This is a genomic window from Streptomyces sp. 1331.2 (assembly GCF_900199205.1).
Taxonomy (GTDB): Bacteria; Actinomycetota; Actinomycetes; order Streptomycetales; family Streptomycetaceae; genus Kitasatospora.
Genome location: NZ_OBMJ01000002.1, coordinates 224,468 through 282,138, shown reverse-complemented (window position 1 = coordinate 282,138; position 57,671 = coordinate 224,468). Strand labels below are relative to the sequence as shown.

At 72.3% G+C, this 57,671-nt stretch carries 47 protein-coding genes and 1 pseudogene (2 of these 48 running past the window's edge); 13 read left to right on the top strand and 35 right to left on the bottom strand.

What is annotated here, in order from left to right:
* The 3 genes in view from CRP52_RS40115 to CRP52_RS34335 are tightly spaced (each overlapping or abutting the next) and all read right to left on the bottom strand, a layout consistent with a single transcriptional unit that may run on beyond the window.
* On the bottom strand, positions 1-1,202 hold the 5' end (the start) of the coding sequence (locus CRP52_RS40115; RefSeq protein ID WP_257033193.1) for a DUF6603 domain-containing protein. The gene continues 3,382 nt to the left of window position 1, outside the view; only the first 1,202 of its 4,584 coding nucleotides appear in the window; its start codon is at positions 1,200-1,202; its stop codon lies off the left edge, out of view.
* Positions 1,199-2,638: a hypothetical protein gene (locus tag CRP52_RS34340; RefSeq protein ID WP_097240749.1), complete on the bottom strand. Its 1,440-nt coding sequence runs from the start codon at positions 2,636-2,638 to the stop codon at positions 1,199-1,201. Before CRP52_RS34340 ends, CRP52_RS40115 begins: the two co-directional genes overlap by 4 nt.
* On the bottom strand, positions 2,635-4,797 hold the full coding sequence (locus tag CRP52_RS34335) for a hypothetical protein (RefSeq protein ID WP_097240748.1): 2,163 nt from the start codon (positions 4,795-4,797) through the stop codon (positions 2,635-2,637). Before CRP52_RS34335 ends, CRP52_RS34340 begins: the two co-directional genes overlap by 4 nt.
* 228 nt (positions 4,798-5,025) lie before the next feature.
* Between CRP52_RS34335 and CRP52_RS34330 the strand changes: the two genes are divergently transcribed.
* From CRP52_RS34330 to CRP52_RS34320, 3 genes are read left to right on the top strand one after another with little or no spacing between them, the layout of a single operon-like run.
* Positions 5,026-5,745, top strand: coding sequence for a (Fe-S)-binding protein (locus CRP52_RS34330; protein WP_097240747.1), 720 nt, complete (start codon positions 5,026-5,028; stop codon positions 5,743-5,745).
* Positions 5,742-7,190: a LutB/LldF family L-lactate oxidation iron-sulfur protein gene (locus CRP52_RS34325; protein ID WP_097240746.1), complete on the top strand. Its 1,449-nt coding sequence runs from the start codon at positions 5,742-5,744 to the stop codon at positions 7,188-7,190. Before CRP52_RS34330 ends, CRP52_RS34325 begins: the two co-directional genes overlap by 4 nt.
* A complete protein-coding gene (locus CRP52_RS34320; RefSeq protein WP_097240745.1) occupies positions 7,187-7,873 on the top strand; it encodes a LutC/YkgG family protein in 687 nt (228 codons plus the stop codon). Before CRP52_RS34325 ends, CRP52_RS34320 begins: the two co-directional genes overlap by 4 nt.
* Positions 7,874-7,931: 58 nt before the next feature.
* Here the strand turns inward: CRP52_RS34320 and CRP52_RS34315 are convergent, their stop codons facing one another.
* The 8 genes from CRP52_RS34315 to CRP52_RS34280 form a co-directional block, all read right to left on the bottom strand.
* Entirely contained in the window at positions 7,932-8,555 is a 624-nt protein-coding gene (locus CRP52_RS34315; RefSeq protein ID WP_097240744.1) for a hypothetical protein, read from the bottom strand.
* Positions 8,556-8,764: 209 nt separating this feature from the next.
* Complete coding sequence (locus tag CRP52_RS34310) at positions 8,765-11,554, bottom strand: Ig-like domain-containing protein (protein ID WP_097240743.1); 2,790 nt, start codon at positions 11,552-11,554, stop codon at positions 8,765-8,767.
* 150 nt (positions 11,555-11,704) lie between these two features.
* Positions 11,705-12,421: a hypothetical protein gene (locus CRP52_RS34305; protein WP_097240742.1), complete on the bottom strand. Its 717-nt coding sequence runs from the start codon at positions 12,419-12,421 to the stop codon at positions 11,705-11,707.
* Positions 12,421-13,089 carry a SigE family RNA polymerase sigma factor gene (locus tag CRP52_RS34300; protein WP_097240741.1) on the bottom strand — a complete coding sequence of 223 codons (669 nt, stop codon included), beginning with the start codon at positions 13,087-13,089 and terminating at the stop codon, positions 12,421-12,423. Before CRP52_RS34300 ends, CRP52_RS34305 begins: the two co-directional genes overlap by 1 nt.
* A 189-nt stretch (positions 13,090-13,278) precedes the next feature.
* Entirely contained in the window at positions 13,279-15,186 is a 1,908-nt protein-coding gene (locus CRP52_RS34295; RefSeq protein WP_097240740.1) for a DUF5107 domain-containing protein, read from the bottom strand.
* Positions 15,183-16,028: a carbohydrate ABC transporter permease gene (locus CRP52_RS34290; protein ID WP_097240739.1), complete on the bottom strand. Its 846-nt coding sequence runs from the start codon at positions 16,026-16,028 to the stop codon at positions 15,183-15,185. Before CRP52_RS34290 ends, CRP52_RS34295 begins: the two co-directional genes overlap by 4 nt.
* A gap of 15 nt (positions 16,029-16,043) precedes the next feature.
* Positions 16,044-17,027: a carbohydrate ABC transporter permease gene (locus CRP52_RS34285; protein ID WP_257033192.1), complete on the bottom strand. Its 984-nt coding sequence runs from the start codon at positions 17,025-17,027 to the stop codon at positions 16,044-16,046.
* A 4-nt stretch (positions 17,028-17,031) separates the two neighbouring features.
* Positions 17,032-18,351 carry an ABC transporter substrate-binding protein gene (locus CRP52_RS34280; protein WP_143685899.1) on the bottom strand — a complete coding sequence of 440 codons (1,320 nt, stop codon included), beginning with the start codon at positions 18,349-18,351 and terminating at the stop codon, positions 17,032-17,034.
* Positions 18,352-18,632: 281 nt separating this feature from the next.
* Here CRP52_RS34280 and CRP52_RS34275 point away from each other — a divergent pair, with 281 nt between their 5' ends.
* On the top strand, positions 18,633-19,631 hold the full coding sequence (locus CRP52_RS34275) for a LacI family DNA-binding transcriptional regulator (RefSeq protein WP_097240737.1): 999 nt from the start codon (positions 18,633-18,635) through the stop codon (positions 19,629-19,631).
* Between the two features lie 91 nt (positions 19,632-19,722).
* Here the strand turns inward: CRP52_RS34275 and CRP52_RS34270 are convergent, their stop codons facing one another.
* Positions 19,723-22,464 (bottom strand): glycosyl hydrolase, encoded by a 2,742-nt coding sequence (locus CRP52_RS34270; RefSeq protein WP_097240736.1) that lies wholly within the window; start codon positions 22,462-22,464, stop codon positions 19,723-19,725.
* A gap of 258 nt (positions 22,465-22,722) precedes the next feature.
* Here CRP52_RS34270 and CRP52_RS37850 point away from each other — a divergent pair, with 258 nt between their 5' ends.
* Positions 22,723-23,121 (top strand): hypothetical protein, encoded by a 399-nt coding sequence (locus tag CRP52_RS37850; protein ID WP_143685898.1) that lies wholly within the window; start codon positions 22,723-22,725, stop codon positions 23,119-23,121.
* 113 nt (positions 23,122-23,234) lie between these two features.
* Here the strand turns inward: CRP52_RS37850 and CRP52_RS34260 are convergent, their stop codons facing one another.
* The 8 genes from CRP52_RS34260 to CRP52_RS34230 form a co-directional block, all read right to left on the bottom strand.
* The gene (locus CRP52_RS34260; RefSeq protein WP_097240734.1) at positions 23,235-23,954 is read right to left on the bottom strand and encodes a G1 family glutamic endopeptidase; all 720 of its coding nucleotides are present in this window, start codon (positions 23,952-23,954) and stop codon (positions 23,235-23,237) included.
* A gap of 253 nt (positions 23,955-24,207) precedes the next feature.
* Positions 24,208-25,236 (bottom strand): alpha/beta fold hydrolase, encoded by a 1,029-nt coding sequence (locus tag CRP52_RS34255; RefSeq protein ID WP_097240733.1) that lies wholly within the window; start codon positions 25,234-25,236, stop codon positions 24,208-24,210.
* A 10-nt stretch (positions 25,237-25,246) separates the two neighbouring features.
* Positions 25,247-26,527 (bottom strand): esterase/lipase family protein, encoded by a 1,281-nt coding sequence (locus tag CRP52_RS34250; RefSeq protein ID WP_097240732.1) that lies wholly within the window; start codon positions 26,525-26,527, stop codon positions 25,247-25,249.
* Positions 26,528-26,901: 374 nt separating this feature from the next.
* Positions 26,902-28,455: a Na+/H+ antiporter gene (locus CRP52_RS34245; RefSeq protein WP_097240731.1), complete on the bottom strand. Its 1,554-nt coding sequence runs from the start codon at positions 28,453-28,455 to the stop codon at positions 26,902-26,904.
* A 165-nt stretch (positions 28,456-28,620) separates the two neighbouring features.
* Positions 28,621-29,988 (bottom strand): hypothetical protein, encoded by a 1,368-nt coding sequence (locus CRP52_RS34240; RefSeq protein WP_097240730.1) that lies wholly within the window; start codon positions 29,986-29,988, stop codon positions 28,621-28,623.
* Between the two features lie 549 nt (positions 29,989-30,537).
* Entirely contained in the window at positions 30,538-32,367 is a 1,830-nt protein-coding gene (locus CRP52_RS34235; RefSeq protein ID WP_097240729.1) for an APC family permease, read from the bottom strand.
* Positions 32,368-32,598: 231 nt separating this feature from the next.
* On the bottom strand, positions 32,599-32,673 hold the full coding sequence (locus CRP52_RS40960) for a 50S ribosomal protein bL37 (RefSeq protein ID WP_373560585.1): 75 nt from the start codon (positions 32,671-32,673) through the stop codon (positions 32,599-32,601).
* Positions 32,674-32,712: 39 nt separating this feature from the next.
* Complete coding sequence (locus CRP52_RS34230; RefSeq protein ID WP_097240728.1) at positions 32,713-33,534, bottom strand: SDR family NAD(P)-dependent oxidoreductase; 822 nt, start codon at positions 33,532-33,534, stop codon at positions 32,713-32,715.
* A 585-nt stretch (positions 33,535-34,119) separates the two neighbouring features.
* On the opposite strand from CRP52_RS34230, the gene kdpB reads away from it, so the two are divergent.
* From kdpB to CRP52_RS34215, 3 genes are all read left to right on the top strand, one after another.
* Positions 34,120-36,303: a potassium-transporting ATPase subunit KdpB gene (kdpB, locus tag CRP52_RS34225; RefSeq protein WP_097240727.1), complete on the top strand. Its 2,184-nt coding sequence runs from the start codon at positions 34,120-34,122 to the stop codon at positions 36,301-36,303.
* Positions 36,304-36,784: 481 nt separating this feature from the next.
* Positions 36,785-37,726, top strand: a complete 942-nt coding sequence (locus CRP52_RS34220; RefSeq protein ID WP_179853122.1) for a RimK family alpha-L-glutamate ligase — start codon at positions 36,785-36,787, stop codon at positions 37,724-37,726.
* 2 nt (positions 37,727-37,728) lie between these two features.
* On the top strand, positions 37,729-39,003 hold the full coding sequence (locus CRP52_RS34215; protein WP_097240725.1) for an MFS transporter: 1,275 nt from the start codon (positions 37,729-37,731) through the stop codon (positions 39,001-39,003).
* Between the two features lie 59 nt (positions 39,004-39,062).
* Here the strand turns inward: CRP52_RS34215 and CRP52_RS34210 are convergent, their stop codons facing one another.
* On the bottom strand, positions 39,063-39,464 hold the full coding sequence (locus CRP52_RS34210) for a hypothetical protein (RefSeq protein ID WP_143685897.1): 402 nt from the start codon (positions 39,462-39,464) through the stop codon (positions 39,063-39,065).
* Between the two features lie 381 nt (positions 39,465-39,845).
* A complete protein-coding gene (locus tag CRP52_RS34205) occupies positions 39,846-40,661 on the bottom strand; it encodes an oxidoreductase (protein WP_097240723.1) in 816 nt (271 codons plus the stop codon).
* Between the two features lie 105 nt (positions 40,662-40,766).
* Here CRP52_RS34205 and CRP52_RS34200 point away from each other — a divergent pair, with 105 nt between their 5' ends.
* Positions 40,767-41,354, top strand: coding sequence for a TetR/AcrR family transcriptional regulator (locus CRP52_RS34200; protein WP_097240722.1), 588 nt, complete (start codon positions 40,767-40,769; stop codon positions 41,352-41,354).
* A gap of 81 nt (positions 41,355-41,435) precedes the next feature.
* Here CRP52_RS34200 and CRP52_RS34195 read toward each other — a convergent pair whose 3' ends face one another.
* Together CRP52_RS34195 and CRP52_RS34190 are read right to left on the bottom strand one after the other, a co-directional pair.
* Positions 41,436-42,086, bottom strand: coding sequence for a helix-turn-helix domain-containing protein (locus CRP52_RS34195; protein ID WP_179853121.1), 651 nt, complete (start codon positions 42,084-42,086; stop codon positions 41,436-41,438).
* A gap of 27 nt (positions 42,087-42,113) precedes the next feature.
* The gene (locus CRP52_RS34190; RefSeq protein ID WP_097240720.1) at positions 42,114-43,157 is read right to left on the bottom strand and encodes a zinc-dependent alcohol dehydrogenase family protein; all 1,044 of its coding nucleotides are present in this window, start codon (positions 43,155-43,157) and stop codon (positions 42,114-42,116) included.
* A gap of 199 nt (positions 43,158-43,356) precedes the next feature.
* On the opposite strand from CRP52_RS34190, the gene CRP52_RS34185 reads away from it, so the two are divergent.
* Positions 43,357-45,072: a sensor histidine kinase gene (locus CRP52_RS34185; protein WP_097240719.1), complete on the top strand. Its 1,716-nt coding sequence runs from the start codon at positions 43,357-43,359 to the stop codon at positions 45,070-45,072.
* Here the strand turns inward: CRP52_RS34185 and CRP52_RS34180 are convergent.
* From CRP52_RS34180 to CRP52_RS40955, 7 genes are all read right to left on the bottom strand, one after another.
* Positions 45,069-46,043: an Acg family FMN-binding oxidoreductase gene (locus CRP52_RS34180; protein ID WP_097240718.1), complete on the bottom strand. Its 975-nt coding sequence runs from the start codon at positions 46,041-46,043 to the stop codon at positions 45,069-45,071. The two genes, CRP52_RS34185 and CRP52_RS34180, sit on opposite strands and share 4 nt — an antisense overlap.
* A gap of 31 nt (positions 46,044-46,074) precedes the next feature.
* Positions 46,075-46,368 carry an SHOCT domain-containing protein gene (locus CRP52_RS34175; RefSeq protein ID WP_097240717.1) on the bottom strand — a complete coding sequence of 98 codons (294 nt, stop codon included), beginning with the start codon at positions 46,366-46,368 and terminating at the stop codon, positions 46,075-46,077.
* A gap of 126 nt (positions 46,369-46,494) precedes the next feature.
* Entirely contained in the window at positions 46,495-47,172 is a 678-nt protein-coding gene (locus tag CRP52_RS34170) for a response regulator (protein ID WP_097240716.1), read from the bottom strand.
* A 199-nt stretch (positions 47,173-47,371) separates the two neighbouring features.
* The gene (locus CRP52_RS34165; RefSeq protein WP_097240715.1) at positions 47,372-48,997 is read right to left on the bottom strand and encodes a sulfatase-like hydrolase/transferase; all 1,626 of its coding nucleotides are present in this window, start codon (positions 48,995-48,997) and stop codon (positions 47,372-47,374) included.
* A gap of 121 nt (positions 48,998-49,118) precedes the next feature.
* Positions 49,119-50,429, bottom strand: a complete 1,311-nt coding sequence (locus CRP52_RS34160; RefSeq protein WP_097240714.1) for a cation:proton antiporter domain-containing protein — start codon at positions 50,427-50,429, stop codon at positions 49,119-49,121.
* Positions 50,422-50,775 (bottom strand): hypothetical protein, encoded by a 354-nt coding sequence (locus CRP52_RS34155; RefSeq protein ID WP_257033191.1) that lies wholly within the window; start codon positions 50,773-50,775, stop codon positions 50,422-50,424. Before CRP52_RS34155 ends, CRP52_RS34160 begins: the two co-directional genes overlap by 8 nt.
* A 390-nt stretch (positions 50,776-51,165) precedes the next feature.
* The gene (locus tag CRP52_RS40955) at positions 51,166-51,534 is read right to left on the bottom strand and encodes an STAS domain-containing protein (protein ID WP_179853120.1); all 369 of its coding nucleotides are present in this window, start codon (positions 51,532-51,534) and stop codon (positions 51,166-51,168) included.
* Positions 51,535-51,823: 289 nt separating this feature from the next.
* On the opposite strand from CRP52_RS40955, the gene CRP52_RS38720 reads away from it, so the two are divergent.
* Together CRP52_RS38720 and CRP52_RS34145 are read left to right on the top strand one after the other, a co-directional pair.
* Positions 51,824-52,171 carry a hypothetical protein gene (locus tag CRP52_RS38720; protein ID WP_179853119.1) on the top strand — a complete coding sequence of 116 codons (348 nt, stop codon included), beginning with the start codon at positions 51,824-51,826 and terminating at the stop codon, positions 52,169-52,171.
* Between the two features lie 50 nt (positions 52,172-52,221).
* On the top strand, positions 52,222-53,559 hold the full coding sequence (locus CRP52_RS34145) for a DUF2252 domain-containing protein (RefSeq protein ID WP_097240885.1): 1,338 nt from the start codon (positions 52,222-52,224) through the stop codon (positions 53,557-53,559).
* Positions 53,560-53,708: 149 nt separating this feature from the next.
* Here CRP52_RS34145 and CRP52_RS38715 read toward each other — a convergent pair whose 3' ends face one another.
* The 4 genes and pseudogenes from CRP52_RS38715 to CRP52_RS34125 all read right to left on the bottom strand — a co-directional run bounded on the left by CRP52_RS38715 (position 53,709) and on the right by CRP52_RS34125 (position 57,308).
* Positions 53,709-53,918, bottom strand: coding sequence for a hypothetical protein (locus tag CRP52_RS38715; protein WP_179853118.1), 210 nt, complete (start codon positions 53,916-53,918; stop codon positions 53,709-53,711).
* Between the two features lie 66 nt (positions 53,919-53,984).
* A pseudogene (locus tag CRP52_RS34140) lies at positions 53,985-55,359 on the bottom strand (chloride channel protein).
* A 608-nt stretch (positions 55,360-55,967) separates the two neighbouring features.
* Positions 55,968-56,681, bottom strand: coding sequence for a flavodoxin family protein (locus tag CRP52_RS34130; protein WP_097240712.1), 714 nt, complete (start codon positions 56,679-56,681; stop codon positions 55,968-55,970).
* Between the two features lie 171 nt (positions 56,682-56,852).
* Positions 56,853-57,308: a MarR family winged helix-turn-helix transcriptional regulator gene (locus tag CRP52_RS34125; protein WP_097240711.1), complete on the bottom strand. Its 456-nt coding sequence runs from the start codon at positions 57,306-57,308 to the stop codon at positions 56,853-56,855.
* Between the two features lie 115 nt (positions 57,309-57,423).
* Here CRP52_RS34125 and CRP52_RS34120 point away from each other — a divergent pair, with 115 nt between their 5' ends.
* A protein-coding gene (locus CRP52_RS34120) for a nuclear transport factor 2 family protein (RefSeq protein WP_097240710.1) crosses the window boundary here: on the top strand, positions 57,424-57,671 show its 5' portion. Its footprint extends 145 nt past the window's final position; only the first 248 of its 393 coding nucleotides appear in the window; the start codon lies at positions 57,424-57,426; its stop codon lies beyond the right edge, outside the window.

Genomic DNA, 57,671 nt, shown 5'->3' with positions numbered 1-57,671 from the left:
CGCAGGCCGTCGGCCACCGTGAACCGGGCGCCCAGCTCGAAGCCGCTCTCGATGCGCACGTCCTTCAGCAGGGTCGCGAGGAAGCCGTCGCTGTCGCCGCCGAGGGTGATGAGGACCTTGCCGCGCTGGAGCCGGAGGCCGAGTCCGATGTCGAGGCTGCCGTCCGGCCGGGCCTGCAGGCGCACGGTGGAGTCGACCTGCTCGACCGACACCCTGCTGCCGCCGGGGAGCGACAGCAGCAGCAGCGGGTCGTCCGGTGTGCGGCGGTAGCTGTGGGCGACCTCCGCCGTCGCCGAGACGGTCGCCCCCGGCGGGGGCTCGACCTTGGACGAACCGGGCCGCAGGACGAGCGTGGTTCCGGCCGGCACGTCCGCGTCCAGGCTCACCGTGAGCGTCCAGGCCGCGTCGGACTGCTCCTGCGTGCCCTTGGCCAGACCCGTCGGCAGTGCGAGGGCGATGCCGTGCGCCGGGAGGTCGGTGCGCGGTGCGAGGACCGCGAACACCAGGTCGAGGGTGGGGGGCGTGGTGGTGGTGTCCAGGAGTGAGGGCAGCCCGGCGTGGGCGGCCAGCCGGTCGAGCACGGTGAGGATCTTCAGGCCGTCGAAGCCCGGTGTGCCCCAGTCGTACAGGGCGCCCAGCTGCGCCGGCGGATTCTGCAGCCACCCGCCGATGCGCTCCAGGTGCAGGGTGTTCTCGGTGAAGAACGGCTTCTGCGGGTCGAACAGGCCGGTGTTGTGGTCCGTGCGCACCAGGACACCGGAGAATTCGAGGAGTTCGTCGACGCCCTGGTCACCGCCGAGGTGTTTGACGAGCAGCAGGTTGAACAGTCGTTCCGGCAGGTTCGGGAGGATCTGGTCGGCGCCCGGCAGGTTCAGCGCGGCCAGCGCGGTCCTGAGCCCGTCGAATCCGGAGACGACCGTGTTGATCTGCCCGCCGATCTGCACCAGCTGCCGCAGGACGTCGCCCCACTGTTCCGCGGTGATCGCGGCTTGCAGGGTGTCGAGCAGTTCGGTCAGGAATCCGACGGCGCCGGTGGTGGTGCTCAGGGTCGGAGCGAGCGTCGCCGCCTGGGCGTCGGTCAGCGGCAGACCGACCTCGGCGAGGAACTGCCGGGCGCCCTGCTGGCTCAGGCCGGTCAGCGGGGACAGCAGCGTGCAGAGCTGGCCGGCCAGGGCCTCCAGCGTGCCGCGCCGGCCCGTCATGACCCGCTCCGCCGGCCGGCGAGTGCCCCGGGCACGTCGTGCAGGGTGTCCACCGACAGCAGCGCGTCGATGATCCGCCGTCCGTAGCGTTCCAGGTCCCGGCGCAGCGGCGGGCTGGCGTGCTGGATGATCAACGACAGTATTCCGTCGGCCAGTTGGGCACGGCTGACGCCGTTGATGCGGTCCGGGATCGGATGCCCGGGCAGCTCGGCGCCCCGCACGCAGTGGTGAAAGAAGGCCGGCCCCTGCAGGGCGTGCCAGGTCGCGGTCACCTGGCGAACGGAGGTCAACAGCCGCCGCACCTCCTTCTGGTGCTGCGGGATCTTGCCCAGCAGGAGTCGGCCGAGCACGCTGGTGCGCAGGTGCGTCCGCAGGTCCTCCGCGGTGCGCCGCCGGGCCTGGTCGGCAACTGCCCCGGGCCCCCGCAGCAGGACGGGGGACGGACTTCCGGCGCTGGGGACGGTGCCCGACCAGCCCTGGTCGGCCGCGGGGATCGACAGCTTGAGGTGGCTGAGCACCTTGGCGATGGGGGTGGCGATCGCGATGTTTCCGATGCTGGCGAACTCGATGGCGCTGCGGTCGATCTTGACGAACAGGTCGATCGGGGCGACGCGGATGATCATGGCGATGATCATGTTGTCCTGGTTGATCACCATGCTGCCCGAGTCGCCTTCCTCGAAGGCCAGTTCCTCGCCGTTGCGATAACTGTCGTTCAGCGACTGGCCGGGGACGGGGCTCGGCCTGGGCAGGATCATGAACTGGTTCACGTTCGGCTTGATCCCTGCCTTGTGGTCGGTCTTGGGATCGAAGATCGTGTTCGTGAAGATGAGCGGACTGGCGCCGGTGGCGTCCGGGTTTCTGACCATCGTGCCGAACCTCAGCCGGCCGTTGACGGCGTTGTAGGTCCGGACGTACTGCTGGCTGCTCGGCAGCGTGCCCAGTGGGGGCCCCGGGACGATGCCGTCCCCTTGGGTGACGGCTCCCTTGAGGGGGATGGTGGTCGTCGAGCCGCCGAGGTCGACCTGCCAGGCGTTGTGGAACTTCACTCCGGGGTTCAGTCTCGCCATGGCACAGTCGACCTCGCTGGCCTGCACCGCCGGAATCCAGTTGAAGCCGCCGGTCCACGTGCCGTCGTGGTAGCCGCCCACCCACTCGTTGTTGCCTGTGGATTGGGCCTTGACGGTCCGGTCGAAGACGGGCGTGCCGATCCGCACGCCGTTGGAACAGCATCTGCTGAATTTCGGTGTGTAGACGGTGAGGTCGTCGATGATCCGGAAGGCCGGGAACAGGACGTGGGAGCAGCTCAGCAGGACGGTCCTGCCGCTGCTGTCCTGCGCGAAGCAGCCGAGGGAGCCCTCGCCTTTGTTGTGGTTGGTCTCGATGCTGGCGCCGGCCATGACGAAGGGCGCGTCGGCGGTCTGGGGCGCGGACGTCATACGGACTCCTCCGGTCGCGGTGCGTCCTGGGCGGCGGCGCCGGTTCGCAACGCCCCCACGGCATCGACGCCGAGGTGGTGCAGCAGGGGCTCCGCCGGGCAGGCGACGCCGTCACCAGCCGCAGTGGCGCCCCACAGCAGGCCGAGCAGGTGCCCCCGGTCGTCCAGGAGCGGGGCGCCCGAGTCGCCCGGCGCCGAGAAGGCCCGGCCCGGGTCCCGGGACGCGACCAGCAGCTGACCCGGGGCGGTCCATTCGCGCCCGTCGATGAAGGGCCGGTCCGGGTAGGCGACATCGAGCACGGTGCCCTGCGTCAGGCCGGTGGCTGCGCCCCTCTTGTGCACCGCGGTGCCGGGCTCAGCCCGCCCGGCCGCGGTGGGCCACGCGCCCGCGAGCGTGTCGCGCAACCATGCGGGCTGCTCCGCGACGGGGTCCAGTTCGATGAGCGCGCCGTCCACGAAGCAGTCCCGCCCGGCGAACTCCACCAGTCCCAGGTGCCCGCGCCGGGCGCGGCCGAGCAGGGCCGGCTCGGCACGGTCGACAGGGTCGACGAGGTCGGCCGAGGAAGGCAGGGCCCACACCGGGTCGCCCTCCTCCGCTCCGCCGCCGAAGACGACGTGATGGCTTGCCAGGAGGTACGTGACGCCCCGTGGGTCGCGGACCAGAGCGCCGGCCACGCCGGGCACCCCGCGCGAGTTCACGATGCGTACGGCCGCCGGGGGCGTGGCCGGCGCCGGTTCCAGGAGGAGGTCGAGGATGGACGTGGTGCGTCCGGCGAGGTCGAGCACCCGCTCCTGGTGTTCGGCGATGTCGGCGCGCAGGGAGGCGCTGCCCTCGGCGAGGAGCACGTCCCTCATCGCGTGCAGCGCCTGGAGCGGAGTGACGCCGTCGACCTCGGCGGGCAGCGGCCACCGCGGCTGGTCGGCGGTGTTCAGGGCGATGTTGACGAAGGCGGGCCCCTTGCAGCGGTGCCAGGTCACCATCACCCGGCGGTTGTGGTGCACCAGGTGGCGCACCTCGTGCATGTGGCGGCGGACCAGCGCTCCCAGCCGGGCGCCGAGTTCGCTGCCCTCCACCGCCGCCCAGGCGGTCCTGACGGCCGACCAGTCCACGGGCCGGGTACGGGTGATGGGCATGCCGGGTACCGCGACGGGGCGGCCCGCGGAACTCAGCGCGGGCGGCAGCAGTTCCACCTGCAGGAACCTGAACACCGGGTCGAGGAAGAGGACGTGGGACTGGCCGGTCAGGATTTCGACGGCGTCGTGCTGCCCGACCACGAAGATGTCCTGCCGGACACCGCTGGTGAGGATGCCGACGACCTTGCCGTCGCCGTCGACGACCGGTGCGCCCGAGTCGCCCGGCTGGGAGAACTGCGCGCCCTTGACCACGAGCGTGGGACTGTCGGCGGAACCCCCGGGCGTGACGCTCAGTCCCGAACCGGCGAACCGCGCGGCGATGCTGTTCGGGGTGCTGGTGGGGTCCTCGGCCAGATGCCGCGCCATGTCCAGCATGTACTCGTGGACCGACTGTTGGCCCGCCGACGCCACCACCTGGACCTCGAACAGCCATGCCTGCCCGGTGATCTGGCCGTTGCCGGACTCCTCCTTGATCGGCACCTCCCGCAGCGCCATGATCTTGCCCGTGGTGAGGCCGGTCTTCGCGCCGTACTTCCGCACCGCGATCTGGCGTTCCGGCGGCAGGTCCCCCGCGGTCGGTTGGGCGCTGGAGAGTGACCACTCGGAGATGAGGTCGCGCACACGGGAGATCCTCCCGATCTTCGGCACATCGTTCGTCGCCTCGGTCTTGGGGTCCAGCTCGACGAGCGCGGCGTCCACGGCGAAGTTGACCTGGCCGATCTTGATCATGTTCTGGATGGAATCGCTCTTGACTTTCGGCAGCGTCCCGGGCACGACGCTCCCGATCGGGTTGCTGCACTCGTAGCCACAGCATTTGCTCAACTCGGGCGAGTACACCAGGTTGAACTCCGCCGACGTACCGTCCGGCGGTGACTTGCCGAGGACGTGGCCGCAGGTGAGGACGTACCGGCCCTGGCCCCCGGTCTTGCGGACGATCAGCCCGGCGGAGCCCGTGCCGAACTGGCGCGTCTTGCCCCGTGTCAGCTGCTCGCCCGCATGAACGTCGGGTTTGCTGGAATGCGGCACGACGCGTTCGCCCGTCCGGCCGTCCAGGTGGGTGCACCTGCCCGGGGGCGCCCATGGGATCATCAACGCCCTCGCAGAGTGCCGGATCGATCACAGCTGGTAACCGCACCATTTCACGGCCAACCGCTTCGGCACACAAGCCCCTGTCCGAGTGAAGACGCCCGCAGAGCGCGGTGACCACCGTATGGTCAGACCAAGCTACGACCCTGTGTGGAAGGGAGAGCCGCCGTGCGGATCGCACTCTTCGTCACGTGCGTCAACGACGCCGTGTACCCGGACACCGGCCGGGCGGTGGTGCGGCTGCTGGAACGGCTCGGTGTCGAGGTCGACTTCCCGCAGGCCCAGACCTGTTGCGGGCAGCCCCAGTTCAACACCGGCTACCGCCGCGAGACCGCGCCCTTGGCCCGCCGGACCGCCGCCGCCTTCGCCGGCTACGACCACGTCGTCACCCCGTCCGGCTCCTGCGCGGCGATGATCCGGGACAACTACCCCAAGCTCGGCCTGCCCGAGGCCGAGTCGCTGCCCGGCCGGGTGTACGAGCTGACCGAGTTCCTGGTCGACGTGCTCGGCGTCACCGATGTCGGCGCGTACTACCCGCACACCGTCACCTACCACCCCTCCTGCCACGGCCTGCGGATGCTCGGCCTGGGCGACCGGCCGCTACGGCTGCTGCGAGCGGTCCGCGGGCTCACGCTGGTGGAGCTGCCGGGCGCCGAGGAGTGCTGCGGCTTCGGCGGCACCTTCGCGGTCAAGAACCCGGCCGTGTCCGCCGCGATGGGCGCGGACAAGATCCGCAACGCCCTCGGCACCGGCGCCGACGTGCTCTGCGGCGCCGACAACTCCTGCCTGATGCACCTCGGCGGCACCCTGCGCCGCCAGGACGCGCCGCTGCGCACCGTCCACCTCGCCGAGATCCTCGCCTCCACCGAGACGGAGCCCCTGGCATGACCGGCACCTACCTCGGCATGCCCGCCTTCCCGAAGGCCGCCGCCGTCTCGACCCGCAACGCGCAGCTGCGCGCCAACCTCACCCACGCCACCCACACCATCCGCGACAAGCGCGCCAGGGCGGTCACCGAACTCGCCGACTGGGCACAACTGCGCCAGGCCGGCAAGGAGATCAAGGACCGTACGCTGCACCGGCTCGACCACTACCTGCTGCAGGCGGAGGCCGCCGTCACCGCCGCCGGCGGCACCGTCCACTGGGCGGCGGACGCGGCCGAGGCCAACCGGCTCGTCGCCGAGCTGGTCAAGGCCACCGGCGAGCGCGAGGTGGTCAAGGTCAAGTCGATGGCGACCCAGGAGATCGGCCTGAACGAGGCGCTGGCCGCCGAGGGCATCACCGCGTACGAGACCGACCTGGCCGAGCTGATCGTGCAGTTGGGCGACGACCTGCCCTCGCACATCCTGGTCCCCGCGATCCACCGCAACCGCGGCGAGATCCGCGACATCTTCCGGGAGGCGATGGGCCGTTGGGGCCGGCCCGCGCCCGAGGGCCTGACCGACTCGCCCGCCGAACTGGCCGAGGCCGCCCGGCTGCACCTGCGCGAGAAGTTCCTGCGCGCGAAGGTCTCCGTCTCCGGCGCCAACTTCATCGTCGCGGAGACCGGCAGCCTGGTGGTGGTGGAGTCCGAGGGCAACGGGCGGATGTGCCTGACCCTGCCCGAGACGCTGATCTCCGTCGTCGGCATCGAGAAGGTGATCCCCACCTGGCAGGACCTGGAGGTCTTCCTCCAACTGCTGCCCCGCTCCTCCACCGCCGAGCGGATGAACCCGTACACCTCGATCTGGACCGGCACCACGGACGGCGACGGGCCGCGCGACTTCCACCTCGTCCTGCTCGACAACGGCCGCACCGTCGCCCTCGCCGACGAGATCGGCCGGCAGGCGCTGCGCTGCATCCGCTGCTCCGCCTGCCTCAACGTCTGCCCGGTGTACGAGCGGGCCGGCGGCCACGCCTACGGCTCCCCCTACCCGGGGCCGATCGGCGCCATCCTCACGCCCCAACTGCGCGGCCTGACCAGCGAGGTGGACGCCTCACTGCCGTACGCCTCCACCCTCTGCGGGGCCTGCTACGAGGTCTGCCCGGTCGCCATCGACATCCCCGAGGTACTGGTCCACCTGCGCGAACAGGTCGCCGAGCACGGGGCCGGCCGCCGGGCCCACCGCGCCGAGCGGGCCGCCGTACGGGCCGCGACCTGGCTGCTCGACCACCCGGCGGCCTACCGCACGGCGCTGCGCGCGGCCGCCCGCACCCGCCGCCTCCAGCCCCGCCGGCTGCCGCTGCCCGGCCCGGCCAAGGCCTGGAGCGACACCCGCGACCTGCCGGAGCTGCCCGAACGGTCCTTCCGCGACTGGTGGACACAGAACCGAGGACAGGAGAACACCCCGTGACGAACGACTCCCGCGCACGGGTCCTCGCCCGCATCCGCACCGCCCTCGCCGACGTCCCCGCGGGCGCCGACTCCCCCGCCGCGGAGGACCCGCCGCTGCGCCGCCCGTACCTCCCGGCGCACCTGCCCGAGGACCGTCCGACCCTGCTCGCCGCGCTGGCCGAGAACCTGGCCGACTACCGGGCCCACGTCCACCGCGCCACCACCCGCGAGCTCCCCGAGGTGATCGGCCGCCTGCTGCGCGAACACGGCACCCGCTCGCTGGCCGTCCCCGCCGACCTGCCCGCCGGCTGGCTGTCGGCCGTCGGCGACGTGCGCCTGCACACCGACAGAACCGACGGGACCGACGGGTCGGCGCTCACGGCCGAAGTGCTGGACCGCATCGACAGCGCACTGACCGGCTGCACCCTCGCCGTCGCCGAGACCGGCACCATCGTCCTGGACGCCGGCCCCGGCCAGGGCCGGCGCATCCTCACCCTCGTCCCGGACCACCACGTCTGCGTGGTCCGCGCCGAGCAGGTCGTCGCCTCCCTGCCCCGCGCCCTCCCCCGGCTCGACCCCGCCCGCCCGCAGACCTGGATCTCCGGGCCCTCCGCCACCAGCGACATCGAACTCGACCGGGTGGAAGGCGTCCACGGCCCCCGCCGCCTCGACGTCGTCCTGGTCGCGGACCCGCCGGCCTGACGGTCCGGGCGGCGCGCGGGGCCGGTCGGTCGGTTGGCCGCCCAGGTCAACCGTGGGGTCAGCTGTAGAAGTCCGCGCCGTCGAAGTGGGACAGCAGGCGGCGGACGCCGTCCTCGTCGAGGCCGAGGGCGGCCGCGGCCCGCTCGCGGCTGACCTCGCGCCGGACCGCGCAGGCGGGCCAGTAGCCGGCCTGTTTGGCCGTCACCTCCAGCTGGTGGGCCGCCCGCAGGGCCGCCAGCGGGGAGCTGTCCCCCAGGGTCTCGATCTCCTCGCCCAGCCGGCGCAGGAGTTCGGTGACCGCCTCGGGCAGGGGGACGGTCGACCGCTCCACCTCGGCGATGTGCTCGTCCCATTCGTCCTGGCAGGCGTCGGCCGCGTCGTAGGCCTGGTCGCCGAACTCCGCCTTGCCGTCCTCGCCCTCCTCGTCGGGCTCGGGCCAGTCGACCCGGTGCTCGGGTCCGGTCCACCCGCAGGAGCAGACCGGGCGCAGCGCGTGCGCCCTGGGGGCGAGGCCGAAGCGGTCTCCGGTGTAGGCCGTCCAGTACGACGTACTCGATCCGCCGCCGCCGCTCGCCGTCGGGTAGGTGACCGGGCGTGGGGTGGTGCCGTCGGCCAGGAGCACGCCGACCCTGCCTTCGTGCGAGGTTCCGAACTCGTCCGTCGTCCACGTCTGCTGCACCACGGCACCCCTTTCGGCGTCGACCTGACGCTGCCCGCCCGGTTGGGCGTCGTTGACCGACGATCCCTCAGCGGCCGGCCGGGCGCCACCGAAACCGGGAAACTCCGGCTGATCGACAGATTCCGGGCGGGTACGGGGGCGGGCGTGCCGAGGGGCCCGGCGCGCGGCGCCGGACCCCTCGGATCGACTTACCGGTTCACCGGTTCACCGGTTCACAGATTGGCGCACTGCCCGGTGCGCGTGCCGTGGACGGTGTTGGGGTGACCGCCGTTGGTCGGCGGCGGGTTGTTGCCGGTGCAGTGGAGCGAGCCACCGATCGTGTTGCCCTCGATCTCGGCCTGGGTGTCCTCGGGGAACGGACCGGTGCCGGTCGTGCCGTTGACCTCGACCGAGCCGCCGATCCGGTTGGCGATCAGCTCGGCGCCCGCGTGGTTGTCGATGAGGTGGACGGAGCCGTTGACCCGGTTGCCGGTGCAGCGGTCGTCACCCGGGTCGCCGACGAGGACGAACCCGCTCGCACCACCCACCTCCACCGTGCCGGTGGAGGTGGAGCCGCACATGGCGAAGAGCGTGCCGTGCTCGGAGTGCACATCGCCGAAGACGGTGGAGTGGCCGATGAACAGGGCCCCGCCGGCCGCGCCGTGGACCGACCCGTGCACGGTGGCGCCGATGACGCAGGTGCTCGGCGCGGTCGCGTCCACGCCGCCGCGGACGTCACCGGTGATGACGTTGGCGCAGGTCACCATCTCGGTGAGGGTTTCCGGCCCGCCCGCCAGGAAGTTGCCGTCACCGCTGTACTGCGCGGTGATCGTGTGGCTGCCGGGGAGCAGGTCGGCGAAGGTCACCTGGGTCTGACCGCAGTGGGCGCCGCCACCGGGGGCGAGGGTGCCGGTGCCGAGCACGGTGGAGCCGTCCCGGAACGTCACCGTCCCGGAGGGCGGCAGGGCCGGGTCGGTGCTCGGGGGCGCCGGGCAGACCGTGTCGGTGAAGGTGACGGGCTGTCCGAAGGCCGCCTGGCCGCCGTCCGAGGAGGCGAGCGTGGTGGTGACGGAGGCCTGGGTGACGGTCTGGGTCAGGCTCATGGCCGTGTTGCCCTGGAAGTCGAGGTCACCGCTGTAGGTGGCCTCGACGGTGTGGTCGCCGACGGTCAGCGAGGAGATGGCGGCCGAGGTGGCCTTCCCGGTCGTGGTGTCGACCGGCACCGGGCTGCCGAGTTGGGTGCCGTCGACCTTGAACGTGACCGTTCCGCCGTCCGGGGTCGGGACGACGGTGGCGGTGAAGGTCACCGGCTGCCCGTAGACGGACGGGTCGGCGGAGGAGGTGAGCGTCGAGCTGGTGGCCGTCTTCGGGACGCTGAAGAAGATCGTGTCGGTCGGCTGGGCCGTGGTCTGGCCGGTGCCGTTGAGGTTGCCGACGAACGCGCCGTAGAAGGTGGTGCCGACCGCCTTGAGCTGCTCGTAGTCACCGAACAGTCGCTCGGTGGGGAATCCGGCGGTGCCCACCGGCGTGGTGTAGGAGCGCAGCTGGAAGTCGGTGAAGGTGGCGCCGTGGTCGAAGCTCCGGGCGAGGTGCGCGGTGAAGATCGGGAAGCCGTTGGTGTTGTTGCCGTCGGAGGTCAGGTAGAGGACCCCGACGGTGCCGTCGCTGAGCACCGCGACGGACGGCAGCGCCGCGTTCGTCGAGGTGGAGACGTTCACCTCGGAGCCGATGGTGAGGTCGTTCGCGCCGTTGTCGGTGAGCCGGCGCAGCCGGATCTGGTTGGTGCCCGAGACGTCGACGCCGTACGCGACGAACACGTCGCCGCTGGTCGGGTCGACGGCGGCGTGGTGGATGCCGCCGATCAGCGCGTTGACCCCGCCGAACTTGAAGCCCTGGTTGCCCTGGTCGCTGCTGACCGAGGCGACGGTGACGCCGTCCGTGGCCGTGGTCGGGGGTGTGCTGGGGGAGCGGGGGTTGCCCAGGTCCCAGGTCCGGCCGCCGTCGGTGGACCGGTTGATCCTGATGGTGACGGGCTGGGGCTGGCTGACCGTGTTGCTGCCGCCCTGCTGGTAGAGGGCGTACACGGCGCCGTTGCGCGGGTCGCCGGCCAGCCGGAGGCCGCCGTTGATGCCGTCGTTCAGGGCCCCCGATCCGACCCCCACGTCGTTGGCGGCGGGGAAGTCGACCGGGCTGGCGTGGTTGCGGGCGACGTTCACCCGGTCGTGCGGACTGGCCGTGGTGCCGGTGGCGTTGAAGTCCTGGTAGCCGACGTAGACGTTGTCCTGGGTCGGGGTGGCGGTGTCGGGGTTGGTGATCAGCCAGGGCTGGTCGTTGAACGGGTGCGTGCCGGTGGTGAGCTGGGTGGTGGTGGGCGTGGGGTTGTTCCACGCCCACGACGAGGCCTTGGTGGGGTCGGTGGTCGAGCCGGTAACCACCACGTTGGCGCCGGTGTTGCAGGTGAGGAAGGTGCCGTAGAGGGTGCCGTTGCGGCCGTAGTCGATCGTCTGGTCGCACGGCCCGCCGGAGGTGCCGGGGACGCCCGGCGGGACCGGGATGGCCGACTCGGGGGTCCAGCTGGTGCCGCCGTTGGTGGAGTAGAGCAGCTGGGCGGCGTTGTTCCAGCGCGATCCCGGGATGGGGCCGAATCGGGTGATGGCGATCTGCTGGGGGTTGGCGGGGTTGATCGCGATCGACGGCTCGCCGAAGGTCGGGGTGGAGCTGGCGGAGGCGTCCGCGTCGATGATGGTCAGCCCCGGCACCCGCTGCAGCGGCCTGACCAGCCGGGGCGCCTCCGGTCCCGGGCGGTCCGTCCGGTCCGGCGGCTGGTCGGTGGCGCCGCCGGACCTCGCGGTGGTGGTCGGGTTCGGCGGCGGCGCGGCGCTCTCGCCGGCCCAGGCCTGTACGGACAGCAGCAGCGGTCCGGCGGCCAGCGAGAGCGCGAGGGCCGCGCCGAGCGGGCGCCTGAGGGAGGGTCTGCGGGGACGTCCGGGAGGGATCGGTCTCCGTCGGTGTGCGGGTGCCACAGGTCGGTCCTTTCGATCACGTGACATGGCCGTCACATTGTGTGATCGAGAAGGACGACTGGTGCTCCGGCGCCCCCGACATGGACACGTTCGCTCACGGAAGTACCGCAGACGGCCGAGCAGCGGTACCGGCAGTACTGGCGGTACCGGTCAGGATGTCAGGATCTTGGTCGCCAGGACCCCGCCCTGGGCGTCGTACGCGGTGATCCTGACGCCCTCGGCCGGGTAGATCTTCGGGTCGCCGGTCGCCCTGAGACTGGGCGCCCAGGCGTAGCCGGTGGCGTAGCCCGGGGTGCCGGGGAGCGTGACGACGGCGGCCCAGTAGGCCCGGCCGCCCAGCTCCACGGTCATCCGGGCCACCGGACCGGGCCCGTGGTAGACGAGGTTGTACAGACCCTCCTCGCCCTGCGGCAGGTTCGCGAGGTACTGCATGGCCATCCCGGTCGAACCCGCCGCCCAGGAGTATCCGCCGCAGCCCGGCCCGGTCTTGTACGAGGGGGCGTCGTGGATGCAGATCTCCTGGTCCTTCAGCTGCATCCACCAGTCCTGGCGGCCCAACGGCAGCTGCTGACCGGGCTCCAGCACCACCGGCTCGGGCGCCGGCTCCGCCGGTACCAGCGGGGCCTGCGCCGCCGGCCCGACGGCCCGGGGCCCGTGCTGCGCGGACAGCACCGCGCCCGTACCGGCCACCACCGCGAGCGCGGCCACCACGGCCGACACGCCCGTCACCACCCGGCGCCCGCGCCGCTGCCGGCGGACGTGCTCCCGGAGGGGCCCGACGGTCCACTCCCCCACCGCGAGTCCGTCCGCCTCGTCCCGCAGCGCGCCGCGCAGCATGTCCTCGGTGTCCATGTGCTGGGTGTCCATCACCTGTCTCCTCCGTTCGTGCGGTCGGTCGTGCTGCCGGTCGTCGGACCGGTGCTGTCGCTGTCCGTTGCGTCCGTTGCCTCCGTTGCGTACGAGGCCAGGGCCGGATGGCCGCGCAGCTTCGAAAGGCCGCGGCTGGCCTGGCTCTTCACATTGCCCAGCGAGCAGCCGAGCACCTCGGCGACCTGCTGCTCGCCCATGTCCTCCCAGTACCGCAGGACGACCACGGCCCGCTGGCGGGGCGGCAGTTCCGCCAGCGCCTGGAGCAGCACCGAGCGCTCCTCGACGGCCCGGTGGCCGCCGCCCGCGGTGTGCGCCCGGTCGGGGAGGACGGGCACGAGCAACTGCCTGACCCGGCGCCGCCGGTGACGGCTCAGGTTGTTGTTCACCAGGGCCCGGTGGACGTAGGCGTCCGGCTCGTCCAGGCGACTGATCCGGGACCAGCTCCGGAAGACCTTCGCGAAGGTCGCCTGCACCACGTCCTCGGCCTCGTGGTGGTCGCCGGTGAGCAGGTAGGCGGTGCGCACCAGCCGCCGCCAGCGGGTGGCGGCGAACTCCTCGAAGTCGAGCCCCCAACGGTCGGCGCCGGTCACGGCAGCCAGTGCCGCTGCCTCGACGGGCCGGGGAGGTTCCTCCTCCACCGGGATGTGCAATGCGCTCAGGGTCATCCGCTTCCTCTTCCGTCCGCACGACGACCCTGCCGGACCGTCGCTCTGCCCTACTCACCGCCGCGACAACGGAAAGGTTGCACACCGGTCGCGAGGTTGTGAGGTCATGCCTCCGGAGTGACCGCTTCGGCAGACACCTTCGTCGACCTTGGCGCCGACCTGGCGCCGACGAACGCCGACCGACCGGGTTCAGCCCTGAGACATCCGGAAGTCGTAGTGCGGCGGGACCGGCCGGTCCGGGTGGACGGCCAGCCAGAGGGTGTCGAGGGAGACCTCGCCCTCGCGCATGTTGTCGACGCGGATCCCCTCGGCCAGCAACCGTCGGACGTGGTCGTGGTCGCCGAGGGCGTGCGCGGCCTCCGCCTCGGCCAGGCGGATCCGGCCGTGGCCGCGGGCGGCGGCGGGCAGGGCCCGGATGGCGGCGAGGGCGTCCTTCGCGCGGTCGGCCCGCAGCAGGGCGTCCAGCACCTCGGTGGTCAACTCCCTCAGGTCGGGGCGCAGTCGGTGTGCCTCGGCCATCAGGTCCGCGGCTTCGTCCGGCGTGGCGGCCAGGAAGGCCAGCGCCCGCAGGGCCCACGGCGACCGCCGCTCGGCGAGCGAACGCTGCCACGCCCGGCGGGCCGCGTCGGGTTCGCCGTCGGCGAGCCGGACCAGGCCGAGGTGGTAGAGGGCGTGCCAGTCGTTCGCACCCTCCTCCAGCAGTGCGCGCCAGCGTGCTCCGGTGACGGGGGCGGCCGGCGGGTCGCTGATCGGCAGGGTGCCGGTCGCCAACAGGTGCCGCCAGGGCTGCTGTTGGGCGCCGGGGACGCCGAAGGGCAACAGCGGTGACGGGGCGAAGCTGCCCGCCTCGATCTCCAGGGCGGCCCAGCCGTCGCCCTGCGCCAGGACCTCCTGCGGCTCGCCGAACTGGCCGGCCAGGGCCAGCGCCCGCTCCAGCCCTTCGGCCGGGACGAGCAGGTCGAGGGCGTCGGCGGCGGCCGACCGGGCCTGCTCCCAGGGCCCGTGCACGGCCGAGGGGTCGGTTTCGAGCATCCCGTACGCCTCGACCCAGGACCAGGTCGCGCCGGCGGGCATCGGCAGGTGCTCCAGCTGGGTGCGGGCGAGTCCGGCCTGGATCTCCAGGTACGCGGAGCCGGGCCCGGACAGCCACTCCTGCCAGTGCCTGCCGCCGGTGCCCGTGCCCCAGCAGAAGAGCTTGCGGCCGCGCAGCCGCTCGGTGGAGGTCTGGACCAGGCCTGCTCCGGTCCCGTCCAGGGCCGCGATCCAGCGGCGTTCGCCGGCAGGGAGGTCGAGGAAGTAGTCGGCGGCGGCACCGGCCCGGCCGGGGTAGCTGTGGTCCCTGTTGTGGTCCCTGCTGCGCTCCCCGCCCGTGACGGCCGGGAACGGCACGCGCCTGAGCTCGCTGACGTAGTCGCAGTGGAAGGCGTGGTCGGCCGGGGCGAGCACCCGTACGTCCGCGGCCTGCGGGACGGCGATGTTCGACCACCAGTAGACCGGGGCCTCCTCGGTGGACGGGTTGTGCACGGCGACGTGGACGAACAGGACCGGCGAGCCGGCCGGAAGCCAGGTGTCCATCCGCAGGATCAGGCCGCGCAGCCGCTCGTAGGCGAACATCCGCAGCACCGGGGTGCCGTCCGGCGCGCTCGCGCGGACCGCGTGCAGCGGCTCGCAGGTCAGCGGCCAGTGGCCGGTGGTGCCGAGGTTCCACTCCACGCCGCCGGCCGGCCAGGCGTCCCGCAGCGCGAGGTTGGCCGGCTGCAGGATCGGGTTGCGGTGGAGCAGTTCGCGGCCGCTCGGCCGGTGGACCAGCGACCAGAGGCGGCCGCCGTAGCCGGGCAGGAAGGTGGCGGTGAGGACGTCGTTCTCCAGCACCACGGTGGGCAGGTCGCGCTCGGTGCGGGTGCGGTCGTAGCCGTCCTGCCGGGTGTAGGGCAGCAGCGAGTGCGGTGCTCCGTAGGCGAGGTTGCGGCGCATCTCGGCGTCGATGCCGACGCCGTCGGCGACCCGGGACGGGATTCCGTGCAGGATGGGGAGGGTGCCGACCGGGTCTCCGGCCCCCTCGATCCGCAGGACGTCGGTGCGCAGGGTCGAGGTCATTTGCCGATTCCCATGGTCATGCCCTGGATGATCCGCGTTCCCAGCCAGGAGAATAGCGCGATCATCGGGGCGAGGATGATGCAGACTCCGGCGAACATCGTGCCGTAGTCCATGCCGTTGAGCTGCGCGGCGGCGACGAACTGGGAGAGCGCCACCGGCAGGGTGATCCGGTCCTGGCTGTGCGTCAGGACGAGGGCGAACAGCGTCTCGTTCCAGGAGCTGATGAACTGCAGCAGGAACGCGGTGATCAGGCCGCCGCGGGCGACCGGGATCACGACCTGCACGAAGGTGCGCAGCGGCCCGGCGCCGTCCAGGGCGGCGGCCTCCTCCAGCACGGTCGGGATCCCGCTGAAGAACCCCGTCAGGACGAACACGGTGAAGGGCATGGCCAGGCCGACGTAGACCAGGATCAGGCCGAACCGGCTGTCCAGCAGGTTCACCTGGGCCAGGCCGACGAACAGCGGCACCACCAGCACCTGGCCGGGCACGCCGAGGCCCATCGCGAAGGACACCGTGAGTGCGGAGGAGACCCGCGAGCGGCGGCGCGCCAGGGCGTAGGCGCAGGGTGCGGCGATGACGACGGCGAGGACGGAGGAGACCACCGCGGCGATGACGCTGTTGAACGCCGCGGGCCCGAAGCCGCCGTCCTGGAAGGCCCTGGCGTAGTTGTCGAAGCGGGGCGGCGCCGGCAGCGCGAAGGCCTGCCGGAGGATGTCGGAGCTGCCGCGCAGCGAGGTCAGCGCGATCCAGGCGATCAGCAGGAGGTCCGCCGCCACCACGCACCAGACGAGCGCCGTGGCGATCGGTCTGACCGGGCCGCTCGACCGGCGTTGGGTTTGCACGGGCTGTGACCTTTCTCAGTACTCGACGGGATCGCGGCGCATCAGCCGGCGCAGGACCAGCGTCACCACGGTGACCATGAACAGGCTGACGATCGCCGCTGCCGTGGCCGTCCCGAGCCTCGGCGTCGTGGCCTGGGGGAACGCCTCCGCGTACACGTACATGGCGGTGTTCCAGCTGTCGGCCGGCGGGTAGGCGCTGCTGGTGCCGCCGAACAGCAGGATCAGCTCGAAGATCTTCACCGAGCTGACCGTCCACAGCACCGCGCACACCGAGACGACGTCCCAGGCGCAGGGCAGGGTCACGTGGCGGAAGCGCTGGAAGGCGTTCGCGCCGTCGAGTTCGGCCGCCTCGTAGAGGTACTGCGGGATCTGGTCGACGGCGGCCATGATGATGGAGGTGTAGTAGCCGGTCGCCGTCCAGATCAGTGTGGACAGGATCATCGGCAGCAGGTTGTCCGTCGACAGCCACTTCGGCGGCGTGGTGACCCCGAGGACGTGCAGCACCTGGTCGACCGGTCCGGTCGGCGAGAACAGGAAGCCCGCCGCGATGCCGAAGACCATGCCGTTGACCAGGCACGGGAAGAACAGCACGGACCTGGCGAACAGTCTGGCCCGCATCTCGCGCAGCACCAGGGTCAGCGCGAAGCTGATGGCGAAGGTGACCGTGCCGCCGACGAACATCAGCTTCAGGGTGTTGACCAGGGCGGTACGGAAGTACGGGTCCTGGAACAGGAGTTGGTAGTTGCGCAGGCCACGCCACTGCATCGTTCCCATGCCGTCCCACTTGTGGAGGCTGGTCCAGACCGCGTACCCGACCGGGGCGAGGAACAGCACCCCGTAGGTGAGCAGGGCGGGGGCGGTGAACGGCCAGAACGTCCGGCGCTGCCGGGCCTGCAGCGGGCCGGCGCCGCGGCGGGCCGAGGCCGGTGGGGCCTGCCGGGCCGGCCCGCTCCGGGGCCGGGGGCTGTCACGGAGGCTGGCACGGAGCAGGGTGGGCACCGGCTCAGCCCTGGGTCTTCCAGTACGAGGCCTGGTCGGCCTTGCACTTGGCGACGAACTGCTCCGCGCCGGTCTTGCCGTGCCACAGGTCCAGGTAGTTCTTGTCGAGGACCTTCGGCAACCAGTCGCCGGCCACGCCGTCGAAGGCCAGCCGGACCGTCGAACCGCTCAACGCCTTCTGAGCGTCGGCGAGTTCGGCCGGGGCCGGGATGTCCTCGCGCGGGGTGATGTTGAGCGCGGTGGTCGAGATCCCGGCGATCTGCTTCTTCTGCAGGAAGAAGGCGATGAACTGCTCGGCCGCCTCCGCGTGCCTGGCCTTCTTCGGGACCGAGAAGCCGAACAGTGCGGCGTCCGGGCTCTTCACGCCGGGCGGCAGGATCGAGCCGAACGTCCAGCCGGCCGGGACCTGCTTGGCGACCTCGGCGGTGACCCAGCTGCCGTTCATGTAGAGCGCCGCCTTGCCGGCCGTCCAATTGGTCTCCTGCGCCGGGTACTTGGTCGCGTCGTAGCCCGGGATGAGGTACCCGCCCTTGACCAGTTGCTCGACCTGCTGCGCCGCCTTCAGCACGGCGGGGGCGTCCCAGGCCGCGCCGGACCTGTCGGCGGCGAGCTTGCTGACGTCGACGCCGCCCGCGTTCAGCAGGTAGTCGAGGTAGAGGCCGTTGGTCCAGGGGTCCTCGCCCTCGGAGGCGATGCAGGGCCTGTTCCTGGCCTTGAGCGCGTCGCAGGCCTTCAGTAGGCCCGCCCAGTCGGCGGGGGCGGCGGGCAGGGCGGCGGCGATGTCCGGGTCGGCCGCGTTGTAGTAGAGGCCGGTGGTGGCGACCTCGTAGGGGATGACGTAGTGGTTGGACCCGGCCGGGTCCTTCGGCAGCATGTCGAAGTACTTGGCCGGGATCACCTGGGAGACCGGGACGTTCTCGCCGGGGACCTGCATGGCCAGCACGGCGGACAGGTCGCGGGCCTGGCCGGCCGAGGCGACGGCGCCGAAGATCGCGTCGTTGGCCTGGTCCCACAGGTCGGGCGCCTGGTTGGCGGCGATCGCCGGGCCGATCTTCTTCGAGACGTCGCGGCCGGCCCAGTTGACGTCGACCTTGATGCCGGTCGCGGCGGTGAAGTCCGCGATCGAGGCCTTCAGCACCTGGGCCTGCGGCTCCTCGGCCCGCCACATCGACCAGTAGGTGAAGCTCGACCCGGCCTTGGCCTCGCCGCCGGAGCCGGAGTCCGAGCCGGAGCCGGAACCGCATGCGCCGACCCCGAGGGCGAGTGCCGAGGCGAGTGCGGCTCCCAGGACGCGGCTGGTGGCGGGCATGGTTGATCTACGCATGGGGTGTCCTCTCGGAGGCACGACGGCCGCGCGGGCCCGGGCAGGCAGACGTCGGGGGCAGGGAGGCGGCAGACCCGGCCCCGCTGGATGGTTGGGAACCGTATAGCTCACTTGACCGGTAAAACAAGAGACCCGGCAATATTGGCCGGACCGGCCCGAGCGGTCGTACGCGCTCCGCTTCCGTCGCCCAGTTCACGGCCTGTCAGGACGGCTTGACTCCTCCTCAACCCTGGTCCTACGGTCGAGTCATCAGGATTGACCGGTCAAATCGTGGGGCGCTCATGGTGACGATGCAGGACGTGGCCCGACGGGCCGGCGTCACGAAGCAGACGGTCTCGAACGTCATCAGCGGCCGGGTCGCCGTACGGCCCGCGACCGCAGCCCGGGTCCGGGCCGCGATCGACGAACTCGGGTACACCCCCAACCTGGTGGCCCGCTCACTGGCCACCGGCAGCACCAGGACCGTGGGGCTGTTCGTGCCCACCGTCGCCGGGGCGTTCTACTCCGCCGTCGTCGAAGCCGTCGAGGACGTCCTGGAGGAGCACGGCTACCACCTGCTGCTGTGCACCACCCGCCTGGACGGCGAGCGCGCCCGCCGCCACCTCGCCGGCCTCACCAGCCGCTCGGTGGACGCCCTGCTGATCGCCGGGGACCGCGACCTGATCGGCCACCTGCCGCTGCTGGCCGACGCCCGGTTCCCGGTCGCACTGTGCGCCTGGGAGAGCGACGTGCCGGACACCTTCCCGGTCGTCACCATCGACTACGAGCACGCGGGCTACCTGGCCGGACGCCACCTGCGGGCCCTCGGACACGAGCGGGTGGCCGTCCTGGCCAGTCCCGACCACGCCCCCCGCGTGGCCGGATTCCGGCGGGCCTTCGCCGCCGACGGCCTCACCGTCCCCGACCGCGCCGTCCACACCGCAGCCGAACCCACCGTCGCGGGCGGCTTCGCCGCGGCCGACGCGGCCCTCGCCGCCGACCCCGCCCTGACCGCGGTCTTCGCCACCCACGACGTCCTCGCCCTCGGCGCCCTGGAGGCCGCCAGGTTCGCCGGGCGTTCCGTGCCGGGCGACCTGTCCGTCGTCGGCCACGACGACAACCCCGAAGTCCGCCTTGCCCGGCCCGCCCTCACCAGCGTCGCCATCCCCAAGCAGGAGATGGCCCGCCTGGCGATCGAACTGCTGCTGCGCGCCGTCGCCAAGTCCGGCACGGTGGTCAACTCACTGCAACTGCTGCGGCCCGAACTGGTCGTCCGCGACAGCACCTGTCCCCCGGGATGAAGAACCGCCGGTGTGCGGACCGGTCGGATGACCGGTCCGCACACCGGCGGTGTCGCTCGGCGAAACGGGTCAGAAAGGGATCAGAAACGGATCAGTCGTCCGTCTCGTCGTAGCGGCCGTGGCCGAGACGGCGCAGGTCGAAGGACCACACGCCGCGGCCGAAGGTGGCGGCGTAGAGCTTGCCGTCCGGGCCGATCTTCAGCTGCTGCACCGAGGTGGTGGGCAGGCCCTTGCCGAGGACCCTGAAGTCGCTGGTGCCGGGCGCGCGGTAGAAGGCGGCGAGGTCGGTGCCGAGGGCGAGGCCGCCGTTCGGCAGCAGCTTGATCGAGGTGGCCGGGACGTCGGGCAGGTTGGCCGAGACGTCGGTCCAGCTCGTGCCGCCGTCGTGGGTCTCGAAGAGGTGGCCGATGCCGGCGCCCGGGCCCTCGGTCCAGCTGCGGGAGAAGCCGCTGAAGGAGACGAAGACGTGCTGGGCGTCGTTCTCGTCGACCGCGAAGGAGGAGACGTAGCGGTTGGGCAGGGTGCCGTCGACGGGCAGGTTGAGCTGGTGCCAGCCGGTGCCGTCGGTCTTGCCGACGGCGATGCCCCGGCTGAAGCCGACGTTGTTGCACGGGCCGCACCAGCCCGCGTAGACGGTGCCGTTGACGGTGGCGACAGCGGTGGCGACGTGGCCCTCGCCGAGGTCGTACGCCGGGGTCCACTCGCTGCCGCTGCGGATCGCGTAGCCCTTGTGCTGCACCCAGACGTGCCGGCCGCCGGCGATCCAGGTGTCGCCGTTCTTCGGGTCGGCGGTGATCGGGGCGATGAAGCGGGCCCCGGCGCCGCCGAGGTCCTTGTCGGGCGGGGCGACCTCGTAGGAGGTGGCCTTGCTCGGGTCCTTCGTCCAACTGCCGTCGTTGACCGCGCAGTTCTGGGTGACCCACATGTCGAGGTAGACGTACTCCTCGGCGATGTTGCAGCCGTTGGCGGGGTCGACGATCGTGTCGGCGCCGTCGCCGCCGAAGTCGGAGCCCATCACCTTGTCGTGGGCGCGCAGGATGGACTCGCCGTTGTCCTGCAGACCGCCGCTGACGATCACGCCCTTGCCGGAGCGGTCCGCCGGGTCCTTGCCGACGCCGACCGAGTAGTACTGCAGGGTGTCGATCGTGCCGTCGTTGAGGGACTTCCAGTCCTTGGCGTGGCCGCCCGCGTCCAGCTGACCGTTGACCGGACGGGTGTAGATGCCACCGTCGTTGCCCACGTACACCGAGGCCTGGCCGTGGCTGCTGCCGACGGCGACGGCGTGCTGGTCGGAGTGCGTGGTCGGCGAGCAGTCACCGGTCTGCTTGGCCGGGTCGATGCTCCAGCACGGGAACGGGTTGTTCCAGTACGGGGCGATGGTGGCCCACTTGGCGCCGCCGTCGGTGGTCTCGAAGACCTCCTCCAGGCCCGCCCAGACGTGGTCCGGGTTCGCCGGGTCGACCTGGAGGAACTGGTTGTACCAGGACTGGATGCCGGGCTGGTAGCCGTCGTCCTGCAGCGCGGAGCCGGAGCCCTTGAGCTTGTCCTTGTCCGCGATCAGCGTCCACGGGCCGGACGGGGAGCCGGACGTGGAGACGTAGATGCCCTTGAGGCCCGTGTCGGGGTCGTGCGCCATGACGTCCGGGGACTGGTCGATGGCGTAGTAGCGCGAGCCGTCCGCCGAGCGGGCGAAGGTCACGTTGCCGACGTTCGCGGCGTCGGTCGGCAGGTCGCCGAGCGAGGCGACGCGCTGCCAGCTGCCGTCCGCGGCCTTGCCGTAGAAGCCGTTGTAGGTGTCGCCGCCGCGCCAGCCGACCGCCAGGATCACCTTGGACGGGTCCTTGGGGTCGATCGCGACGTCGTTGGCGATGTTCTTGTACGGCGCGCTCGGGTCGCCCGCCTTCGAACCGCCCGGCAGGTAGTCGGGGTTGGGCGCGAACTCCAGCGTCCACGGGCCCGAGAGCGTGGTGGTGGAGTGGCTCCACACGCCACGGTTGGTGGCCGCCCACACCTTGTCCCCGGCGAAGCGCAGCTGGTGGATCGTGGTGGACTCCAGCTCGGCGCCGCCGACCCGGTTGCCCGGCTGGAACTCGCCGTGCTTGGGGTCCGCGAGGACGTACACGCCGGTGCCGACGTACGAGGTCGCGCCGGTGTTGGACTCGCCGGTGGCGTACCAGAGCCGGCCGCCGCCGTCGAGGTTCAGGGTGCCGGTGGACAGCGTGGGCAGCCTGTCGGCGATCGCCTCCCAGTGCCCGCCGCCGGTGCGGGAGCGGAACACCCCGCCGTTGGCGCCGCCCGCGTAGACGTACCCGTCGCTGTCGGCCGCGAGGCCGGTGATCCGGCCGGTGACGAAGCCGGCACCACCGCTGGAGTTGGAGTTGACGTCCCGGTAGCGCGGGTCGTCGCCGTTGTACGGCTTGTTCGTCACGTGGTCCCAGGAACCGCCGGTGTGCGGCAGCGACTGCAGCTGCGCCCACGCCGCGCCGTAGGCACCGGGAGCGACCACGCCGGGGGCGGTGCGCGCCTCGGTGTACTGCGCGGTGCCCTCGGCGGAGTTCTCCGCCTCGTCGCCCTCGTCCCCGCCGGACTCGGCCTTGGCGGAGAACGCCTTGGCGGAGACGGCCTGGCCGGCTGCCGACTTGCCCTTGACCTTCTGGGCGTGCTTCTGACCGATCTCGGTCAGGTGCTGCACCGGGACCGGCTGGGCTGCGGACGGTGCGGCGGGTGCGGCGAGGGCCTGAGTGGTGGTCAGGCCGAGAGCGGTGAGCGTGACGGCGCTCATGAGCAGCCGTCGTCGTTGCCTGTTCGGCACGGGTGCGTCCTCCCTGGGCATCCGGGGTGCGCGATCGCGCACCCCGACTTGAGCAGATCGAAGCCTGGCCGGTGAAATGGCACGCTGGGAAGGGAATTGGCATAACGAGTGATTAAAACCAATTCTGTGAAATCAGTTCAGGACAACGGAATGCCGACCGGCCGCACCCGGTCGAGGCAGCGCCGATCGGGGAGGGTCGGGGCCAGGCCCGGGGAACCGGTTCCGTCCGGATCCCGTCCCATGGCCACACCGTCCGCCACAACCGGGAGATCCTGCCGCATGCACCGACACAGAGCCGCGGGGATCGCCGTCCTCGTCCTCACCGCGCTCGGTACCGCCTCGGCCTGCGACCCGGGCAAGGGCGGCAACCAGCCTCCCGGCCCGCCCGCGGCCCCCACCAGCACCGTCACGGCACCGCCTTCGACGGCAGCCCCGACGACGGCCGGCACCGGACCGGCCACCACGACGGCACCTTCGCCGGCTCTTCCGGCAGCCCCGGGCACGGCCGCCCCCGCACCGCCCCGGACGGCCCCGGCCGCCACGGCGCCGTCCCGCACCGCGACTCCACCTCCCGTGGCTGCCACGCCGGCCCCCGCGCCGACGCCGTCCCTCGACGTCGAGAACCCGACCGACCGGGTCCACGGCTCCGCCGCCGCACCCCCGGGCCCGGCGCGCTGAAGCGGCGGCCCCCCTACGGTGGGCCGGCCGCCGTCGGTCTCGCCCGACCCGGCGAAGGGGGGCGGTGCCGGGGCAGGCGGGTGGCAATCCGCCCGCCCCGGCACCCAGGGTCGCTACTCCTGGAGGAACGTTTCGGTGAAGCTGGTGCCGCTGGAGCCCAGGCCGCCGGTGGTGGCCTCGTAGGCGCCGTTGGAGCTGGGGTCGAGGGCGACCGGCCCGGCGGAGCCGAGGGACCTGCCGTTGACGGTGGCCGAAGTGAAGGTCAGCGTCCCGAAGTCGGGGTAGGCGCCGGTCGGCGACTCGATGATGACCTCGGCGCTGGTCCGCTGGGCGCTGGTGGACTTGGTGGTGGTGTAGGTCCAGCCCCGTGAGGAGTCGGTCAGCTTGAGGGTGTACCGGTTGCTTCCGACGTAGGTCACCGAGGCGGTGATGTGGTCGCCGGCCGACACCGGGTACGAACTCTGGCTCAGGTAGACCGGGCTCGCCGGGTACATCTCGTACCAGGCCTGGTCGACGGGGCTGCCGCTGGAGCAGTCGGTGGCCACCCCGGTCTGCTCCACGCTGGAGGAGCCGTACCCGTCGATGCCGACCCACGGGGCGTAGAGGTCGTTGGTGGAGTTGCAGGTCGCATTTGGCTCGGTCCAGGACGCCGAGACCGAACTGAAGCCACTGCCGGTCGCTGCGTAGCCGCCCCAGTTGTAGCCGTTGGTGTTGTACTGCAGCGGGCGGAACGCGAGCCCCTGGGCGGCCGCCGCGGCGGTCGGGGCGGCGGGGGCGGCCAGTGTGGTGGCCGCGGAGGCAAGAATGGCGAGGCGGATCACGAATCTGCGCATGCTGGGCTCCTTCGTGAGGGGACGATCAGGAGCGCACACGCCAACGAAGGCCGTGGGGGCGGCCGTTGACGGGTGGCAGTTCAGGATGAGCCGCCTGTCATGGCTTGGGCAAGAGGATCAGGGACAAGGTTGGCCAAGCCATTGCACTGTCGAGCACACCACTTGACGATCCGTCCGGTGCGGCGGGCTCACACGACCCGCCCCCCCCGGAACGACGCCGCCGACGCCGCCGACACCGCCGACGTCAAGGTGCTCACGTCCCGCCCAGCGTCTCCACCAGCGCCGCCAGGAACTCCTTCGGGCGCTCCAACTGCACGCTGTGCCCGGCACCTTCGACCGCGACCTCGCGCACCCGGCCGCCCGCGGCGGCGTAGCGGTCCAGCACGGCGCGGGTCTGCGCCACCATCGGCTGCGCCGGGCACGTGTCCGCGCCGGGCCAGCCCGGAACCGCACCGATGGCCCCCAGGTGGGCCAGGTCGAAGAGCGAGGCGTCGGAGACGATCACGTCGGCCGTGCCGCGGATCCACAGGATCGGCGGCTTCGGCTCGACCACTTCCAGGTCGTCGATCCGGAAGTGGGTCGGCGCCATCGAGTTGAGCACCCCGCGTTCGCCGGGTCCGAAGCCCGGCCAGGCCTCGCTGGTACGGCTGTCGCCCGGGTAGTGGTCCTCGCCGGTCCGGGTGGTCAGCATCGCCGCCACATAGCGGTCCGGCTCCGCGAGCGGCTCGCTGACGTAGGCGGTGTCCAGCACCGAGCGCGGCGCGAACGGCGACCCGGTGCCCGGCTCGCCCTCGCGCAGCAACCGGACGAACTCGGGGGCCGCACCGCCGGCGCCGGAGCCCGCTCCGTCGGGCGAGTTGAGCCGTCCGTCCACCCCGTGGGTGCCGCCGAAGCCGTACGGGGAGACCGGGTTGACCAGGGTGAGCGAGCGGACCAGCTCCGGCCGGTCGCGCAGCAGTTGCAGCACCACGCCGCCGCCCATGCTCCAGCCGACCAGGTGCACCGGGCCGAGTGCCAGTTCCGCCACGAAGGAAAGCAGGTCCTCGCTGTGGTCGCGCAGACCCCGGGTGGCGTCCACCGGCAGCGGCTCGCTGCCGCCGAAGCCGCGCAGGTCGGGCGCCAACGGCCGGTATCGCGGCGGGAGTTCGGCCATCGTCGAGTGCCAGAAGACGCCGGAGGAGACGTTGCCGTGCACCAGGACCACGGGCTCCCCGGTCCGGCCCTCGACCTCGGCGTAGTTCACGGTCAGCCGGTCGGTGGCTACCAGTCGATCGGTGATCATCCGGATCTCCTCAGTTCAGCCAGCCGGCGACCTGCGCGCTCGCCGCGCTGTCCCAGCCGAGTTCCAGGTGGTTGGCCGAGGCGATCAGCGTGGTGCCGCCGACGGTGCCGAAACCGGTGGTGTCCAGCGCACTGGCCACGAAGACCACGCCGTCGCTCGGGCCACGGTCCTCGTTGAAGATCCCGAGGACGTTGGGCGTGCCGCCGGCCAGCAGGTACGCCGTGACCGAGGAGGGCACCCCGGCCTGGTGCAGCGGGGCGATCAGCGAGCCGGCGTCGATCGCGGCCTGGATGCCGCCGCCGTCGGTGTAGAAGCCCTGCCCGCCGTAGTAGGTCGTGTACCAGTCCTGCTGAGTCTGGTCGACGCCGAAGGCCGAGTCCCAGCGGGCCAGCATCTGCCGCTGCCCCGGGTAGTCGTCGTAGCCGCTCGTCGGTGTGAAGGAGAACTCCGGGTGCGCGGTGTAGGTGCCGTAGCAGGTCATGTGCAGCTGCGGGGAGGGGGCGTTGACCGCACCACCGCACTGCGGCCAGATCGAGAAGTCGTGCGCCCAGCCGTGCGCGAAGGGATAGTCGTAGCCACCGTTCGGACCGCCGAGCGTGATCAGCTTGCGCACGTCGCCCGCGTACGGGCGGCCCCAGGCGGGCTTGACCGAGGAAACGTAGGCCCGGGCCGACATCTCGCCCTTGCTCCAGCCCACCACGTCCACCCGCGGGACACCGAGCTTGGCGCGGATCAACGCGACCGCGTCGCCGACCTCCTGAGCCTGCATCAGGTTGTCGCCCTGCTTGTGCGCGAAGCCGATCGCGAAGACCCGGTAGCCCTGCCCGGCCAGCGTCTGCATCAGCCCGGTGCCCGGGCAGGAGGCGGCGCCGCAGCCGTAGCCGCCGGACTCGCCGGGGTTGGCCCAGGCCCGGTCCGGATTGTCGTTGGCACCGTGCACCAGCAGCACCGGGACCTGGTGCGCTCCGGTGTTCCAGCCCGGCGCGGAGTAGAGCAGGAAACGGCCGGAGAAGGGCTGCTTGACGCCGCCGAAGAAGGTGAGCCGCTGGCCGTCCTGGTTGCCGCGGCCGTCCGGCGGATACTGCTCCTGGCGGAAGCCGGGGGTGGTGTCGAGGTAGCGCTCGACGCGGTCCCAGCCGTTGGCGACACTGCTGTAGGTCGCCTCCAGCGTCAGGTTGGACGGCACCGCCGCCGAGGCCGACCCCGCCGGAACGGCCGCACCGATCAGCGCCAGTACGCTCGCGAGCAGCCAGCCCAGACGTCTCCGCCCACCACGTCCGTTCCTCCGCATGCGGTCACTCCTCCTCGTTCGGCTCCAGTGCGCGACACGCTACGGAGGACGAAGTGCCATCTCTATGGCGGCGACACATACCTCGGGCGTCACGGTGTGGGCGTCTGCCACCTGGCCCGTGGCATTCGCGTGAGTCCGCGCATTCCCCCGTCCACTCCCTACGGCTTCTCAACCCGAAGCCGGCCACCGCGGCCCCCGTCACCCGGGCGAGCACCCCGGAGACGGCCGCCTCCGCACACTGAGGCAGGCTGGTCCACTGCCACGGCGCCGGAGGCCGGCCGGGCGCCCCAGGTGGAGCGGGGACCGCCGAACGGCTCCTCCGGGCCGTCACCGGTGAGTCCCCCTCCCGGTGTGCCCGGTCGACGCCGGCGGTGTCACGGGGTACCGAGGGCGGCTTCCTCCCGGTCTAGGTCGTGCTGGAGCCGGCGGCGGGTGGTGTCGCTGATCCGGTGCTCGTCGTAGAGGCGGTGCAGTTCGGTGCTCTGGACGGCGATGACCTCGTGGCGCAGCTGGCGGTAGGCGGCGTCGGCGGTGGTGCCGTCGGGGGTTTCGGGGGTGCGGTCGAGGCGGGCGGTGAGGGCGCGGCGTACGCGGTCGAGGGCGGTGTCGGGGACGGCTTCCAGTTCGGCGAGGTTCTCGACGTGGTGGAGGGCGGCGCGGTTGAGGGCGTCGCGGGTGTCGTCCTCCTCGCGGGCGGTGTGTTCGGGTTCGAGGGCGAGGCCGGAGCGGTTGACGACGGCTGCGAGGGTCAAGCCCTGGACGACGAGGGTGAACACGACGACGGCGGTGGTCAGCACCAGGACCAGGGGCCGTCCGGTGAGCTTGGTGCCGTCGTCGGCGAGCAGCGGGATGGACAGGGCCGCGGCGAGGGGCATGACGCCGCGGGTGCCGGCCCAGGTGACCACCCCGGCGACCCGCCAGGAGAGCCGCCCGCGGCCCTGGCTGGGTTTGACGGCGCGGGTCAGCGGCAGGGTGGAGAGGACCCGCACCGCGATCAGGACGGCGGCCAGCGCGAGCGCCTGCAGCGGCCACCAGCCGGTGCCCGGGGGCAGCTCCCTGACCAGGGTGGGCAGTTCCAGGCCGACGATGGAGAAGACGATGCTCTCCAGCAGGAACACCACCACCGCGTACACGGCGTGCAGCTGCAGCCGGATGTGCGCGTCGGTGAGCCGGTGCCCGGAGCGCCCGAGCAGCACCCCGGCGACCACGACCGAGGTGACGCCGGACGTGTGCGCGGACTCCGCGAGGACGTACGCCGCGTACGGGGTGACCAGCGCGATCACCGTCTCCAGCACCGGGTCGGTGGTGCGGCGGCGCACCAGCCACACCAGGCCCGCGACGGCGGCGCCGACCACGCTGCCGCCCCCGCCGAGCAGCAGGAACTCCCCGCCCGCCGCCGGCACGCTCACCGAGGCGCCGACGGCCACCGCGATCCCGACGGCCACCTTGAACAGGACGAGCGAGGTGGCGTCGTTGAACAGGCTCTCCGCCTGCACCAGCACCTGGAGCCGTCCCGGCAGGGCCAGTCGGCGGCCGAGCGCGGTGACGGCCACCGGGTCGGTGCTGGAGAGCACGGCGCCGAGCACGAAGGCCATCGCGGGCGGCAGTCCGGCGACGGCGACGGCCGCGAAACCGACGGCGGCGGCGGAGGCGAAGACGAGACCGAAGGAGAGGATCGTCACCGGCCGCCACACCGTGCGCAGGTCCCGCAGCGACAGCTCCTCGGCGGAGGCGTACAGCAGCGGCGGCAGGACGACCATGCCGATCACCTGCGGCGGGATGTGCAGGGCGGGGACGCCGGGTATCAGCGCCACCCCGATGCCCGCCAGGACCAGCAGCGACGGCGCGGGCACCCGCAGGCGCCCGGCGAAGGTGGCCACGGTCGTGGCCAGGACCACCAGGACGAGAACGATCGCCACAACGTGCATCAGCGGAAATGACCCCATCGCAAGGACCGGGGTCACCGCCGCCGATCGCCGCAGTCATCCCCCGCGCCGACCAGGCTTCCCGGCACACCTGCGGTCATCTTATCGGAGCATTAGCGGGGAGTGGCAGGGCAGAATCACTGGGCACAAGCCCGCGCCACACTGTGGTCAGGCGAACTCGCGCAGGCGCGGCCGCACGCCCAGCGCGGTCAGCGCGAGCACCACCGCCGACACGGCCGCACCCAGGCCCGCGGTGGTGGTGTCGAGGTCGTCGTCGCCGTCGGCGACCGCTCCCTCGAAGGCGCCCTGGTTGATCGCCTGGTTGTCCTCCAGTGCGGCGCTGAGCACGCCGAAGTCCGCATTGGACTGGCCAGGGTTGAGGCCCGTGTTGAAGGTGACGGCCTCCTTGAGCTTGCCCTGGGCGTTCAGTTCGCGGATCTTACGGTCGTCGCGCTGGTACTGCTGGAAGGCGGCCAGCACCCGCTCCGCCGCGTCCTGTTCTCCGGCGAAGGTGATGTTGCGCAGTTCGTCGCCGAGGTACCCGCCGAAGCCGACCTGGCCGGTGTCGGCCCGGTGCTTGTCGGCCAGTGCGGCGAGCCGGTCGTTGTACGTGGCGAGCGTGGCACCGTCGATCCGGGCGAGGGACTGGGTCTTGTCGAGGAAGCTCTGCTCGTAGGCGGCGGCCCGGGCGGGGTCGGTCAGGTAGCGGCTCTCGTCGGCGTTGAGGTCGTACGCGACCGCGCGCGCCCGGCTGAGGGCGATCACCGAGTCGAAGGAGTTGCTCTTGGCGACCACCAGGTGGTGGTCCGCACGGGAGGCCAGCGTCAGCGCGGTGGCCAGGCCGACCGCGGTGAGCACCGTGGTGACGGCAAGGGGCACGTTCACCAGCCGCCGGAACCGCACAGCCAGCAGCCGCTGCAGCAGCCCGAGCCCGGCCAGGGCGAGCAGACCGGTGAGCAGGATCCACCACCAGCCGCCGGCCAGGGCGTCGCGCTGGTCGGTGTAGTTGCGTTCCACGACGGCCGTGTTGGCCTTGGTCACGTCGTCGACGGCGGGCAGCAGGTGCTGGCGCAGCAGGTCGGTGGCCTGCCGGTAGGCCGCGAGGGCGTCCGCCGAGGGGCGGCCGGCCGGAGCGTGGGCCTGGTCCTCCAGTAGCTGGGCGCGGGCCACCAGGGCCTCGTAGCGGCCGAGTTCGCCGATGACGGTCTGCACGGCCCGCTGCCCGCCCTGGTCGCCGGCCACCGCTTCCGTGACGCGCTGGAGGTCGGTGTCGGCCTGGGCGCGCCGCTGTTCGTAGCTGTCCAGGGTCTCCTTGCGCAGCGCCGTGTAGTCCGGGTCGGCGCCGAACAGCAGCAGGTTGGCGGCCTGGGCGTCCATGTCGTTGAGCGCGAAGTACAGGTCCGCCGAGCGCACCACCTGCGGGGCGGCCTGGTGGCCGATGACGTCCGTGCCGTCCCGGGCCCCGCCCAGGACGCCGGCGGTCACCGTGCCGGCGACGATCAGCGCCCCGAGGCAGAGGCCGGTGAGCCCGCGCACCAGGCGCGGTGTGTTCCACCAGTCCCGGCTGCGCCAGGAGCTTCCGGGCCGGAGCCGGGGGGCGCGCGGTGCGGGAGGTGGTGCGGCTGGCTCTTGTCGCGCCGTGTCCGACGCGACCGTTCTCCCCATGACAGCCGTACCGCCCGACGTTCCCGTTGGCATCGCCGCGCGCCCCCTCCCCCTGTTTTTCACTGGCCGCCGAACCTTCCCCGGAGGAACCCGCCGGGAGTCGGGGTTCGGCAAACGGTCCGCCGCCAGGCCCCACGCCCGGGCAGCGAACCGTTTCCTCGCAGCTCACACTAGGTGCGGCCGAACACCCGTCCGCCTACCCTGACGGTTCCTTGACGCGGCTGACGGCCGTCTTGACGCAGCCTTGGCACCACCTCAGCGGGAGATCGTCCACTGCTGCTCGGCGGAGCCGTCGACGGTCCACACGCCAAGCGTCTTCTGGTCCTCGTGGTCGGTCAGGCAGGTCCTGGTCGCCGATCCTGGCCCGGAAGCGGCCCCCCGACGGCTTCGATGAGGCCTGCCGGCGCAGCTCTCACCTGCTCACATCCGCATCCGCAGCCGGCAGACCACCGCGTCGGTGTGCCGGCGCAGCGCGCGGTCGATCACGGCGCCGCGCCGGTTCTGCAGCGCCCGCTGCCACCAGCGGGCGGGCTCCACCTCGGGGATCAGCACGGTCAGCCGGTCGTAGGCGTGCTCCGACCCGAGCTCGTTGACGAAGTCGGCGATCGGCCGCCCCAGGCGCCGGTGGTCGTCCGGGATCTCCATCAGCGGGACGCCCGGCTGCCACAGCTCCCAGTCCCGGCGCAGCGCCTCGGCCGCGGTCGGCTCGTGCACCACGGTGACCGCCATGACCTCGTCGCCGAGCGAGAGCGCCGCCGACAGGCCGTCCCGGGTGAGCCGGGTGATCGCCGTCACCGGGACGACGACCAGGCTCCGCTGACGGGTCACCGGGCCGGGCACCCGGCCCAGCTCCAGCCGCTCGCCGATCCGCCCGTAGCTGCGGTGGACCGCCTCGAACAACACCACCAGCAGGGGCAGGGCGATCACGATGCCCCAGGCGCCCTCGGTGAACTTGGTGCCGGTGACGACCAGGGTGGCGACACCGGTGAGCATGGCGCCGAAGCCGTTCAGCGCGGCCTTCCACCGCCAGCCGTCCGGCCGGTGCAGGAACCAGTGCCGGACCATGCCGACCTGACAGATGGTGAACCCGACGAAGACGCCGATCGAGAACAGCGGTACCAGGCTGTTGACGTCCCCGCCGGAGCCGACCAGCAGCGCCGCCGACACCGCGGCCAGGAACAGCACGCCGTACCGGTACACCTGGCGGTCGGCGCGCAGCGCGAACACGTGCGGGAGGTGGTTGTCCCGGGCGAGCAGGTCGAGCAGCACCGGCAGGCCGCCGAAGGAGGTGTTGGCGGCCAGGCCGAGCAGGACCACGGTGGCGAACTGGACGACGTAGAAGCCGGCGCCGTGGCCGAGCGAGGCGTCGGCGAGCTGGGCGAGCACCGTGACGCCCTCGACCGGCTGCAGGTGGAAGCGCCCGATCAGCACGGCCAGCCCGATCAACATCACGCCGAGCAGCGCACCGAGCGCGACCTCGGTGTGCTGGGCGCGCTTGACCCGCGGGGTACGGAAGGAGGGGACGGCGTTGGCCACCGCCTCCACGCCGGTCAGCGCGGAGCAGCCGGCCGCGAAGGACTTGAGCAGCAGCAGCGCGCCCACGGTGGTGGCGTTCTCGGCGAGCGACGAGGCGTGCCCGGCGGCCGCCGCGGTGCTGGCCGGACCGTCCCGGAACAGGCCGACCACGATGATCGCCAGGATCGACAGCACGAAGACCGCCGTCGGTGCCATGAACCAGCGCGCCGACTCGGCTATCCCGCGCATGTTCACCAGGGTCACCAGCGCGAGCACGCCCAGGCAGAGCCAGACCCGCTGGTCGTAGAGGCCCGGCACGGCCGAGGTGAGCGCGGCCACGCCGGCCGTGACCGAGACCGCGACGTTCAGCACGTAGTCGATCACCAGCGAGGCGGCCGCGGTCAGCGCCGTCCGACGGCCCAGGTGCGCCTTGGCGACCGCGTAGGAGCCGCCGCCGTCCGGGAACGCCGCGATCACCTGCCGGTAGGAGGCCACCAGCACCGCCAGCAGCACGGCGATCGCCACGGTCACCGGCAGCGTGAAGCCCAGCCCGTACGCGCCGGCCGCGGCCAGCACCAGGACGATCGACTCCGGCCCGTACGCGACCGAGGCCATCGCGTCCAGCGAGAGCGCCGCCAGCCCGCCGAGCGCACTGAGCCGGTGCCGCTCGTCGCCCACGCCGGTGTCCGGCGGCTCGGGCTCGGCCGCTACGGTCGGAACAGTGGTTTCTGGCATTCCTGGCTCCTCGATCGTGATACTGACGATCGTGGAGCCCCCCGGGGCACCGTCCTCCGCTTCCTACACACCCTTGATGTCGGCAGCATCGACCTTGATGCGATCTTGACGCCCCGTACAACGACTCGGCCCCCGAGGCGTCGCCGGTCCGCACAGCCGGACGGCGGGCCTCAGGGGCCGAAGGTGTGCACCCGGTGCCGGTGGCACGCGGCACCGGGTGGGTCTGTCGGGTTACTGCCCGGGCTTGCGGCCGTGGTTCGCCTTCTTCTGACGCCGGGCCTTCTTCTTACGGGCGCGCTTGGACATCGTGCTCTTTCTCTCGGAACGCGGGAGGTTCGGGACGGTTCAGGCCGCCTGGCCGACCAGCTGGTCGGCGAGCCTGGCCAGCCGCTTCAGCGAGCGCTCCTCCTGAGCGACGGCCGCGGTCGGTGCGATGACGCCACCGTCGAAGTACGCGCCGTTCGCGACGGCCGTCTCCGGCAGGCAGAGCCGCACCACGGCCGCCGCGCCCTCGGCGGCCGGCGCGCCGACCCGCCCGTACAGCGGCAGCAGCGCGGTGTCGCACAGGCCCGGGTTGACGCTGACGGCGGTGATGCCGGAGCCGGCCGGGGCCATGTCCGCGGTCGCCATGGTCAGCGCGAGCTGCGACTGCGCGTACGCGGCGACCCGCGAGTACCTCTTCACCCGGTGCGGATCCGACCAGTTCATCGAGGCGGTGCGGTGCAGGGAGGAGGAGACGTTGACGATCCGGGCGTCGCCGGCCGCCGACAGCGGGGCGCGCAGCAGCTTCGCCAGCAGGTGCGCGGCCAGGAAGTTGACCTGCAGCGAGACCTCGTTGCCGTCGTCGGTGAGGGTGCAGCGTTCGGGTGCCATCGCGGCGGCGTTGTTCACCAGCAGGTCCAGTGCCGGGTAGTGCTTGACGACCGTGCCGGCCAGCATCGCGGCCTCGGACAGCTTGGTGAAGTCGGCTGCCAGCTCGACGAGTTGGTCTCGCCGGGCACCCGCGGCGACCAGGCGCTCCACGGCGTCCTCCGCCTCCGCGGTGGTGCGGGCGTGCACGAGCACGGTCGCGCCGTGCCCGGCGAGCAGCCGGGCGGTCTCCCAGCCGATCCCCGACGAGGCGCCGGTGACGAGGGCGGTGCGGGCGGAAAGAACAGCGTCGGACATGACCCATCCAAGGGTGAAAAGGCATCGACGGGGTGCGGGGGCGACGCGGCACGAAGCCGCTCGCCACCGGGGCCGCCGATGCGAGAGGGGTGTGTTGCGAGGGAAGGCTCGTCCGTCCCCTGGCCCCCCGGAGCCGGTCGGGACAGGGGACGGACGGCGGTGATCGGCACGGGCCGGACGAACGGAACCCGGACCATGCCCGCGGCCGGCGGCGAGCGGGGTAGTGGCTCGGTCCTACCGGCCGGCGGCGACGACCGCGACAGCGACGATCCGCGGCCGGCTATGCGGCGGGCGGTCGTGGTGGCGTGTCGAGCGGTGCATGCCCTCCATCAAAGCCGTCCTCGCCACCCCGGGGCAAGCCGGATCACTTTCCCTGACGAAGCTCTGACGGGCCCGGCCGGCACACATTGACGAACACGCGTCCGACGGGGCGTCATGGAGCTGTCAAGGAAGCGGCGGCGCACGCCAATTCGCCGTCAAGGCGGCATGCCGTGCGAGGTTCCGGTGCTTCGCTGTCCGGCGTTCCCCCGTCGTTCCCCGAACCGCCGCCCCTCTCCCGGGCGGCCCGGAAGGTCCCCCGAGACGATGCGCCGTTCGGCCCTCACCCCACCGGACACCACCCCCGACCAGCAGAACTGGTTCCGCCGCCCGGACCCCGTACCCGAGGAGCCACCGCAGCACCCGAGCCACCGGCCCACCGGCCCGAAGGGGCGCCGTCGGCTCATCACCCGCCAGCAGCTGTCCGAGGCCCTGCCCGCCGCCGTCCGCAAGCTCCACCCGCGCATGATGATGCGCAACCCGGTGATGCTGGTGGTCGAGACCGGCTCGGCGCTCACCACCATCAGCGCCGTCATCCACCCCAGCGTGTTCGCCTGGGTCATCAGCTTCTGGCTCTGGCTGACCGTGCTGTTCGCCAACCTCGCCGAGGCCGTCGCCGAGGCACGCGGCAAGGCCCAGGCCGACTCGCTGCGCCGTGCCCAGGCCGGGACGACGGCCCGGCGGCTGCTGCACTGGCGGGTCGGCACCCGCGACCTGCGCCACGAGGTCATCCCCGCCGAGCAGTTGCTGCTGCACGACATCGTGCTGGTGTCGGCCGGCGAGGTGATCCCGCAGGACGGCGAGGTGGTCGAGGGCGTGGCGACCGTGGACGAGTCGGCGATCACCGGGGAGTCCGCACCCGTCATCCGGGAGTCCGGCGGCGACCGCACCGGCGTCACCGGCGGCACCAAGGTCCTCTCCGACCACCTGGTCGTGCGGGTCACCTCCCGGCCCGGGCAGAGCTTCGTCGACCGGATGATCGCCCTGGTCGAGGGCGCGAACCGGCAGAAGACGCCGAACGAGATCGCGCTCAACATCCTGCTCGCCTCGCTGACCATCGTCTTCCTGCTCTCCGTGGTCTCGCTCCAGCCGATGGCCATCTACGCGAACGCACCCCAGACCACCATCGTGCTGGTCGCGTTGATGGTCGCACTCATCCCGACCACCATCGGCGCCCTGCTCTCCGCGATCGGCATCGCCGGCATGGACCGCCTCGTCCAGCGCAACGTCGTCGCCCTGTCCGGCCGCGCCGTCGAGGCCGCCGGGGACGTCGACGTCCTGCTGCTCGACAAGACCGGCACCATCACCCACGGCAACCGCCGCGCCGTCGCCCTGCACCCGCTGCCCGGCGCGACCACCGAACAGCTTGCCGAGGCAGCCCAGTTGGCCTCCCTCGCCGACGAGACCCCGGAAGGACGCTCACTGGTCGAACTGACGAACCGTCAGTACTGGGTGCCACCACGCTCCCCGGGTGAACTGGGCGAGCAGCAGCCCGTCCCGTTCACCGCCCACAGCCGGATGAGCGGCGTCGACCTCACCTGGCCCGACGGCACCACCTGCCTCATCCGCAAGGGCGCCGCGAACGCCGTCGCCCGCTGGGTCGTCGACTCCGGCGGACGGCTCCCGATGGAGGCCAAGCCGCTCGTCGACCGCATCGCCGAAGCAGGCGGCACCCCGCTGCTGGTCGCCGTCCGCGACCGGCACGGCGCCCGCGCACTCGGCGTGGTCGAACTCAAGGACGTCGTCAAGGAGGGCATCGCCGAACGCTTCGCCGAACTGCGCCGGATGGGCATCCGCACCGTCATGGTCACCGGCGACAACCCGCTGACCGCCAAGGCCATCGCCGAGGAGGCCGGGGTGGACGACTTCCTCGCCGAGGCCACCCCGGAGGACAAGCTCGCCCACCTCAAGCGCGAACAGGCCGCCGGGAACATGGTCGCGATGACCGGCGACGGCACCAACGACGCCCCCGCCCTCGCCCAGGCCGACGTCGGCGTCGCCATGAACTCCGGCACCCCCGCCGCCAAGGAAGCCGGCAACATGGTCGACCTCGACTCCAACCCGGCCAAGCTCATCGACATCATCCGGGTCGGCAAACAACTCCTCATCACCCGCGGCGCGTTGACCACCTTCTCGATCACCAACGACGTCGCCAAGTTCTTCGCGATCATCCCCGCGATGTTCGCGAACGCCTACCCCGGACTGCACCACCTCAACATCATGGAACTGCACAGCCCCACCTCGGCCATCGCCTCCGCGATCATCTTCAACGCCCTGATCATCATCGCCCTGATCCCGCTCGCCCTGCGCGGCGTCCGCTACCAGCCCGCCTCCGCCACCGATCTGCTCCGGCGCAACCTGCGGGTCTACGGCCTCGGCGGGCTCATCCTGCCCTTCCTCGGCATCAAGGCGATCGACCTGCTGATCCAGTTCGTCCCCGGCCTCGGATAGCAGCACCAGCCCGCCGCCCCCGGAACAGCACCGAGGCGGCGGGCAGGGGTCGGGCACTGCTACGACGCGGCGAGCTACCCAAGGAGTGAGAGCTCACCCTCCCGATCAGCCCTCCCCTGGCAGGTCGACCGCCAGAAGGCCGATGAAGATCTTGCTGAGAGCTGTCCGGCCGCAGGCCGGGCGGCCTCTCGGCTAGGGCCCGTCTTCAAACCCCCGTCGTTCGCCCGGAGGGCGGGCGGGGCGGCGTTGGGGTGCGTGCATCGCAAGGCGGAGGAGGGAGCCCAATGCAGCGCATTGGCGACCGACGACAACGCGGCGAGGTGCGTGCCCCGGCGTCGGCCCCCAGGCGGGGGTTTGAAGACGGGCCCTGGACCCGATTGTCGGCGTGGCGCGCCGCTGCCCGGGCCAATGCCCGGCCCTGCCGGGCGTCGGGTGTGAGCATCGCAGGGTTGCCGGTTGGGCCAGGGGAGGAGTTGTTGTGGTGACGGTGAGTGATGCCTCGGAGCGGCGACGGCTCGGCGGCCGGACAGGTGCCCAGTGCTGGCTGCTGACCGGGCCCGGGCTGCTGGACAACGGCGTCGTCGCCGGCCTCACCACGGCTCTTGAGGACGCGCTGCCCGGCCGGTTCGCCGTGTGGCGCACCGATGAGCTGCTGCTCGGGATCGAGGGCGGCAAGCTGACGCTGCGGGATCTGGACGGCTGCCTGCTGGAGGCGCCGGGTGTGGTCTACGCCCGGCTGGCGTCCCCGAGCCTGAGCACCGACCGGGAGGGCACGCTGCTGCGTCATCTGGTGGCGATGGGCACGGTGCTGCTCAACCCGTTGGAGGCGGTGCTGGCGGGGGCGAACAAGTTCTGGCAGCTGCAACAGCTGGCCCTGGCGGGTCTTCCCGTTCCCGACACCCGCAGCTACACGCACGCGGAGCTGGAGGATGTGATCGCGGCGGGGGTTTCCGTGCCGTCGGTGGTGAAGTCGGTGCGCGGCCAGCGCGGCGGGCAGGTGTTCCTGGCCCCCGACACCCAGATGCTGCGGGAGGTCCACGGCAGCCTCAAAGCGGAGTCCCCCTACCTGTTCCAGCGGTACGTCTCCCACTCGCACGGCCGTGACCTGCGGGTGGTGGTGGTCGACGGCCGGGCCGTCGCGGCCCAGGTCCGCTCCGCCACCGACGGCGGAATGAGGTCGAACGTGGCGCTCGGCGCAACCTCCGTGCTCTGCCCCGGCCTGCACCCCGAGGGCGAGGCACTGGCCGTCCGTGCCGCCCAGGCACTCGGCCTGGCGGTGGCGGGCGTGGACCTGCTCTTCGAAGCGGACGGCGGGTTCACGATCTGCGAGGTCAACGCCAACGTCGGCTGGCGCGAGCACATGAGCGAGGTCACCCCGGCCGTCGTGGCCGCCTGCGTGGCCAGACTGACCGCCCGGGTGTAGCGATGGCCCACCCCCGCGCACCCGCCGCACCGACCCCACCCGCGCGCACATCGGCCCTCGCACCGCTGCGCCACCGCAACTACCGCCTCCTCGCGATCGGCCAGGCGGTCTCCAACACCGGCACCTGGATGCAGAACATCGCCCAGGGCTGGCTCGTCCTGCAGCTGTCCCACGGCGACGGCACACAGCTGGGCATCACCACCGCCCTGCAACTGCTGCCGATACTGCTGTTCGGCGCCTGCGGCGGATCACTCGCCGACCGCTTCCCCAAACGCCGACTGCTGCTGCTCACCCAGACCCTCCACGGCACGCTCGCCCTCGCCGCGGCCCTGCTCACCGCCACCGGCTCCGCCACCCTGGGCGCCGTCTACGCGCTCTGCCTCGCACTGGGCCTGACCATGGTCGTCGACAAGCCCACCCTGCAAGCCTTCATCGCCGAGGCCGTCGAGCCCGACGACCTGCCGAGCGCGCTGGCGCTGAACAGCGCGGTGCTCAACCTCGCCCGAGTGGCCGGCCCCGCCCTGGCCGGCCCCGTCATCGCCGCCTTCGGCGTCGCCCCGGCCTTCGCCCTCAACTCCCTCTCCTACGCCGTGGTCCTGGCCACCCTGCTGCGCATGGACACCCGCGCCCTGCACCCGGCACCGGCTCCCGCAGGCGCGGGGCGGCAGGTACGGGCCGGACTGCGCTACGTGCGCCAGCGCCCCGAGCTGGGCCTGACACTCGTGCTGGTGGCCCTCGTCGCCGCCTTCGGGATGAACTTCCAGATCACCACCGCGCTGATGGCCGCCCAGGTCTTCCACAGCCCGGACGCCGCCTTCGGCATCGGCTCCGCCGCGCTCGCCGTGGGCGCGGTGACCGGCTCACTGCTCGCGGCCCGCGCGCGCCCCCGCGGCCGGCGGCACACGGCCGGTTACGCGCTCGCCTTCGGGACGCTGGAGGCCGCGAGCGGTCTGATGCCCGACTTCCGCACCTTCGCCCTGACGCTGGTGCCGACCGGAGCGGCGCTCCTGCTCTTCATGACGGCCGCCAAGGCCCGACTGCAGCTCGCCGTCGCCCCCGCGCTGCGCGGCCGGGTCATGGGCCTCTACATGCTCGCCTCACTGGGCACCACCCCGCTGGCCGCGCCCGGCATCGGCTGGCTCTGCCAGGCGGCGGGCCCACGCTACGGACTCCTGCTCGGCGGCACCGTGTCGGCGCTCTCCGCCGTCGGGACGGGCGCACTGCTCGGCCGACGCCCCAAGACCCGGCCCACCACGACGGCGGCCCTGCCGGCGTGACCGGCTCCGAGGAGCCGCACGCCGGCAGGGCCGGTCCCGGACGCGTCAGCGTCCCGGGGTCAGGTACGGGAAGCGGTGAAGTCGAGCTTTCCCTCGACCCCGGCAGTGGAGACCTTCCCCGTGATCTTGGTGACCCGGGTGCCGACGGGGCAGAGCGTCCCGGTGGTGACGCCGCTCTCCCCCGCGTAGGTCGGGAAGGTGATCTGCCCGCGCCCGAGGCTGTTGATACGCAGGACGAAGTTCCCCACCGCCGCACGCGACTCCTCGGCCGACGCCGTCACCTCCGTCCTCACCAGCGTGCTCCCCAGCGCCTGCGGCGCGATCGAGATGGCCCGCGTCGACCCACCCGGCAAGGTCACACTCCCCTCGAACGCCGTGTCGAGTTCGCCCTCGCCGACCCAGTCCGAGACCGCACCACCGCACGTGTTACCGGTGGCCGCCCCCGCCGGCACTGCCAGCACCGCCACACCCAACGCCCCGGCAAGAGCAAGAGCACAAGCAGAACGAGCACCAAGAGACACCGGTCGCATCGAAGATCCAATCATCAGCACACCCCTATAGCTACCGTTCGCACTCACACAAGCACGCTCCGCAGCCACCAGCCACCGGAGCCGCCCACAGCTACGCCATGTGCCGCCGAAACGCCGCCCGCAGTGTCAGCAAGATCTTCATTGGCCTTCCAGGCCGTGTTTTAGAACTGGTGCAGGATGGGGTCAACGGCGTGCCCTCAGGAAGAAGCTCTCGTGGTTGACCCCACCCCCAAGGCCGCCCTGGTCCACCTTCGCGCCGTGAAGTCGCAGCGGCCGACCGATGCGAAGCTTGCCGGGGGATGGGGGTGCCGGTCAGGCGGGCAGCTGGTTCAGCTTGCGGATCTGCCGGTCGAAGGCACGAGCGGGGACGAGGCGGCGCAGGGTGCTGACGCGTCCGGCGGTCGGTCCGGCGGGGTAGCGCAGCTTCGGCTTCGGGTCGGTCGCCGCGGCGACGATCGCCCTGGCGACGGTGGCAGGGTCGTCGCCGTCCTTCATCGCCGCGGCCATCACGCGCTCGAAGACCTGGCGCTGCTGCTCGTAGACCGGCAGAGGCGTGGCGGGTTTCGGGGAGTTGGCCTCGAACGCGGTCCTGGTCTGGGCGGGCTCGACGAGCAGGACGCGGACACCGTGCTGGCGGACCTCGTGGTCCAAGGACTCGGAGTAGCCCTCGACGGCGTGCTTGGACGCGGCATAGGCGGCCATGTAGGGCGCGGGGACGAACCCGAGAACGGACGAGATGTTGATGATCCGGCCGCCGCCCTGAGCGCGCATGTGCGGCAGGACGGCTTTGGTCATGCGGATCAGTCCGAAGACGTTGATGTCGAACAGCTGTTGGTCCTGGATGAGGGAGCGTTCCTCTCCGGCGCCCGCAGAGCCGATGCCGGCGTTGTTGACCAGGACGTCGATCCGACCGAACTGCTCGATCACGCGGTCGACCAGGCCGGCGACCGAGGTGTCGCTGGCCACGTCGAGGTCGAGGAACGTCACGCCCTCGCGGCGGTCGTCCGCTGAGGCTCGGCGGCTCGTGCCGACGACCTCGAATCCCGCATCGGCGAGCGCGGAGGCGGCCGCCTTGCCGATGCCTGACGATGCTCCGGTCACGAGTGCTACCGGCCGGCTCGTGGTCATGATGGGCCTCCCCATGGATTGGATTATGACCGTAATGCAATTACTCTAGGACGGGAGACGGAGAGCGGCAAGCGGCCTCTCCACCGGGGCTACGAGGAGGAGCGCGTGGCGCGCTACGCGAAGGACCACAAGCAGGCGACGCGCCAGCGGATCATCGAGGCCGCCGGCCGCCGGTTCAAGAAGGACGGCATCGACGGCTCAGGGGTCTCCGCGCTGATGTCGGACGCGGGGCTGACCAACGGAGCCTTCTACGCCCACTTCGCCTCCAAGGAGGACCTCGTCGCGAACGCCGTCGCCGACCAGCTGGGCGCGCAGAACGCGAGCCTTGAAGCACTCGCGCCGGGCCGCGCCGGACTCGAACAGTTCGTCCGCGCCTACCTGTCCGCCGAGCACCGTGACGACCCCGAGAACGGCTGCCCCACGGCCGCTCTCCTCGACGAGATCGGGCGCTGCACGGACGCGACCAAGCAGGCGTTCACCGACGGCCTGCTGGCCGTCATCGACGACATCGCTGCCCGCCTGGCACCCGACAACCCGCCCTCGGCACGCGCACAGGCGCTCGGCGTCTTCGCCATGATGGTCGGGACGCTCCAACTCGCGCGCGCCCTGGCCGATCCCAAGCTCGCCGACGACGTCCTCGACCACGGCGTCCACAACGCCCTCGCGCTGCTGGACGCCGGACCTGTCCGGTAGGGCCGCGTCCGACGCCCCTCTGCGGCCTCGCGCCGGCCGACACCCTGGCCGCCGATGCGGCCCGCGACGACGGCGGAGCGCTCACCCCGTGCCGATCCTGCGGCCGGTGACCTCGGCGGGCCGGATGCGGACCCACAGCGGGCGGGCGCCGCCGGCCCACGGTGTGGCGCCCGGTAGCGCCGCGAGCCGCTGTTGCTCCTGCGGGTCGTCGATGTGGTGGGCCTCGCCGAGGATCAGGACGCTCCAGCCGTCACCGCGGTGGTCGTCGATGCGGTCGACCTGGAACGAGGCGGGCGAGCCCTCGGCCGGGGCGGCGGTGCCCCTGGGGGCGGTGCGGTAGACGATCGTGCGGCCGTCCACCGCGTAGTTGACCGGGAGGACGACGGGTGCCGGCCCGAGGGGCAGGCCGACCCGGCCCACGCCGTGGCTGCCGATGAGTTCCCAGCACTGCGGCTCGGTCAGGTGGAACAGTGGGCGCGGGTCGGCGTCGGCCTGTCCCGGCGGTGCGTCGGGGCGGTGGCCGGACAGCAGCTCCGGCCAGCTCGTCCCGAGCGCGGTGGCGATCCGGACGAAGGAAGGCGGGTCGAACTGGGGGCCGGTCCTGAGGAGTTGGCGCAGGTACGCCGGTGCCATGTTCGCCCGGTAGGCCAGTGTTGCTTCGCTCAGGCCGAGTTGGTCGCGGCGCTGGACGATCCGGTGGGCGATGGCGACGGGGTCGGGGCCTTCGGTCATGGTGGCGGTTCCTCCGTCCATGGCGGGTCACGTCCGGAAGAGCGCGACCTTGAGCGCGCCGGTGTCGGCCGCGTCGGCGAAGACGTCGTAGGCGTCCTGCATCTCGTCGAGCCCGAAGCGGTGCGTGACCAGCCCGCCGATGTCCAGTCGGCCGACGGCCAGCATGTCGAGCAGCAGCGGGGTGCTGTGGGTGTCGACCAGGCCGGTGGTGATGGTGATGTCGCGGATCCAGAGGTCCTCCAGGTGGAGCACCGCCGGCTTGCCGTGCACGCCCACGTTGGCGACCCGGCCGCCGGGGCGCACCAGGCGGGTGCAGAGTTCGAAGGATTCGGGGACGCCGACGGCCTCGATGGCGACGTCGACGCCGAGTCCGTCCCGGGTGAGTGCCCGCACGGCCTCCGGGGTGGCTTCGGCGACGGTGAGGGTGGTGTCGGCGCCGAAGCGTTCGGCGGCGTCGAGGCGGCTCTGGGCGAGGTCGATCGCGATGGTGCGGGAGGGGCTGTAGAGCCGGGCGGTGAGGACGGCGGCGAGGCCGATCGGTCCGGCGCCGACGATCGCGACGGAGTCGCCCGGGCCGAGACGGCCGTTGCGGACGCCGACCTCGTAGGAGGTGGGCAGGATGTCGGCCAGCAGCAGGGCGTCCTCGTCGCGGACGGCGTCGGGCAGTTTGTGCAGGGAGGTGTCGGCGAAAGGGGTGCGGACGTACTCGGCCTGGCAGCCGTCGATCAGGTGGCCGAGGATCCATCCGCCGCCTCCGGTGCACTGGCCGTAGCTCGCGGCCCGGCAGTAGGTGCAGCGGCCGCAGGCGGAGATGCAGGAGACCAGGACGCGGTCGCCAGCGGTGACGGTGCGCACGCCCGGTCCGGTCTCGGTGACGGTGCCGACGGCCTCGTGGCCGAGGACGCGGCCTTCGATGACCTCGGGGACGTCGCCCTTGAGGATGTGCAGGTCGGTGCCGCAGATCGTGACGGCGTCCACCCGGACGACGGCGTCCTCGGGGTCTCGGACGGTCGGGTCGGGGGCGTCGCCCCAGGTGCGGCGGCCGGGTCCGTCGTAGGCGAGCGCTTTCATGGCTGTGGTGGCTCCTCTCGGACGGCGGAGCCGGGACGATTCCGTCCGCCCTTCCAGCGTTCTGCGCGGCGGGGCCCGTCGCCATGGGTCCGGCGGATCCTCCGGGTGGGCCGTTGGACCCCCTCTCGCACCCGCCACACCGTGACGAGCGTGCCTACCCTGGTGAGTGGGCCATTGGGGGCGAGCCAGGGAGGACCCCTTGGGCAGCGCGTCGGAAGGTTCCGCACCCGTTCCGAAGCTGCAGCTGGACGAGCTGCTGGACGAGCTGCAGGCCAGGTTGGACGCCGCTCGCGGGACCCGTGACAGGGTGCACAACCTGCTGGAGGCGGTGCTGGCAGTCGGGCGTGATCTGGAGCTGTCCCAGGCCCTCCAGCACATCGTGGAGGCGGCGGTCACCCTGGTGGACGCGGAGTACGGCGCGCTCGGGGTGATCGGTGAGGACCAGCGGCTGTCCCAGTTCATCCCGGTCGGGGTCACCGACGACCAGGTCAAGCTGATCGGCGACCTTCCGTCCGGCCACGGCATCCTGGGGGAACTGATCCGCCGCCCGGAGCCGTTGCGGCTCAGCCGGATCTCCGACCACCCGGCCTCCTACGGCTTCCCGGCCAACCACCCGCCGATGCGCAGCTTCCTGGGGGTGCCGATCCGGATCCGCGGCAAGGTGTTCGGCAACCTGTACCTGACCGAGAGGCGGGGCGGGGGCGACTTCGACGCCGAGGACGAGTCCGTCCTCGCCACCCTGGCCGTCGCCGCCGGGGTGGCCATCGACAACGCCCGGCTCTACGCCCGGGCCCGGCAGCGACAGCGCTGGCTGCAGGCGAGCGCCGAGATCACCAGCAGCCTGCTGTCGGGCAGCGCGGAGCAGGAGGTGCTGGACCTGCTGCTCGCCCGCGCGACCGAGATCGCCGGTGCGGACCTCGCGGTCGTCGCCATGCCGCTGCCCGGCGCCGGCGAGTTGGAGGTGCGGATCGCCGTCGGCCTCGGCGAGGACGAGCACCGGGGTCTCGTGCTGCCGGTCGACGGCTCGTTCATGGGGACGGCCTTGCGCACCGGCGGGCTCGTGGTGAGCCCCGATGTCCAGCACGATCCCCGGATCACGGCCGGGCCACCACGCTGGCGCGGCCTCGGCCCGGCGCTCGCGGTCCCGGTCGGTACCGCCGAGCGCGGCATCCGCGGCGTTCTCCTCCTGGCCAGGGCCGCCGGTGCGCCACTGTTCGAGGAAGACGAGTCCGTTCCGCTGCTCGGCTTCGCCGGCCAGGCGGCGGTGGCCATGGAGCTGGCCGAGCGGCGCCGCGACTCCGAGCAGATCGCAATGTTGCAGGAACGCGACCGGATCGCCCGCGACCTGCACGACCTGGCCATCCAACGCCTCTTCGCCACCGGCATGACCCTCCAGGGTGCGACCCGCTTCATCGAGCACCCGGAGGCGACCGACCGCGTGCTGCGGGCGATCGACGACCTCGACGAGACCGCCAAGACCATCCGCGCCACGATCTTCGGCCTGCGCCTGCGCGAGAAGGGCCCGGCAGCGGCCGGCCTGCGTTCCCGCGTCGTCGAGGTGCTCGAACGCGCCGCCCGTCCGCTCGGCTTCGCCCCGGCCCTGCGGATGAGCGGCCTGCTCGACGTCACCGTGCCTCCCGAGGTCGCCGACGCGGTGATCGCCGTCCTGGAGGAGGCGCTGTCCAACGCCGCCCGTCACGCGCGGGCCTCGACCGTGGACGTCACCGTGACCGCCGGCGAGGAGCTGACCGTGACGGTCAGCGACGACGGAGTCGGCCTGCCCGAGGGCGGCCGCCGCAGTGGCCTGGCCAACCTCGCGGACCGGGCCACCGCCCTGGGCGGCACCTTCGCCGCACGTGCGCGCCAGGAGGGCGGCACCGAACTGGTGTGGCGCGTCCCGCTGCCAGGCGTCTAGGACAGCACGTCGCCGGGTGCCAGGCGGGGAGTGGGCGCGCCCTCGGGGCCGTAGCCGAGGCGGATCAGCATCTGGACGTGGCCGGGGCCGCGGTGCGGGTCGCGGGCCTCCCAGCGCAGGTACGGCCACTCCATCGCCTGGTGCAGCAGCGAGGCGCGGACGCCGTGGACGGTGGCCGCGAGCAGGACGTGTTCCAGGGCGAGGCCGGCGCGCAGCCAGTCCTGCGGGGTGTCGTGCTCGGTGGCGAGGACGGCGATGCGGGGTTCCCTCTCGAAAGGGGCGGGCGCCTGGTGCTCGGCGGCGTGGATGGCGGAGTAGTCGCGCATGGGCAGGTGGCCGGCGGCGTCCTGGGGTCCGAGCGCGTCGACCGGGATGCCGTAGGGCGGTGCCTCCCCGGTGCGGATCCAGGTGCGACTCTCGGTGCGTTGGGCCTCGTCGGTGGTGTTGCGGCGTTCGGCCTCGGCGGTGAGGTGCAGGAGTCGGTCGGTCTCCTCGTGGTCGGGCAGGTGGAGCAGGGCTTCCTCGGACCGGGCGGCGGTGGCGAGTTCGTCGAGGACGGCTTGCGGAACCGGCTTGCCGGTGAAGGGCGTCCGGGTGGAGTGCCGGTGCCAGATCGCCTCGTACAGCTTGTCGATGCCCCGGGTGCGTGCGGCGGCCGGGGCGTCCAGCCGGACGGTGGCGAACAGCTCCGGTTCGCCCGGGTCGGGCAGCAGGCGGACCTCGGGTGCCCAGCCGAGGTGTCGGGCGGCGATCCGCAGGTTGAGGACGGCCGTACCGACGGAGATGTGCAGTGCCCGGCCCCGGGGATCTGCAGCCGGGACGGCCCGACTGCGGTCGGCCCACACCTCCAGGGTGGAGGTGTCCGGCTGGAGCCGGAAGCGCCAGGGCTGGCTGTTGTGGATCGAGGGAGCCGCGACCGCCGCGGAGACGAGCTTCTCCAGGGTCAGGGCGTCGAGGGCGAGGGTGGGCATGACCGCCTCCAGGGTGCGTGGTCGGTCGGAGTCAGCCGGAGACGGGCGGCTCACCGCCGCCGCGCAGGACGTCCGGACGGGTCCGGTACTCGTCAGGGTCGGTCTCGCCCCTGACGAGGCGTTCGGCGAGCAGTTGTTCCGCGGGGCTCCGCTGGGGAGGCGCCACCGGACGTACCGGGGCCGACGGGCTGTGCAGAGCCGTCCGGCCCAGATGCCGTACCAGCGCGACCACGCCGAAGATCACGAGCGCCCAGAAGAGCAGCATGCTCACGGTCATCAGGCCGATGCCCCAGCCGTTCATGCCGCCGTCGTTCCAGTACAGCATCGCCGTCTCCTCAGCCGTGACGGGAGGTCGAACACCTCCACCGTGCGACGGGGGGACGGCGTACCGCTTGGGCCGTTCGGCACCACCTCCGGGCCCACTCGGGCCCGGCTGCTCAGCGCGGGCCGGTCAGTGCGGGCGCTGGTGGTGCTGCGGATCGGGTTCGGCGTGCGCGGCGAGGACGGCGGCCTGGAGGCGCCGTTCGACGCCGAGTTTGGCGAGCAGCCGGGATACGTGGTTCTTCACCGTCTTCTCGGCGAGGTAGAGCTCCTGGCCGATCTGCCGGTTCGTCTTGCCCTCCCCGACCAGGGCGAGGATCTCCCGTTCGCGGGGAGTGAGCCCGGCGAGGGCGGCGTCGGTCGCGCTCTCCTCGTGGTGGCGCAGGCTCTCCATCAGCTTGTGCGTGGTGGCCGGGTCCAGCATGGACTGCCCGGAGGCCACCGTACGCACCGCGCTGACCAGGTCGGCGCCCTTGACCTGCTTCAGGACGTAGCCGGCGGCCCCGGCCATGATCGCGTCGAGCAGGGCGTCGTCGTCGTCGAAGGAGGTGAGCATCAGGCAGACGAGTTCGGGCATCTTGTCGCGCAGGTCCCGGCAGACGGTCACCCCGTCGCCGTCCGGGAGCCGCACGTCGAGGACGGCGACGTCCGGGCGCAGGGCCGGCACCCGGGCCAGGGCCTGGGCGCAGCTGGCGGCCTCGCCGACGACCTCGATGTCCGGTTCGGCCTCCAGGAGGTCGCGGACGCCTCGGCGGACCACCTCGTGGTCGTCCAGCAGGAACACCCGTACGGGCCGGGGCATGTCCATGGCCTGCTCCCTGGGGTGCGCGGGCGGTGACACCACCGATTCTGCGCGTCCGCGCCGTTCGGCGCACCGGGTCAGCCGCGCGGGACGAGCCTGCGGGCGCGCAGGTGGTCCGGAAGATGGTGAGCACGGGGTAGTCGGCCGCGAGGCTTGCGGGCGTGTGCATGGGCGTGTCCTGTTCATGAGTCGGAGGGATCCGCGGTCAGTGGCCGGCCGCGGCGCCGGCGGGCGCGGGCCGGTCGGTGTCGCCGTGCCAGGTGGGCCAGCCGAGGAGCCGGGGGCGTTCGGTGACCCAGGCGCGGGTGTCGGTGCCGATCTCGGCGCTGATGAGGTCCTCCAGCCGACTACTGCAGCGGGCGACGAGGTCGCGGTTGGCGGGGTCAGCGGCGAGGTTGCGCATCTCGTGGGGGTCCTCCACCCGGTCGTAGAGCACCACGTCGTTCTGTTCGTGGAGCTCTTCCACGGAGGTGGGGCGGTTGGGGTTCAACGGAGAGAAGTAGCGGCCGAAGGTGTACCGCTGGTCCAGGTACCCGCGCAGGAAGCCGCGCTTGCTCCAGTCCGGGCGGAGCGCACCGGACTGGATCCGCTCGGGGGCCTGCGGGTCGGCGAACTCGAACCAGAAACCGGCGTCCAGCGTGGTGATCGACTCGACGGCGGTGAGCACTCCCTCGCGGACCGTCCTGCCCTCCAGCACGGGTGCGAGGGAGTGGCCGTGCAGGGCGGGGAACCGGTCGGCGGTCGCCGCCCGGTCGAGCCCGGCGAACTCCAGGAGGGTGGGCGCGAGGTCGACGGCGGAGGCGAGCGCCTCGGTGCGGCCGCCGCCGGCGACGTCGGGGTGGCAGAGCAGGAACGGGACGTGGAAGTTCTCGTCGTAGACCAGGTTGCCCTTCTGGCGCAGGCTGTGGCTCCCGGCCATCTCGCCGTGGTCCGAGGTGAAGACGACCACGGTCCGGTCGGCCTGGCCCGAGGCCTCCAGCGCGTCGAGGACGAGTTCGATGCTGCGGTCGACGTCCCGGATGGCGTTGAGGTAGAAGTTGAGGCCGTCGTACCAGTGCCGGTCGTCGGCGACGGGACCGAAGACGGTGTCGAGCATCCGGGCGTACTCGCAGACCGCCGGTGCCGCGGCGGACAGGTCGTCGCGCAGGCTCGCGGGCAGGTCGAATTCCCAACGACGCTGGTAGAGCGGGATGTCGGCGGCCGCGCGCGCCACCACGGCGTGCGCGAGTCCGAAGGGCAGTCGGACCTGGGGGGAGCCCCCGTAGTCGAAGCTCATGACGTCGTGCGGGTTGACGAAGTTGACGGCCATGAACCAGGGCTGGTCGGGTGCCACGACCGGCGCGCGGTTGCGCAGCCATTTGACGGCCTGGCCGGCGATCACCGGGTCGATCTTGAGTCCGGCCCAGGCGCCGCCGTCGATGTCACCCCAGTCGTTGAACTCGCTGAACCCGTAGGGTTCCAGGGCGTCGGTGGTCGGGCCGGGGTTCTGCGGCGTGACGTAGGCGTTCGACAGGTGCCACTTGCCCTGGTAGGTGCAGTAGTAGCCGGCCTGGCGCAGCATCGTGCCGAGGGTGCCCAGATCCGGATCGAGCGGGCGGATGTAGGGCATGTTGTCGTTGTCGTAGATCTCGGTCAGCGGCAGGTGCTGCCCGGTGTAGATCACGGACCGCGCGGAGCTGCACATGGCCGAGGCGGTGTAGTACCGCTCGAAGGTGTGGCCGCGTTCGGCGAGCCGCTCCCTGGCGGGGAGAGTGAAGCCCGGCGGACGCGGGATCGCGGCCCGCTCCTCGTCGGTGACGATCAGCAGGATGTTCGGACGGGTCATGGCCATCCATGCCTTTCCACGTGGGTTGCGTCGGTCATTCGTTGAGGTCGACGGCCCAGGTCACCGGCTGGGCGTGGACGCGGTCGGCTGGACCAACCGGGTGGGACGAGCCTCCGGACGGCGGCTCTCACCGCCCGGGCGGACCGGTGAGGTCGAACCTGCGGCGCCGGCGGACGGCCGGCGCACCGCTGCCCTCCCTCAGTCCCGGCTCCCGGGCGACGGCCCGCTCGTACCACCGCCCGTACCGGTCGGAGAGCGTCACGGCGGTCACCCCGTGCAGAAGGACGCTCAGGCCGACGGTGACCGCGACCACCCGTCCGATCAGCTCCACCCCCGGAACGTGCTGCTCCACGACCAGCAGCCCGAGCACGATCGAGGCGAGCCCGCGCGGCCCGAACCACCCGATGTAGGCCACGGTGGGCAGCCTCAGCCCGCTCCCGGCGAGGGAGAGGGCGACCGGGACCATCCGGACCACGGTGAGACTGAGCACGGCGTAGAGGACGATGCGCCAGTCGAGCTGCTCCAGCGTGGGACCGAGGATCACGGCGCCGAAGACCAGGAGGCTGAGCAGGGCCAGCAGGCTTCCCAGGTACTCGGCGAGGTCGGCGCTCCGGTCGTCCTCCGGTACCGGTGCCGCGGCGACACTGCGTTCGGCGGCCGCGAAGGCGAACCCCGCCACCCAGGCCGCGATGAAGCCGCTCCCCTGGGTGGCTACCGCAAGACCGTAGGACGCCGCGGCGACCGCCAGGACGTGGAGACTCCGCCACTCCCCCGTGATCCAGCCCCGTCCGCTCGACCATCGCAGGAGTCTGCCGCCGACCCCTCCGACCGCCAGACCGAGGGCGGTGCTGAGCAGCAGGGCCCGCCAGAACGTCCCGGCCTCGCCCTCCTCGGCGTACGACGTGCCGGGGATGGCCGCCAGGAACAGGACGAAGAACGGCAGCACCATGCCGTCGTTCAGGCCGCTCTCCACGTTCAGCCCTTGACGGACCAGGGCCGGCACCCGTGGGTTGGCGATGGCGCTGGTGCCGAGCGCCGCGTCGGTCGGCGCCAGGACGGCGCCCACCAGCGCGAGCTCCCAGACGGTGAGCCCGGGCAATAGGGGCCAGGCCAGCAGCCAGCCCAGCGCGATGCTGAGTACCAGGCCGAACCCGAGCAGCCGACCCGGCAGGGCGGCGCCGGTGCGGAGTTCTCGGGGACGCACGGCCATGGCGTCGGTGAAGAGCACCAGCGTCAGTGCGGCTTCCAGGAGCGTGAGGAGCGGCCCGCCCACGGTGTCCAGGCTGATCAGGTCGAGGCAGAGGGGGCCGAGCAGGACGCCGGCCGCGGTGAACACGATGGCGCCGGACACCGGGGTGCTCGCCAGGCGTCGCGAGGCGAGCGCGTACGCGCCGGTGACGCCGGCCACCGCCACCCCCGCCCAGGTGGCGTCACTCACCGGGGCCCGGCCTACCCGGCACGGGAGGCTCCCCCGTGGTGGCGGCCCGTCCGGAGGCGGCGAGCAGCGCGAGGACGGCCAGCACGGCGAGGAGCACCAGGGCGAGCAGCAGGACCGTCAGCACGGTCGGGTGGTTCCAGAGGGCGAACACCGGGACCACGACCAGCAGCGCCGCGAGGGCGAGCCAGCGGCGGTGGGCCTGGGTCCAGGTTCCGGCCCGCCCCGTGCGCACGCCGTGGGCGGCGCCCCAGCGGGCCGCGGAGTCCGCGGCGGCGTCCGCCCCGCCGCGGACGGCACGGGGGGACCGTCCCGCCCCGGACAGGTACGCGCCGAGCGCCACCACCACGCCGAGGACGATCGCGGCGTGATCAGCACCGCCGAGACGGTGCTCATGGCGATCCGCCCGGCCCCGGCGCGGCGCCTGGCCCCGGACGGCGAGCCGCCGTTGCCCGCCCCGCCCGTCCCCCGCGCGCGTGGAGGCCCCGGCGGCTCGTTCATCGGGTCTCCCAGCGCTCCACGCGGCCGTGGCGCCGCTGAGCACCATTGCCCCGTAGAGCCCGGCGACCGGCACCCCGGGGTGGTCCGTCCGGACGAGGCTCCGGCCTGTTTCGCCGAACGGCAGGCCGTCCGAGGTGCCGTACGCCGTCCCGTCTCCCAGGCTTGGACGGAATCCGGAGCGCTTGAACTGATGAGTCGTGGCGGACCTGTGGGGGGACGGGGACAGGGGAGCTCGGGTTCAGAGGGGCTCCGGGGAGACGGCGACCCTCGGGATCCCGTGCGGCGACGCTTGACCCGCCAGGAGATCGGCGACGCGGAGCATGGCGAGGATCCGGTGGAACCGCGGCCGGACACCGGTGAGACGGAACTCCGTCCCGTGGGCTCGGCAGACCCGGCGGGCCTGGAGGAGCGCTCGCACACCGGCGGCGTCGCAGAATCCGAGGGCCGCGACATCGAGATCCAGGTGCTGCGGGTGGTCCCGCACGGACCGGCCGACGGCGGTCAGCAGAAGCGGTGCCGTCGCGATGTCGAGCTCGCCTTCCAGTGACAGCGATGCGGTGTCCTGGGACACCACGGTCCTGGTGCGGAAAAGGTCTTCGTCTTTCATGGCGGCCGCCCGGGAACTCGGCTGGCGGAAGCACCTCGGAACGGAAGCCCTACGTCCACCGTAGGAGCGGGTTCCGCAGCCGGTCCTGGGCCGCACGGACCGCGTCGATGGTCCGTACGGCCCCGCCCTGCGGCCCCGACCCCGCACGGGAGTGCTCTCGTGACGCACGGTCCTCTCGTCGACCGGCCCCCGAAGTGTGGGCCGGACGGCCCATGCCGCCGTGGCCGTGCTCTGTGAATGTCGGAAGGGAGGGAAAGTCCCACCGCATCGACCGAGGGAGATGAGACGGATGTCCGGCATCCACCTCCAGGTGTCACGACCCGCCGTCGGGCCCGGACCCCACGAGCTCGGACGTGTCGACTGGCTCGTGCTGGGTTCCGCGGCGCTCGTCGCCGGCGCGGCCGTACACGCGCTGTCGGGGGTCGTGGCGATCACCAAGGACCTGGTGCACGCCGCGCCCGCACCCGATGCGGAGCTCCCCGCGCCCGCCGCCAAGCTCACCGTGGACGAGCGGGACGGGTGGATCCTCATCACCGCCCTGTTCGTCGTGACCGGCGCGGTGGCACACTCCGTCGCACGCATCGTGGAGAGCGCCAGGACGCTCGTGCACCCGGCGCACCTGCTGGTGCGGCCATGACCACCCAAAGCGCCCGACCGGCACGCGGCGACACCGGCCGGGTCCGGCCGATGGCCGGCGAGTCCGTGGCGGCGGGGCGGCAGGCCCGCAAGCGCGTACCGCGCTCGGCCCACGGGAACTGGGCCCCCGCGCCGGACCGGCCCGACCCCGTCGACGTCCTGGAGCGGCAGGCCGCCTCCCGCGTCCCGGAGCTGGTCCCGATCCGGTACGGCCGCATGGCCGCGTCCCGGTTCGCCTTCCTGCGCGGGGCGCCCGCGGTCATGGCCGCCGACCTCGCCGCCGTCCCGAGCACCGGGCTGACCGTCCAGCTCTGCGGGGACGCGCACCTGTGCAACTTCGGTCTCTTCGCCTCGCCCGAGCGCGCCCTGCTGTTCGACCTCAACGACTTCGACGAGACCCTCCCGGGCCCGTTCGAATGGGACGTCAAACGCCTGGCCGCCAGTGTCGCCGTGGCCGCGCGCCAGAACGACGAGCCGGAGGCGTCCGCGTGGGCCGCCGCGCTGGCGTCCGCGCGGGCCTACCGGGTCGCCGTACGACGGCTCGCCGGCCTCGGCGAACTCGACGTCTGGTACGAGCGGGTCGACACCGCCGACCTCCTGCCACAGGTGCGGGAGCCGAAGTACCGGAAGCGCGTCGAGGGCGCCCTGGCGAAGGCGCGCGGGCGGACCAGCCTCCAGGCCCTGGGCAAACTCACCGAGCCGGGCCCCGACGGCGAGCGCCGCATCGTCCACGACCCACCGCTGCTCGAACCGGTGGCCCCGCAGGACGTGCCCCGCCTCCAGCAGATCCTCAAGGACTACCGCGCCACCCTCCCCGAGGAACGCGCGGCGCTGCTGGACCGCTTCGAACTGGTCGACGCCGCCCGCAAGGTCGTCGGCGTGGGCAGCGTGGGCACCCGCTGCTACATCGGCCTCTTCCTGGGGCGCCTCACCGGTGAGCCGCTCTTCCTCCAGGTGAAGGAGGCGGAGCGGTCGGTGCTGGAGCCCTACCTCCCGCCCAGCAGCCACCGGCACCAGGGGCAGCGGGTCGTGGTCGGACAGCGAAGGCTGCAGGCAGCGAGCGACATCTTCCTGGGCTGGGCCACCGGCCCGGCGGGCCGTGACTTCTACTGGCGCCAGCTGCGGGACATGAAGGGCTCCGCCGTCATCGACGGCATGCCCCGATCCCTCCTGGAGCAGTACGCCGACCTGTGCGGCCGCGCACTCGCACGCGGCCACACACGCTCCGGGGACCGCGTCGCCATCGCCGCCTACCTGGGTGCCGGTGACGCCTTCGAACGGGCCGTGGCCGACTTCGCGCTCGCGTACGCCGAACAGACGGTCGCCGACCACACCGCGCTCACCGCGGCGATCTCCGACGGCCGGATCACCGCCAGGGCGGACGTGTGAACGGGCCCCACTCCCACGAACCGGCCGCCCGGCCCCCCGGCCCCCCGCAGGCGTGGCAGGTCGGTGGAAGACGCTCTACGTCCTCGGCTCGGCGCAGTTCCTCATGGGGCTGGACGCCTCGGTGATGAACGTGTCGATCAGCCGGCTGGTCAGCGGCTTCCACACCGCTGCTGCAATGCCGAGGCGGCGGCGGTGCCGCCCATGACGAAGAACACCGAGGCCGCGCCGGTGACGGCGTTGCTCGTGGCGCTCGACGAGGCGAACAGGCTGCCGACGTCGGCGGACGCCTGCCGGTCGAGCCCCAGGTGCCGGACCAGCGCGGTCACCGTCGAGCGGCCGGCCACAGGGCCTCGACCCACGACCCGGCGTACCGTTGCGCGCCCGACTGCGCAATCCGCCTCACCTGCCGCACGACCCGGCGATCGTCAAACCCCATGCGTCGCCGCTCCTCCGGCCGGACCCGCGGGAGCCGTCCGGCCCCCACCGCGCGGACCGAGTCGCAGGGTCAGGACGTAGGCGACCACGACCGAGACGATCACCAGCGGCATGACCGTGAGACCGGCTCCGCCCAGCAACAGGGTCGCGAGGAGCACGGAGGTCATCGGGAGCCGCAACAGGGCGACGGACATCCCGCCGATGCCCATGGCGAACGCGGCTGTGAGGGGCAGGCCGGGCAGGTGGGAGAGCGCCATCCCCCCGGCCGCCCCCACGAACATCGCCGGGAAGATCGGGCCGCCCCGGAAGGCGCCGAGCGAGGCGCAGTATGCCAGCGCCTTGCACGCGACGAGGAGGACCAGAGCGCCGACCGAGTAGCCGGCGTGACCGGTCAGCAGCGGATCCATCGCGTTCTGTCCGGAGTAGAGCACCTCGGCCCGCACCCTTGCCGGTGGCCTCGGAGTACGCGATGGCGAGCCCGGCGACGGCCAGGCCCAGGACGACGGTCGCGGGCATCCGGTGCCGCTCGACCCGTGCCCGCAGCAGCAGGGCGAGCCAGCGGATGCCCGCGCCGAGAAGCGCCGCCGCGATCCCGATGACCAGGGCCCAGCCGAACTCGGCGACCTCCGGACGGTCCGCGTGCGGCACGTCCGTCAGGGCCAGGGAGTACGTGCCGAGGCCGGTCCAGCTGCCGAGGCCGAGGAAGACGAGGGAACCGATGCCGGCCGCGAGCAGGCCGGGCACCAGGACCGCCCCCAGCAGGGGGCCCGCGAGCCCGGACGCCTCCATGAGCAGGAAGGCGCCCAGCAAGGGCGAACCCAGCAGGGCGCTCACGGCCGCGAAGCTCCCGACCGCCCCGACCACGGCGACGGCCTGCGGGGCGACGTTCCGCCCCGGCCGCTGGACGGCGAGCACCGCCAGCCCGCTGCCGAGCGCGATCAGCGGCGCCTCCGGCCCGAGGACCGCGCCCAGGGCGAGGGTCGCCAGCGCTGCGAGGAAGACACCCGGGAGTTCGCCCGCACGCGGGGGCCCTGCGGCCGCGAACCCCTCCGTCGGTTCGTGACCGCCGTTGCCCGGGAGGTACCGGACGGTCGCGCCGACCAGCAATCCGGCGACGCCGAGCAGCGGCAACGGCCACCACGCCGGCGTCCCGTGGAAGCCGAGACCCTTCGGCAGGTCCGTGTAGGTCATCGACTGGAGCTCGGAGACGAGGGCGAGGAAGCCGTAGGCCGCGGCGGAGACCAGTACTCCGAGGACGGCCGCCAGCGCCAGGAGCTTCAGGTAGCCGGAGGTGCGGACGAGGCCCGCCGGGTCCGGCTGCGCGGCCCCTCGCTCCGGGGACCGACCGTCGGCCGACAAGCGCATCGCCTCCTGGACACACGTCTGCGCGGGGAAACGTAGCGGCGAACGCCGCTCGCCTGACGTCCTATCACGGCGCCCGGGAGCAGTGGGGTCCGCCGGGCGCAGCCGATCGGTGGTGCGGGGACCCTCATCCGGTCGGACCACGCCCGTCCTACGCCGCCGCGTCGCGCGGCCGCCGAACCGGCCTCGGCCCCGCACCCGATCAGGGATTCGGCGTCCGGGAGTTCGGGCCGTACCAACCCGGCGTCGGCGCAGACGTCCGCGGCCAGGATGCCGATGCCGCCCGCGTTGGACCCCCCGGCGACCGCGCTGCGCGGTGCGGGCAGCGGCTGGGCGTGCAACAGGGCTGCAGCTTCGACGAGTTCCTCGATGCTGCGGGTGGCCGTGATGCCCGCCGCCTGCCTCCTGCCGGAACAGCGCTTCCCGGGTGACGGTCGGGGTGGCGGCGGCACCCGGGGCGTCATGCCGCTGGCCGCTGGCCGCCGCCCTGTCCATCCAATCCGAACGGGCCTGTGCAATATGGCCAGTTGACCGCCCGATGACGTTCCACCACATGACCATCGGCCAGGCTAGCCCGAAGGCTTCGGACCCTGTTCACCGAGGTCACCGGTTCAGCGGTGTTCGGGGTTCTCGAAGTCGAAGCGGCAGCCGGCGTCCCACTCGGAGCGCTGGTTGCCGTGGGCCGGGATACCGCCGGCGTCCTTGAGCATGCGGGCGAGGTGGAGCTGGTTCCAGGTCATGAAGGTGGCGTTCCGGTTGGTGAAGTCGTTCTCCGGGCCGCCCGAACCAGGGTCGAGGTAGGACGGCCCGGGGCCTGCCTCGCCCACCCAGCCGGCATCGGCCTGCGGCGGGATCGTGTAGCCCAGGTGCTGGAGGCTGTACAGGACGTTCATCGCGCAGTGCTTCGCGCCGTCCTCGTTCCCGGTGATCAGGCAGCCGCCGACGCGGCCGTAGTAGGCGTACTGGCCCGCCGAGTTGAGGATCGACGAGCAGGCGTAGAGCCGTTCGATGACCTTCTTCATGACGGAGGAGTTGTCGCCCAGCCACACGGGTCCAGCCAGCGTGAGGATGTCGGCGGCCATCACCTTCGAGTAGATCACGGGCCACTCGTCGGTCTCCCAGCCGTGCTCCGTCATGTCCGGCCAGACGCCCGTCGCGATGTCGATGTCCACCGCGCGCAGGACTTCGACCTCGACGCCCTGGCGTTCCAGGATGCCGGTGCTGACGTCGATCAGGCCTTGGGTGTGGCTGCGCTCCGGGGAGCGCTTCAGCGTGCAGTTGATCACCAGGGCTCGCAGGTCGGCGTACGACGTCGGATCCGGCACGGATTCCTCCTCCGGGAACTGTGGGAGAGCGGTCAGACTGCGGGGCTCCCCGCACAGCTGACCAGTCCCGCCTGGCGAGCGCTCGCCGGACTGCACCGATTGCCTGACGGCGCACCGGTCGGTCGACCGACCGGATCCGCGTACTCGCGTTCGATCGTCGGGCCTCGGGTCTCAGTCCTCGCCGGCGGCGAAGGGGCCCTCGTCGACGAAGCGGCGCAGGAGGCGGGCGAAGGTCTCGGCGTCGGACCGGGGCCAGGTGGCGAGTGAGTCCTCGATGGCGGCGGCGAGTTGTCGGCGGGTGGCCGCGATGACGGCGTGGCCGGCGTCGGTGAGGGTGAGCAGGGTGGCGCGGCCGTCGGCCGGGTCGGGGCGGCGCTGGAGCAGGCCGGCCTGTTCGAGGCGGTCGGCGCGGCGGGTGACGGTGGTGCGGTCCAGTCCGATCTCGCGGCCGAGGTCGGCCGCGCTGGCCGGGCCGGTGCGGGCCAGACCGCTGATGACCGGGTAGGTGAGGTCGTCGACCGCCTCCCCCAGTCCCTCGGTGAGGCGGTCGTAGAGGCGGGCGCGGGTGCTGCGCCGCAGGAGCAGCCCGAGGGCGTCGGCGATGTCACGTCCTGTCGAGTTCTTCACCCCTCCAGATTAGCGTGCGCGGAACACGCTTTTCCTGTACGGTCAGAAGCGTGCTTCAGGCACGCATCTCCGATCGATCCAGCGCGGGCGCTCCCGCACGACCGAAGGAATTCCGATGACCTGCACCGACGTCCGCACCGCCCTCACCGACCTGCTCCTCACCCCGGGCCTCAGCCTGGACGAGGCCGCCGACCGGCACTTCGCCCCCGACTACCGCCAGCGCACCGACGGCAGCTGGGCCGACCGCGCCGAATTCCTCGCCCACATCGCCCACCTGCGCACGGTCGTCGCCGGCGGCTCCGTCGAGGTCCACGACGAACTCTCCGTGGGCAACCGCTACGCCGACCGTCACACCATGACCGT

Coding starts and splice junctions, on each gene's coding strand:
- CRP52_RS34340 (WP_097240749.1), bottom strand. CDS start 2,638: ATGACGTCCGCGCCCCAGACCGCCGACGCGCCCTTCGTCATGGCCGGC.
- CRP52_RS34325 (WP_097240746.1), top strand. CDS start 5,742: ATGACCGGCACCTACCTCGGCATGCCCGCCTTCCCGAAGGCCGCCGCC.
- CRP52_RS34305 (WP_097240742.1), bottom strand. CDS start 12,421: ATGGACACCCAGCACATGGACACCGAGGACATGCTGCGCGGCGCGCTG.
- CRP52_RS34300 (WP_097240741.1), bottom strand. CDS start 13,089: ATGACCCTGAGCGCATTGCACATCCCGGTGGAGGAGGAACCTCCCCGG.
- CRP52_RS34295 (WP_097240740.1), bottom strand. CDS start 15,186: ATGACCTCGACCCTGCGCACCGACGTCCTGCGGATCGAGGGGGCCGGA.
- CRP52_RS34280 (WP_143685899.1), bottom strand. CDS start 18,351: ATGCGTAGATCAACCATGCCCGCCACCAGCCGCGTCCTGGGAGCCGCA.
- CRP52_RS34275 (WP_097240737.1), top strand. CDS start 18,633: ATGGTGACGATGCAGGACGTGGCCCGACGGGCCGGCGTCACGAAGCAG.
- CRP52_RS34270 (WP_097240736.1), bottom strand. CDS start 22,464: ATGCCCAGGGAGGACGCACCCGTGCCGAACAGGCAACGACGACGGCTG.
- CRP52_RS37850 (WP_143685898.1), top strand. CDS start 22,723: ATGCACCGACACAGAGCCGCGGGGATCGCCGTCCTCGTCCTCACCGCG.
- CRP52_RS34260 (WP_097240734.1), bottom strand. CDS start 23,954: ATGCGCAGATTCGTGATCCGCCTCGCCATTCTTGCCTCCGCGGCCACC.
- CRP52_RS34255 (WP_097240733.1), bottom strand. CDS start 25,236: ATGATCACCGATCGACTGGTAGCCACCGACCGGCTGACCGTGAACTAC.
- CRP52_RS34250 (WP_097240732.1), bottom strand. CDS start 26,527: ATGCGGAGGAACGGACGTGGTGGGCGGAGACGTCTGGGCTGGCTGCTC.
- CRP52_RS34245 (WP_097240731.1), bottom strand. CDS start 28,455: ATGCACGTTGTGGCGATCGTTCTCGTCCTGGTGGTCCTGGCCACGACC.
- CRP52_RS34235 (WP_097240729.1), bottom strand. CDS start 32,367: ATGCCAGAAACCACTGTTCCGACCGTAGCGGCCGAGCCCGAGCCGCCG.
- CRP52_RS34230 (WP_097240728.1), bottom strand. CDS start 33,534: ATGTCCGACGCTGTTCTTTCCGCCCGCACCGCCCTCGTCACCGGCGCC.
- kdpB (WP_097240727.1), top strand. CDS start 34,120: ATGCGCCGTTCGGCCCTCACCCCACCGGACACCACCCCCGACCAGCAG.
- CRP52_RS34215 (WP_097240725.1), top strand. CDS start 37,729: ATGGCCCACCCCCGCGCACCCGCCGCACCGACCCCACCCGCGCGCACA.
- CRP52_RS34205 (WP_097240723.1), bottom strand. CDS start 40,661: ATGACCACGAGCCGGCCGGTAGCACTCGTGACCGGAGCATCGTCAGGC.
- CRP52_RS34195 (WP_179853121.1), bottom strand. CDS start 42,086: ATGACCGAAGGCCCCGACCCCGTCGCCATCGCCCACCGGATCGTCCAG.
- CRP52_RS34190 (WP_097240720.1), bottom strand. CDS start 43,157: ATGAAAGCGCTCGCCTACGACGGACCCGGCCGCCGCACCTGGGGCGAC.
- CRP52_RS34180 (WP_097240718.1), bottom strand. CDS start 46,043: ATGCCCACCCTCGCCCTCGACGCCCTGACCCTGGAGAAGCTCGTCTCC.
- CRP52_RS34175 (WP_097240717.1), bottom strand. CDS start 46,368: ATGCTGTACTGGAACGACGGCGGCATGAACGGCTGGGGCATCGGCCTG.
- CRP52_RS34170 (WP_097240716.1), bottom strand. CDS start 47,172: ATGGACATGCCCCGGCCCGTACGGGTGTTCCTGCTGGACGACCACGAG.
- CRP52_RS34165 (WP_097240715.1), bottom strand. CDS start 48,997: ATGGCCATGACCCGTCCGAACATCCTGCTGATCGTCACCGACGAGGAG.
- CRP52_RS40955 (WP_179853120.1), bottom strand. CDS start 51,534: ATGAAAGACGAAGACCTTTTCCGCACCAGGACCGTGGTGTCCCAGGAC.
- CRP52_RS38720 (WP_179853119.1), top strand. CDS start 51,824: ATGTCCGGCATCCACCTCCAGGTGTCACGACCCGCCGTCGGGCCCGGA.
- CRP52_RS34145 (WP_097240885.1), top strand. CDS start 52,222: ATGGCCGGCGAGTCCGTGGCGGCGGGGCGGCAGGCCCGCAAGCGCGTA.